Source organism: Nitrospirillum amazonense (assembly GCF_029594735.1).
GTDB classification, from domain to species: domain Bacteria; phylum Pseudomonadota; class Alphaproteobacteria; order Azospirillales; family Azospirillaceae; genus Nitrospirillum; species Nitrospirillum amazonense.
In genome coordinates this window covers 544,477-600,964 of record NZ_JARPAF010000004.1, presented here as the reverse complement: position 1 = coordinate 600,964, position 56,488 = coordinate 544,477, and the positions used below count along the sequence as shown (strand labels likewise).

Here is a 56,488-nt window from a genome sequence, read left to right as displayed (position 1 = left end):
CGTGCCCATCGACGCCGCCGGCGGGGGCGGCCCCGCCATGACGGTGGAGGCCGTTATGACCCGCCTGAGCGGGCCGGAAGGAACCGGCGTGCCGGTGCGGGTGGCCAGGACCGGCGGCATGGTGACGGTGCTGATCAGCCGCCAGCGCATCATCCTGCCCACCGTGACGGCGGAGCGGGCGGGTGCGGTGGGTGTACTGCATGTCAGCCGCTTCAACGCCGGCACCGCCGACGCCCTGGCCGCCGCCATCCGCCATCTGCGCGACGCCGATGGCTTGGGCCGGCCCACCGGCTGGGTGCTGGACCTGCGCGGCAACACCGGCGGCCTGCTGGACCAGGCGGTGGCCGTTGCCGACCTGTTCATCACCAGCGGCCCCATCCTGAACACCGTGGGCCGCCATCCGGACAGCGTGCAGCACTACGACGCCACACCGGACGACATCCTGGACGGCGCCCCCCTGGTCGTGCTGGCCGACGGGCAGACCGCTTCTTCCGCCGAGATCGTGCTGGGCGCCCTGGTTGACAGCGGCCGGGCCCTGGACGTGGGCACCACCAGTTTCGGCAAGGGCGTGGTGCAGACCGTGGCCCCCCTGCCCAACGGGGGGGAGCTGTTCATCACCTGGTCGCGCATCCTGACGCCGGCCGGCCGCATGTTCGATCACCACGGCCTGGCGCCCGCCCTGTGCACCGCCGGCCTGACCGACGCCGCCGCCATCCTGGCGCCCTTACGCGCCCAGCCCCGGCCCGCCGGCACGCCCGCAGCCTGCCCGGCGGAGCGCAACCGCCCGGCGCCGGTGGACCTGACGGTGGCAGAGACCCTGCTGGCCAGCCCGCCCCTGCTGCGCCGGGCGCAGCTCGCGGGCCAGACGCTGCTGGCCGACCGGCCGACGGCGCCCGGGTCAGGTCCCTGACGCTTGCTCCCCGGCGGCACCGCCGTGGGGCGTCCCTTGCACCTCGGCGGCGTTCTCCGCGAGAAGCGCCGCCGAATTGGCCACGGTCTGCTCGACCGTGCCCAGGGCCATGGCGGGTGCCTCGCCGACCACCTTGGTGTTGGCTTGCGTGACCGAATCAGTGATTTGGCTGTTCACGGCGGTGGGGAAGGCCACGGGGGATCTCCTGCCTTGGAGGCGTTGCGGCCACACGGAGTACGCGCATGATAGCGCGGGTAGACACATCTAGGTAGCGGCGGCGGAATTCCCGGGGGCCATTCCGGGGCTGCGAGGCGGTCGCCCGGGGCGGTGCCGGCCCATGCGCGACGCGCATCCCCTGCCCCAACCCCCTTCCCGGCGCCCTAAGGTTCTTTGGCCTTGACTCTCAGGTGCCGCTGACTAAAGTGCCGCGACGCCGTGCCCCTGAGGGCTGCGGTACGGAATTGTTTTTGACCGCCCCCGACCCGCCGAGTTGGCGACCGAACGGGGTTGTCGTAGGTGGGATTAAAGGTCATGGCCAAGCAGAATACCGTGCTGATCCGTCTGATCAGCTCCGCTGAAACCGGCTTCTTCTACGTGAAGAAGAAGAACCCGCGCAAGACGACCGAGAAGCTGGAGTTCCGGAAGTACGATCCGGTGGCTCGCAAGCACGTGCTGTTCAAGGAAGCCAAGATCAAGTAAGTCCCGCGCGCCCGTATCGGGCGCGCCGTTCCGGAAAGCACGCCACGCCCGTAAGGCTGGCGGCGAGCGACCGGAGCATGAGGACACTGGTCAGGCGAAGGGCCGCTCCTGGAGCGGCCCTTTCCTATTGGCATGCCTGGCGTCCGGCCTTCCCTTGGGCGCCCAGAACCCTGGGATCATCCCCATGGGCCCCACGGCCGCTTTCCCCTGCCCCATCTTCGTCATCAACCTGGAGCATGACGGGGTGCGGCGCGCGCACATGACCGAGCAATGCGCCCGCCTGGGGCTCGCGGCGGAGTTCGTGCCGGCGGTGAATGGCCGCGCGCTCAGCGAAGCCGACCGCGCGGTCTATGACCGGGCGCGAGCGCTGCGCGTCTATGGCGTGGAGATGCTGGACACGGAGATCGGCTGCTACCTCAGCCACTACCGCCTCTATGAGCGCATGGTGCAGGAGAACATCCCCGCCGCCCTGATCATGGAGGACGACGTGGAGCTGAGTCCGGCCCTGCCCCGCATCGTGGAGGATCTGCTGGCCGACCCGGCGCCGGAATGGCAGGTGGTGCGACTGGAATCCTTGCGCCCCCGCGTGCGGGAACCCAGGACGCCCAAGTTCCGGGGCCGCACCGTCAAGACCCTGCGCGATGGTGAGCTGGTGCGCCTGGGCACCCACGTCCTGGGCTTCGGCGCCTATCTGATCCGCCTGGACGGGGCCCGGCGCATGCTGGACTACGGCCGGCGCATCTTCATGCCGGTGGACCAGACCATGGACCGCTATTGGGACAACGGCATCGCCCCCTACCTGGTCCGCCCCATCCCCGTGCGCCAGCGCACCGACATGGACTCGCGCATCGGCGCCCGGCCCGCCGGCCGGCACGAGGGCCAGCCCCTGGCCACCCAGCTGGCCCGCCGCTGGCAGCGCCTGTCGGACAGCGTGCGCAAGCGCCTGTACCGGGGCTGAACCTCCCCCACAACCCGAAGCGATCAAGGCCGCTGGATGGCGGCGCCCGGCGACTGAGGAACAGCGAAAACTACCTCGGCAGGCTGAGGTCCGGCGCGTCGGCGTGGCTCAGCGGCGCCGCGTCCAGGCTGCTGTCCGTCACCACGCGGTTGCGGCCCGCCCGCTTGGCCTCATAAAGCGCCATGTCGGCCCGGCGCAGCAGGCTGTCGCCCGTCTCCATGCGGCCATCCGGCCCCTGGGCGCCGGCGGCCACGGCCACGCCGACGGAGATGGTGACCGTGATCTCCCCACCATCGGTGGTGACGTGGAACGGCGTCTCGCCGATGCGGCGGCGCAGACGCTCCGCCACCAGCACACCGGCGGCCAGGTCGGTGTCGGGCATGACGACGACGAATTCCTCACCGCCCAGCCGGGCCACCAGGTCGAAGTTCCGCAGGTTGCGGCTGGCGCGCAGCGCCACCTCCTTCAGCACCTCGTCACCCACGCCGTGGCCGTAGGTGTCGTTCACCACCTTGAAGTGGTCGATGTCGAACAGCAGGGCCGCCACCGGCTTGTGGTTGTCCCCGCCCCGGTCCAGCAGGCGCGGCAGGTGCGCGCTGAGGTAGCGGCGGTTGAACAGGCCGGTCAGGCTGTCGGTCAGGGCCAGCGACAGGCTCTGCTCATAATTGGCGCGCAGCCGGTCCTGATAGCGCTTGCGCCGGATCTGGGTCCGGGCGCGGGCCATCAGCTCATTCCGGTCGATGGGCTTGATCAGGTAGTCGTTGGCGCCCAGTTCCAGGCCCTTGGCCACGCGGTCGATGTCGGTCTCGTCCGCCACCAGCAGAACGGGCACCTGGCGCGTCTTCTCCTGCGAGCGCAGCTGGGAACAGAGGCGCAGGCCATCCTCGCGCATCAGCGTCAGGCTGATGACGATGAAGTCGAAGTCGCCGGCCAGCGCCTGCTCCAGCCCGGTGGCGCAGGTGTCGGCAGCCACCACGCGGCCCCGGTCGCGGCCCAGCGTCTCGGTGATCTTGTCCAGGTCGATGGAGCTGTCCTCCACCACCAGGACGTTGGCGCCCTCCGCCGACTGGTTGTGCATGCTGTCGGTGGAGACCAGCATGCCCAGCTGGCCGGACGTGCTCTCGCGCAGGCGCCATTCGTCCATCATCATCTTGAGACGGACGAGGGAGCGCACGCGGGCGAACAGCGCCACGTCGTTCACCGGCTTGGTCAGGAAGTCGTCGGCACCGGCCTCCAGCCCCCGCACGCGGTCGGCGATGTCGGACAGGGCCGTCACCATGACGACGGGGATGTGCATGATGGCGGGATCGCTGCGGATGCGCTCGCACACCTCGAAGCCATCCATGCCGGGCATCATGACGTCCAGCAGGACGATATCGGGCGCCTGCGCCTTGATCTTCTCCAGCGCCTCGGGCCCGCTGCTGGCGGTGATGACGTCGAAGTACTCGCGCGTCAGCTTCGCCGCAAGCAGCTTGACGTTGGGCAGGACATCATCAACGACCAGGACGCGAGCCGACATGACACCACTTATTCCGGCCGCGTCGGGGGAAGACGCGGCTTATTCCAAGGTACTATTGCGCACCCTAATCCAGAAAGCGCCGAACTGTCCGGATGAAAGTGGCAACCGAGATGGGTTTGGCGATGTAGTCATCACAACCGCCTTCCCGGATACGCTCCTCGTCCCCCTTCATGGCGAAGGCCGTGACGGCGATGACGGGGATCGACCCAAGCTCTTGATCCTCCTTCAACCAACGCGTCACGTCCAGACCGGAAAGCTCCGGAAGCTGTATGTCCATAAGTATAAGATCCGGACGGTGTGTCCGCGCCAGTTCCACGGCCATGCCGCCATCGCGGGTCTGCACCGTGCGATAGCCGTGCGCCTCCAGCAGGTCGTTGAAGAGCTTCATGTTCAGCTCGTTGTCCTCGACGATGAGGACACATTTTTTTGCGGCGGCAACCGTGGACATGAGGCGGTCCGTGGCGATGTGGCGGCTACACTAAGGGACAAGCCGGGCGGGTACAACCGTCATCCGGCGCACTCGCGGGTTACGCCCCCGCTGTTCGGTGTCGCGTCGCCATGGCGGCGCCATTCTCCTGTTCTAGGCGTTGTGGGTACCCCCGTGGCGCCCCTGCCTCTCCAACAGGTAATCCGGAAATCTGGTTAAACCAGGGAGAATCGGCAGCGCTGTCATTCACAGCGCCGGCGAATCCGTGAATCGGCCGGCCGGGGCGGTTCCCCCGTGTCTTAACCAGCCAGCTGCCGGCACCAGGCGGCCAGGTCCAGCAGGCCATGGCGCCGGGGACCGGTCGCATCGGCGGCCGCGACCTCCAGCCGCCGCCCGGCACGGCGGGCGAAGGTGGCCAGGCGCGCCGGCTCCTCGACCAGCCGCCCCAACGCCCGCATGACCGCGTCGCCCCGGCGGCGATCCTGAGGCGCCAGGGTGGGCAGCAAAGCACGCATGGCGATCAGGGCGCGGCCCACGTCCATCCGCGCGCGCGCCGTGGCCAAGGCACGGTCGTCCCCCCGCCCACCCCATGCCGCCAGCCGCGCCAGCCGGTGATGGTGGCGATATTCCCACGCCGCGACGTCCGGCGGGGGGGCTGTGGCGCCGGCCAGCGTCCGCACGCTGGCGGTGAAGCTGCCCAGCAGGCGCCGCACCTCCCCCCGCCCGTCCACCGGCAGGATCAGCCGGTAGGTCAGCAATATCCACACGGCGGCCAGCACGATGGCGGCGAAGGTGTTGAGGAAGCCCTGGAGGTCGTAGCTCATGGGGTTGGTGGGCGCGACCAGGGTCAGGAACAGCAGGGGCATGAAGGCGCCGAAGTCACCGCGCCCAGGCCGCTGGGACATCAGGGCGGCCACCAGGATGACCGGCGCCAGCACCAGGGACAGGCCCCAGAACTCCGACAAGGCGGGCAGCGCCAGGAAGGTGATGGGCAGGGCCAACAGCCCGGCCCAGAGGGCCGCGCGGAAGATCTGGACGCTGACCTGTTCGGGGTTGGCGCGGCTGGCCAGCAGGGCGCCGAAAGCGCTGGTCCAGCTGACCATGACGGTGCCGGCCGGCCATTCGGTGGCGACCCAGAAGCCCGCCGCCAGGCCGACGGAGATCAGGGTGCGCAGGGCGGCGATGATCGCGCTGCCCAAGGGGCCGTCCGCCGGCTCCGGCAGGGTGAAGGACAGGCGTCGCGTGGGGTCGCGCGCCACCGCCACCTGCACCATGAGGTCCAGCATTTCCCCTAGTTGGTGTGCCGCCGCGATGGACGCTGGATCGGCCGCCCGGCGCGCCAGGCGCAACGCGGCACGCAGGCGGCGGCGGGCCGCAGCGGCGGCCACGCGGAAGGCCGGCCCGTCGCCCGCGCCCAGCGGCGTCAGGCAAGCCAGCAGCGACCCCGCGGCCGGCAGCACGGCAAGCGCCCGCCGGGCGGCGTCCACCCGGGCCAACAGGCCGAACAGGGCGGCGGCCGCTATCCGGGCGCCGTCGGCCTGGCGGCGGAAGGCGACCGACTCGACGGCGGCGTAGGTCGCCAGATCGTCCAGTCCCTGCAACTCCGCCAACAAGTCCCGGTGGCGACCGGGCGCGCCGGCGCCGGCCAGGTCCTGAGTCAGGTCCTGGGCCAGCGCGCCAGTCACGGCGGCGGTGACCCGGCCCACCCGGCTGTCCAGCCGCCGGGCCGCCGTCACCGGCCAGACGATGCCCGACACCGTCATCTTGGCAAGCACCCCCACGACGATGGCGGCGACGCGGGCGGCCGCGATGTCGAAGGTGCGCAAGGGGTCGTCCACGGCCCCCAGCGCCACCAGGGCCAGGGTGTAGCCCGCCAGCACGGCGGCGTAGGACCGGAAGCGGCGCAGGCGGGTGGCCAGCGCCACGCAGCCCGCCAGCCACAGGCTGTAGAGCAGCAGGAAGGCTTCCGGCGACTGGCCGAAGCCCGCCATCAGGGCCAAGGCCGCCGACGCCCCCACCAGGGTGCCGGCGATACGCCACACGCTCTTGGCGATGACGGCACCGCTCATGGGGTGGCTGACGATCATCACCGTCACCGCCGCCGTCTGCGGGCTTTCCAGCTGCAGGGCATAGGCGAGATAGAGGGCCAGCAGGGCCGCCACCGCCGTGCGCACGGCATGGCCCAATGCCCCCGGGCTGGGAACCAGGGTGAGGACAGACCGGACTGGGAAAGCGAGCGGCACGGGTGGGAACGCCAAAGGAGGGGCGCCGGCCGTCCCATGAGCGGAACGCCAGCCAGTTCATCGATTTGGATGATGCTCCACACCCCCGCCTACGGTCCAATATATGGCTGGATGCTTTTCGATATTCAAAACCGACAGGACGCGCCGCCTTGGACATCCGCCACCTGCGCTATTTCACCGCCGTCGCCGAGGAACTGCACTTCACCCGGGCCGCGGAAAAGCTGGGCATCCGCCAGCCGCCGCTCAGCCAGCAGATCCAGCAGCTGGAGAGGGAGATCGGCAGCCCCCTGTTCCACCGCCTGTCGCGCGGCGTGGAGCTGACGGCCGTCGGCGCCACCTTTCTGCAGGACGCGAAGGCCATCCTGGCGCACATGGACCAGGCCCTGGCCAACGCCCGACAGGTCGCGCGGGGCGACAAGGGCCGCCTGCGCATGGGCCTCAGCATGTCGGTCACGGCCCATCCCTGGATCGCCCGGCTGATCCGCGACTATCGCGCCCAGCATCCGGGGGTACAGCTGACGCTGGAGCTGAACGACTTCGGCCAGCTGACCGACGCCGTGCGCGACGGCGCCCTGGACGTTGCCCTGGTGCGGGGCCGGACGGCGGAAATACCGGGCCTGACCACCTATGCCGTGGTCGAGGAACGGCTGTTGGCTGCCCTGCCCATGGGCCATCGCCTGGCCGGGGCCGCCACCCTGGACCTGGCGGAACTGGCGGACGAGGATTTCCTGATCATCCCGCGCACGGCCGGCCCCAACATTTACGACATCATCATCGCCGCCTGCCGCGAGGCGGGATTCAGCCCCCGCATCGTCCAGGAGGTGCCGGCCTTCCCCCCCTTGCTGAACCTGGTGGAGGCGGGCTTGGGTGTGGCGCTGGCGCCCGATAGCATGCGCAACATGCGCCTGGAGGGCGTGCGGCTGCTGGACCTGAAGGGCGGCTATGACACGGCCCCCATCATGTTGGTCTACCGCGCCAACGAGGGGACGGCCGCCGTGCGGGCGCTGGTCACCCAGGCGCGGCGCGCCGCCGCCATCCGCACCACCCCCACGCCCTGAGGCACGGCCATGCTGGAACTGAAACTCTTGCGCTCCTTCGTCCTGCTGGCCGAAGAGCTGCACTTCGGCCGGGCGGCCGAGCGGCTGCACATCGTGCAGCCGGCCCTGACCCAGCAGATTCAATCCCTGGAACGGCAGATTGGCACGCCCCTGCTGAACCGTGCGCGCGGCCGCGTCAGCCTGACCGACGCCGGCGCCCTGGTATTGGCGGAGGCGCGCAAAACGCTGGAGCAGGCGGCACGGACGGAGGCCATCGGCCGCCTGGCCGGCCGGGGCGAAGTCGGCAAGCTGGAGGTGGGCTTCGTCGGTTCCGCCGGTGTCGGTGCCCTGATGCCGGCGGTTCTGCGTGATTTCCGGCGCAGCCATCCAGCCGTGGAGTTGCACCTGGTGGAAATGGCGGTGGGGCCGCAGCTGGCCGCCATCGCCACCGGCACCCTGGACGTCGGTTTCGTCCGCCTGCCGCCGCTCAGCCTGCCCTCCGGGGTGGCGGTGCTGCCCCTGCGGCCGGACAGCCTGGTGGCGGCGCTGCCGGCCGGCCATCCGCTGGCGGCGCTGGATGCCATCCCGGTGGCGGCGTTGGCGACGGAGCCCATGGTGCTGCACCACCGCGCCGGGGCGGCGGAGCTGCGCAGCCTGATCGACGACCTGTGCAGCCGCCATGGCTTCACCCCCCAGGTGGTGCAGTCGGTGCCGCAGATATCGCTGACCGTCCGGCTGGTGGCCGCCGGCCTGGGCCTGTCGCTCCTGCCCGGGTCCATCGCCCGGCTGGCCGTGGAGGGCGTGGTCTACCGCCCCCTGGCCGATGCCGATATCCAATACACCCTGGCCTTAGCCCACCGCCCCCAAGACCCGGCACCGGCGGTGCGGGCCTTCGTCAGCCTGGCCGGCGCGGCGGCGGAGGCCTAGCCTAATCGCCGGCGTCCAGGTCCACGCCCTGCCAGCCCCCGCCCAGCGCCTTATAGAGCGTGATGACGTGCTCCACCCGGGCCAGGCGGCTTTCCGCCTCCCGATCTTCCGCCTGGTAGGCTTGGCGCTCGCCATCCAGCACCTTCAGGAAGTCGGTCAGGCCGGCGGCATAGAGGCGGGTGGCATGGTCCAGGGCCTGGGCCGCGTCGGTGCGGGCGGCCGCCAGGGTCTGCTGCCGCCGGGTTTCCGTCTGGTAGTTCACCAGCGCATCCTCCACGTCGCGCAGCGCCTCCTTCACCGTGCGCTCATAATTGATGCGCGCGGCCTCGGCCTCCGCCTTGGCCAGCGTGATGCGGGCGTCGTCGCGGCCGCCGTTGTAGACAGGGCCGGTCACCTGGGCGCCCAGGGAATAGGTCAGGCTGGCCAGGCTGAACAGCTTGCCCAGGTCCGCCGCCTGGGGCAGCAGGGTCAGCGGAATGGCAAAGTGGGGCAGGCTGGCGGCGGTGGCCACGCCGATGCGGGCGGTGGCCGCCGCATAGCGCCGGTCGGCCTGGCGGATATCCGGCCGGTTAGCCACCACCTCGGACGGCACGGATACCGGCAGGCTGTCGGGGACGGACAGCAGGGGTGCGGGCTGGCTCAATTCCGCCTCCAACTCCCCCGGGTAGCGGCCCAGCAGCACGGCGATGGCGTGGCTCATGCGCGCCACCGCCGCCTCCAGCGGCGGGGTCGCGGCCTGCACCGTCTCCAACTGGGTCCTGGCCTGCGCCACGTCCAGCACCGTGCCCAAGCCACGCTGGTAGGCGCGCTGCGCCAAATCCAGGGCCTTAGCCGCGACCGCGATGTTGTCGCGGGCGATGGTCAGGCGCAGCTGGGCGGCGCGCAGGCGGGCGTAGTCCGTCGCCACCTCCGCCAGCAGGCTGACCAGGATGGCGCGCCGCCCTTCCTCCGTCGCGGCGATATCGGCATCGGCCGCCTCCACCGCCCGGCGGGTGCCGCCGAAGACGTCGACCTCCCAGGTCGCGTCCAGTTCCGCCTGCCAGGTGTGATAGCTGCCGATACCCGGCGGCCAATCCACATTTTCGCTGGATCGTTGCAGGGCCGGGTCGATACCCAGCCGCACGTCCGGTAGGTCGGCGGATTTGGCGATGACACGAGCGGCGCGGGCCTGCACCAGGCGCTGGCGCGCAATTTTGAGGTCTTCATTGTCCACGATGGCCGCCTGTATCAGGCGGCTGAGGGTGGGGTCCCCGAAACTGTCCCACCAGGCGCGCATGGCGTCCACGCCGGCCACGGGCACGCTGGCCGCCGGCGGCAGCTGTTCGGTCCAACCCTTGGGCAAATCGTCCAGCGGGACGGGCTTGTAGTCCGGGCCGACCACGGAACAGGCGGACACCATGCCGCCCACCATCAGGGCGGCCAGGGCCTTACGGCGGATCATGGCTCAGATCCTCGATTCCAGGCGGGCCAGCACCCGGCCTACGACGCCCTGCGGGCGCGCTGCCTCATCCCCCACCGACACGGTGCAGGTCATGCCGGCGGCGAGAACCACGCCGGGCGGCACGGTGTCGATGCCGATGCGCACGGGGATGCGCTGCGCCAGCCGCACCCAGGTGAAGACCGGGTTCACGTCCTGCAGGCCATAGGCGTTGGGGGCGCTGTTGCGGTCGTTGATGCCGCGGGCGATGGTCTCGACATGGCCGGCCAGAGGGGCGGCATAGCCCATGAGCTTCATGCGGGCCGGGTCGCCCTCATGGATGCGGGCCAGCTTGGTTTCCTCGAAATACCCCGACACCCAGAAACTGTCGGTGTCGATGACCGCCACCCGGGGCTGGCCCACCGTGGCGTAGTCGCCCACGCGCAGGCGCAGGTTGGTGACATAGCCGTTGACCGGCGCGCGGATGATGGAGCGTTCCAGGTTCAGGTTGGCCAGGTCCAGCGCCGCCGTCGCCGCGTCCAGCTGGGCATTGGCCACGCTGGCGGTGCTGCGGAACCGGTCCTGCTCGGCCTCGGACACCACGCCGGCCAGGCCTTGGCGGCGCTGCGCGTCGCTGAGCTTCAGGGCCCGGTCATCGCGCGCGGCGGCGACGGCGGCGCGGGCCTGGGCCTGGGCGATGCGGAACCGCGCCGGATCGATGACGAACAGCACGTCGCCCTTGTGGACCAGCTGGTTGTCGTGCACGGGAATGTCGACGATGGTGCCGGCCACCTCCGGCGCCACGTCCACCACCTCCGCCCGCACGCGGCCGTCGCGCGTCCAGGGCGCCAGCATGTAGCGCTGCCACAGGGCGCCGATCAGCAGGATAGCCAGCGCCACCAGGACCAGGGTGGAGGCCCCGCGCCCCAGGGCGCGCGCCAGGGTCATGAGGCGGGCGTTCACAGCAGCACCAGACCAGAGAGCAGGATGGAGAACAGGGCCGCCTCGACCAGGGCGGGGTGCCAGACGATGCGCCAGAAGCCTAGGTAGGCCAGCAGGCCGCGCAGCAGCAGGAAAAGCACCAGGGTGACGGCCACATAGCCGACAATGGGGGCCATGAAGATGCCGGCGACATCCAATTCGGCCATGACGGAAAGGACCTCGTTGGGAGTGTGGAAAAAGAAAAGGACGCGGCCCGAGGGTGCTCCCCTTGCCGCGTCCTTTCCCTGAGCGTGACGTGCCCGGCAACCCGATGGGAGGGGGGCCGGCGGGCACCGTCACGAAGGGGGCAGGGGTGGGCGGAACCGGATCAACCGCCCCTGGACCATTAGGCCTCCCCCGCCCCGTAAAGACCCTGTCAGTTGGCCGACAGGGCCTGCGCCGTCAGCGCCGCGTCCAGATTGTCGACGCAGGCATTGAAGTCGGCGGTGCCGGGGGTGGCACCGGCGGCGGCACAGGCCTGCTGCTCACGGCCAACCTGGGCCGACACCTGGGCATGCGCGCCCTTCACATGGGTCAGCACGTTGGTGCAGGCGGCGAAGTCGGAATTGGCCGGGTGCAGGCCCATGGCCTGGCAAGCCTGGCTGACCGCCGGGGTCACCACCACCTCGGTGCCCGCGGCATTCGCGCTCAGCGGCGCGGACAGGGCCAGGAAGGACAGGGCGGCGGCGGCAACGGCAACCTTCCGGGACGAATTCTTCAGCGGGGCGAACATTCAAGCATCTCCATCAATCAACCGGGCCGCGTCCTGTCAGGTACAGCGCCTTCAGTCGGCGCGGTCGTTGGTGAGATGAACTATGCGCCCGGCTGCTGCGGTGCGTCTAATATATCGAAATGGCATCTTCGATATCTATTTGATATGGCAATAGCCCAAGCCACCCAAGCCCACGATCAGAATCCGTGATCGTTGCGCCCTTGAGAAACTATTGGAGGGGCAGCGGCGCAGGGCCCCAAATATTCGGTGCCCGCACGCCGCAGGGACCGCAATGACCAAGGGTCCTTGGCCACCCAGGCGGCCGGTGACGAACAACGGACAAGAACATGGTTAGAGAGCGAATTCGTCTGAGCAGCCTGCACGACCGCGTCATGAGCGCGGAACAGGCGGCGGCCCTGATCCAGGACGGCATGACGGTGGGCATGAGCGGCTTCACCCGCGCCGGCGATGCCAAGGCCGTCCCCCTGGCCCTGATCAATCGCGGCCGGGCCGAACCCCTGCACATCAACTTGCTGACCGGCGCCTCGCTGGGCAACGACCTGGACGGCATGCTGGCCGACGCCGGCATGCTGAAGCGCCGCCTGCCCTTCCAGGCCGACGCCCGCCTGCGCGCCGCTATCAACCGGGGCGAGGTCATGTTCATCGACCAGCACCTGTCGGAAATGGTGGAGCAGTTGCGGTCTGGCGCCCTGGGGCATCTCGACTGCGCCATCATCGAGGCCACCGCCATCACCGAGACGGGCGCCATCGTCCCCACCACCAGCGTGGGCAATTCCGCCAGCTTCGCCATCCTGGCCGACAAGGTGATCGTGGAGATTAACCTGGCCCAGCCGGCGGACCTGGAGGGCCTGCACGACATCTACATCCCCAAGCGCCGCCCGGCGCGCGAGCCCATCGACCTAACCCGGGCGTCGGATCGCGTGGGCACGCCGGCCATCCCGGTGGACCCGGCCAAGATCGCCGCCATCGTGGTGACCAACCAGCCGGACAGCGCCACCACCCTGCAGCCGGCCGACGCCGACACCGCCGCCATCTCCCGCCACCTGATCACCTTCCTGGAGCAGGAGGTGCTGGCCGGCCGCCTGCCCCGGCACCTGCCGCCCTTGCAGGCCGGCATCGGCGCCATCGCCAACGCCGTGCTGGCCGGCCTGAAGGAGAGCCCGTTCACCGACCTGGAGCTGTACAGCGAGGTGCTGCAGGACAGCGCCTTCGACCTGTTCGACGCGGGCAAGCTGGCCTTCGCCTCAGCCTCCAGCATCGTGCTGACGGCGCCGGTCATGGCCCGCGTCATGCCCAACATCGCCAGCTACCGCGACCGCATCGTCCTGCGCCCGCAGGAGGTCAGCAACCATCCCGAGGTGGTGCGCCGCCTGGGCCTGATCGCCATCAACACCGCCATCGAGTGCGACATCTACGGCAACGTGAATTCCACCCACGTCAACGGCACGCACATGATGAACGGCATCGGCGGATCGGGTGACTTCGCCCGCAACGCCCAGCTGTCGGTGTTCGTCACCAAGTCGCTGGCCAAGGATGGCCGCATCTCCAGCATCGTGCCCATGGTCACCCATGTCGACCATACCGAGCATGACGTGGACGTGATCGTCACGGAACGCGGCCTGGCCGACCTGCGCGGCCTGGCCCCGCGGGAGCGGGCGCGGGTGATCATGGAGAACTGCCTGCACCCCAGCTATCGCGGCCAGATGGCCGACTATGTGCGCCGGGCCGTGGCCCGGGGCGGCCAAACCCCGCATGTCCTGGAAGAGGCGTTCAGCTGGCACATCCGCGCGCGCGAGACGGGCAGCATGCTGGCCGAAACCGCGCCCGAGGCTCTATCGGCGTGACGCCACCCGGCCATCCGGAGCGCTGATCTGGTTCATGCGCCGGATCAGCGCCCGGTGGGCGGGCAAGTCCCTGGTGGCGTGGTCGCCATAGGCCCGGATGCGGGCAAATGTCTTCTGCGCCGCCTCCACCTGGGGAAAGGCGGCGCGGGCCAGCGACAGGTCGGTCTCGAACCCCATGCCGTACAGGATGTACTGGTAGTTGAAGAAGGCGAAGGCCTCCAGATCCAGCGCGAAGTCGAAGCGGCTGGGCGGCCGGGTGCGCCACTGCGCCAGCAGGTCGCGCAAGGCCGGCGGGATGGAGGCGGGATCGCGGTTGTCGCGCCAGAACGGTTCTTCCCGCTTGCTCAGGCAGTAATGCAGCTTCAGGAAGTTGACAATGTTCTCGAAACGCCGGGTCATCAGCTCGTTGAAGCGGGCGGCCGGCGCGTCCCATCTGCCGTCATGGGGGAACAGCTCCGCCAGCATGCCCACCGCCACCTCGATCAGCACCACGCTGGTGGACTCCAGGGGCTCCAGGAACCCGCCCGCCAGGCCGATGGCGACACAGTTCTTGACCCAGGGCGTCTCGCGATAGCCGGCATCAAAGGCGGTCTTGCGCGGGGCCGGCGGCTCGATGTGGGGGCCCAGGTGCGGAGCGATATAGGCGCGCAGAACCCCCTCGGCCTCGTCATCCGACATGTGGTCGCTGGAATAGACGCAGCCCACGCCGCGCGCCCCCTCCAGCCCGATCTCCCAGGTCCAGCCCGCCGCGTGCGCCGTGGCCACGGTGCAGCTTTCCAGGGGGGCGTCAGCCGCCTCATAAGGCACCTTGCAGGACAGGGCGCGGTCAGTGAACAGGATGGACTTCACCGATTTCTGCGGCACGCCCAGGGCGCGGCCGATCAGCTCGGCCCGGAAGCCGCTGCAATCCACGTAGAAGTCGGCGGTGATCGCCCCGTATTCCCGCGTGACCAGGTGGGCGATGGCGCCGTCGGCCGCCAGCGCCACATCCGTCACCGTGCCCCGCAGGTGCCGCACGCCCAACTCCCGCGCGCGGACGGCCAGGGACTGAGCGGCCTTGGCCGCGTCGAAGTGATAGGCGTAGTTCAGCGGCGCCTCGAAATCACCCTCCGGTCCGCGCTTGGGCGCCCGCCGCGCGTCGGTCACCTGCTGCTGGAAGGTCATGGCCTGGGCGAACGGCGGGCGGCGGTCGCCGTCCTGCAGCAGCCAGTAGGGCACCAGGCCCGCGCCATCCGTGGGGAAAGGCGCCTCGAAGGGATGGAAGAAGCTGTCGTCTTCGCCCCCGTCCACCCAGCGGGCGAAGCGGATGCCCTGCTTGAAGGTGGCGGAGGTGTCGCGCATGAACTGGGCCTCGTTCAGGCCCAGGAACCGCAGGGTGCCGCGGATGGTGGGGAAGGTCCCCTCCCCCACCCCGACGATGCCGATGTCCGGCGCCTCCAGCAGCGTGATGCCGATCGGCCCCCCTTCCCGCACGCCCAAGTATTTGGCGAGGTAGGCGGCGGCCAGCCATCCGGCCGTGCCGCCACCGACGATCAGGATGGTTCGCTCGACTGTCATCTCTGCTCGGTCGTCCACTCAGCTCAGGGCTTGCTCCGGCACGGCCCCCAGCTCGCCACTCAGCCGGGCCTTGCGGCCATAGACCAGTTCGAACAGCGGGGACGCCATCATAGTCGTGACGATGGCCATCAGCACCAACATAGAGAACAGCGTGGGGCCGATGATGCCCTTTTGCAGGCCGATGTTGATGATGATCAGTTCCATCAGCCCGCGTGAGTTCATCAGGGCACCGATTCCCAGCGCCGTGCGGTTGTCCTCGCCGCACAGCCGGGCGGCGGCGTAGCAGGCCACCCCCTTGGCGGCGATGGAGGCCACCAGCACGCCCAACGCGATCAGCAGCAGCGACGCGGAATTCACCATGTCCATGCGGGTGTTGAGGCCGGAATAGGTGAAGAACATGGGCAGCAGCAGGACCACGGTCAGCGGCTCCACCTTCTTCTTCAGCTCTTCCACGAACTTGCCGCGCGGCATGGCGGTGCCGACGATGAAGCCGCCGAAGATGGCGTGGATGCCCACCGCGTCCATGATGAAGGCGGACAGGCAGAACACCATGAGGGTGATGGCCAGCACCGTGTGCGTCATCTCCCCCCGCCGTTCCACCGCGCGGCCCAGGGGTGCCAGCAGGCGGCGGCCGAACAGGATGACCAGCAGGGCGAAGCTGAGGCCGCCGCCGATGGCCAGCACGGCGACGCCGGGGCCGGCGCCGAAGATGGCCAGCACGATGGCCAGCACGCACCAGGAGGCGGCGTCGTCGAAGGCGCCGGCCGTCAGGGACAGGGTGCCCAGGGCGGAGTTGCTGAGGCCGCGCTCATTGATGATGCGGGCCAGCATGGGGAAGGCGGTCAGGGCGATGCAGGCGCCCATGAACAGGGTGGCCTGGCTCTGCGGCAGGCCCTCGGCGAACAGGCCCGGCACCTTCAGCAGCATGGGCGTGATCAGCACGGCGATCAGGAAGGGGGCCGCGATGCCGGAGAGCGAGACGGCGAAGGCGCTTCTGCCGTTGGTGCGGAAATGGTCGCCCCGGAAGGTCGTGCCCACCAGGAACATGTAGAGGCCGACCCCGAACTGGGCGCCGACGTACAGCACGCTCTTGGTCTCCTTGGGGAACAGCTCGGCGGCGAAGCCGGGGAACAGCAGGCCCAGCAGGGACGGACCCAGCACCACGCCGGCGATCATCTCACCCACCACCTGGGGTTGGGCCAGCAGCTTCTGCCCCAGCCAGCCGACGACGCGGCAGGCCAGGATGATGGCGGTGATCTGCAGGAAGAAATGGACGCTGAAATCCGTCGGCGTCAGGGTCCCGTTGGGGCCGTGCGGCGACAGCATGTGGGTCGCCGTGTCGACGATGTTCTGCACCGTGTCGGCGGAAAAAAGATCGGAAGCCATGACGCGATTCCACCCCGTTCTTAGCTTTTGTGCTTGTTAGCGATAACAGGGTTAGGGTGGGCTTTCCGGCGTTGTCAAAGGATAAAAGATGTAAGAATGTAGCAACATTCTGGATACGGGAAATGTAGCAACATGGCCACAATGAGCAGCCGGGATTTCAACCAGGACGTGGGCGGTGCCAAGCGCGCGGCACTGAGCGAGCCGGTGTTCATCACCGACCGCGGCACCCCCACCCACGTGCTGATGAATTTCGAGACTTTCCTGCGGCTTACCGGCGACGGGCAGAGCATCGTCGACCTGCTGGCCATGCCCGAGGACGTGCCCCTGGCCCCCGCCCGCCTGGACATCGTCTGATGTTCCTGCTGGACACCCCGGTCATCCTGGAGCTGCGTGGGGCGAAGGCGGACGCCGGCGTGCGCGCCTGGGCCGCCGACATCCCCCGCCAGCAATTGTTCCTGTCAGCCCTCAGCCTTATGGAACTGGCGGAGTCGGTCGCCAAGGCGGAGCGGACGGACAAGGCCGCCGGCGCGGCGCTGCGGGCCTGGCTGGACGACCGCGTGATGGTGGCGTTCGAGGGGCGCATCCTGCCCGTGGACGCGGCCGTGGCCCTGCGCCGCGCCGGCGTCGCCCTGCCCAACAACCGCGACGCCCTGCTGGCCGCCACCGCCCTGGTGCACGGCCTGACGGTGGTCACGCCCAACGTCGCCGCCTATCGCACCGGCCGGCTGAAGGTGTTCAACCCCTGGGGCTACGCCGCCGGGGAGGCGGAAGAGGACATCGCCGACTGGCGCCAGGCGGCCAAGACCAGCCCGGTATGGCTGAAGAGCCTGTTCCTGCGCTTCTGAGCGCGACGGCGGGTCCGGCTCTCAGCAGGCGGGCCTGGGCAGGGGCTCCAGCGCCACCAGTTCGGCCCGCACCTTGAAGTCGCCGTAGTCGATCAGCATGGACTGCACGATGCCGTTGTCCATCAGCATCATGGCGGTGTCGTAGTCGGGCAGCGCCTGCTGCTCGTCGTTGGCGAAGAAGGCCAGGTGCACCGGCCAGGCCTTGTCCTTGTGCAGGGCGGCCACGACGATGGCGTCCTTGGCCAGGGGCTTGGCCTTGCCGATGACGGCGGAGACGGGGCCCGCTTCCTCCGCCTCCGACCCGTCGAACACGGGGCGGACATAGACCGGCGTGTCGCCGTGGCGGGCCTGGTTGATCAGCAGCAGGGTGTGGGCGGTTGGGAAGACGGTGCCGGGCGCCAGCTCGATATCCTGCGGCTTGGGCTTCTCGAAGTGGGCGACGCCGCCATCCTCGCCGTTCAGGGTCGCCACCCCCTTCATCTCCTCATCCGGTTGGCCGGTGGTCTGCTTGCGGACGTTGAAGCGATAGACGCTGCCGTCCTTGGCCTCCCACGTCGTGTAGCTGGTGGTCATCTCCTGGTCGTCGGCTTCCGAATAGAGGAAGCGGATCTGGAAGCGCTGTTCCGTGGTCCAGCCGCGGCAGACATCGTTCCAGGCGAAGTTCATGGCGCCGACCACGCCGGTGACGCGGCTGCCCTCACGCGAGGAGGCCAGGGTCAGGCGATAGGCGGCGCGATGGGGGGACATCTGCGCGCCCACCGCCATGACCGTGCCGGCCATGGGGCCGCCACTGGAGGTTGGGGCAACCGTGGGTGGGACGGCGGGCGGCGCCGCAGGGGCGGGGGCCGCCGCCGATGGGGGCGTGGCGCCGACGGCCATCGCCACCGGCAAGGCCAGAACGGCCAGGGACGCCAAACCCATGCTCACCAGACGTGCGCGCATTCTTATCGTCACTCTCGCTACCTCGACCCGGGCCAGGCCCGAACCCCCAGCATGCCGCGTACCGGGGGCCGACGCCAAGCTTCTTGTCGTCACAGGGCGCCGCATGCCGGCCGCCCACCCGGGGACCTTCGGATGATACGGCCTGGCCGGCTCCCGCCGTCGTCCTTCAGTCCCCCACCTTTGGAATAGGGGGCAGACATTGCCGGTGAAATCTGCCGAAAGGGGGTCGGCAAAAACTGCCGCAGCTGGAGGCCGGCCTACCCCTGCGAAACGCAAATCCTTTGATTTCAATGAAATAGATAGCGGCACGCCCCTTGCGATCTCCGTCCCGTGTCATCCCCGACGCCCCAAACGGAGTAGCGCCCATGACCCCGCCGGACACCGCCCTGCCCCTGATGCCCGCCATCAACCTGACCCTGCCCCGGGGCCAGATGCCGGTGGGCCTGCGCGGTCCCGAGGCGGCGGCCAGCCTGAACCAGCTGCTGGTGCAGGAACTGGCCATGCGCCTGGCGGACGCGGAACGCATCATCACCGAACAGCGCGACCGTATCGACTACCTGGAAACGCTGAGCACCACGGATGAGCTGACCGGCCTGTTGAACCGGCGCGGCTTTCAGATCGCCTTCCGGCGCGAGCTGGCGGGCGCGCGGCGCGGCGGCCGGGGCGGCGTGCTGGTGATGGTCGATCTGGACGGCTTCAAGCGCATCAACGATGTGCACAGCCACCAGGCCGGCGACGCCTACCTGCGCATGGTGGCCCGCACCCTGGCCGACCATGTGCGCGCCCAGGACATCGTGGCCCGTCTGGGCGGCGACGAATTCGCCGTGCTGCTGACCCGCGTGGCGCCCGACCAGGGCATGCAGCGAGCCGAGGCCCTGTCCGCCACCCTGCACCAGATGGCCATGGACTGGCAGACCCACAGCCTGCCGTTGAAGGCCAGCTTCGGCTGCCAGGCCTACGGCGCCGACGACCGCGAGGACGAGGTGCTGCACCGCGCCGACGTGCTGATGTACCAAACCAAGGCGGCTTCTAAAGCGGCTTGAGTTAAGCTGTTCCCTGCGGGCGGCCCCATCCGCGGCCTTGCCATCCTCGTTTTGCAGTCCACTACGTTCCCCGCAAAACTCCGGCGCTCGCGGTCGCGGGCTTGTCGCTTCGCTCCGGGTGACGGGTAGCGCAAGTAAGGGAAAAGGCCTTCAGGCTGGCGCGCCTGGAGGCCTTTTTCTTACCCCTGCCGCCGGTAGCTGCCCTTCAGGAAGGGCGTCCAGGTCTGGCCGCCGTCGGTGGAGCGGTCGATGGCGGTTTCCATGTGATCGGGCACGGGCCACCAATAGCGGTGGCGGGCGCGGCCGCGCGGGGAAGTGCGGATGAAGGTGTAGCCTTCGGCGCCCGGTTCCTCCACCCCCTCCACCGGGCCCCACTGGCCGGGCGCCGGGGTGGCCGGCACATAGCCCATGTCGTCGAACCAGAACAGCAGATGCACCGCCACGTCCGGATCCCAGGTCAGGACGCCATGGGCTGTGAACGCCCCGGCCTCCCCCCGGTCGAAGACATAGTCCAGCACCAGGTGGTGGCCGTTGAGCGCGGAACGCACGGTCATGCGCGCTGCACCAGGGCCACCGGGGCCGAAGGGGCTGGGCAGCACGGCGTCGGTGCCTACCCAGTCGCCGGCGAAGGCGGCGGTCAGCCGCCGCATCTCCCCCTGCATGGCCTGCCCCCCGGCTTACGGCTGTCCGGCCTTGGCGTCGGCCTTGCCCGCATCCTTCTTGGGCGCCGCCGCCTTCAGGCTGCCGCTGTCCAGGTTCAGCTGGGCGGCGGGGATGACCTGCACCTTGGGGTATTTCTGCTTCAGGGCGGGCAGGAACTGGGCGCTGTCGCCCACCACCACCAGGCTGCTTTGGGCCGGCGACAGGGTGCGGGCGGCGGCAGCCTGCACCTGGGCGGGGGTTACGGCCTGGACGCTGCTGATGTAGCGACCGATCTCCGCCAGATCGACGCCCTGCAGCGCCAGGCTGCCCACCAGGCTGGCCACGCCGTGGGTGGTTTCCACCGTGCGGCCGAAATTGCCGATCAGCACGGCCTTGCGGCCGGCCAGCTCCGCCTCGCCCGGCGCCTGGGTGCCCAGCTTGCCCATCTCCGTCATGATCAGGCCGGCGACCTCAGGCGCTGAGGGGTTCTTGGTCTGGGTGCTGGCGACGAAGGGTCCCGGCACCCGGCGGAAATCCAGGGCGGACCCGGCGCCGTAGCTCAGGCCCCGCTTGATGCGGATTTCCTCGTTCAGGCGCGAGGAATAGCCCACGCCCAGCACGGCGTTGGCCACGCTGGCCGGGTAGTAATCCTTGTCCGACCGCGCCAGGCCCGGCCGCACCACCAGCACCGCCGCCTGGCCCGCCTTGGGCAGGTCCACCACCACGGCGCGCCCGGCGGGTTGCGCAGGCGAGGCGGGCAGCGCCGGCAGGGGCGTCGCCGGCTTCGCCCAGTCGCCGAACAGCTTCTGGGCGATGCTGAAGCCCTGCTCCGCCGTCAGCGGGCCGGCCAGCACCAGGGTGGCATTGTCCGGCCGCCACCAGGTGTGGTGATAGGCGGAGAGGTCGGCGGGCTTCAGCGCCGCCAGCGATTTGGGCGTGCCGGTCAGCGGGTGGCCGTAGGCGGCGTCGGCGTAGAGCACGCGCGGGCCCACCAGCTTGGCCAGGCCGGCCGGGTCCTTCAGGGTGACGGACAGGCCGTCCAGCGCCTGGTGCCGCTCCCGCTCCAGCTCTTCCTTCTGGAAGGCCGGGTTGCGCGCCACGTCGGCGAAGATTTCCATGGCGGGGGCCAGCACGTCGCCCTTCACCAGTAGCGACAGCTCTGACCCGTCCCAGCCGGCGGCAGCGTTCAGGGTGCCGCCCAGGGCCTCGACATCGCGCGCGATCTCCGGGGCGGAGCGTTTGGCCGTGCCTTTGGTCAGCACGTTGGCGGTCATGGCCGCCGTGCCCGGCAGGCGTGCCGGGTCCACCGCCCCGCCGCCGCCGATGCGCAGGCTGGCCTGGATCAGGGGCACGCCGTGGGTGGGCGCCACGATGACGCGCAGGCCGTTGGCCAGGTGCTTTTCCACCGGCTGCGGCAGGGCCGCGTCCACGGCGGGACCAGCGGTGGGCGGGGCCTGGCGCTGGTCGGCCGGGGCCGGCTGCACCACCTTCAAGTCCGCCGGCACCACCAGCGGGGCGGCGTCGATGGCGGGGGAGGTCGCCACCGTGTCGGTGCCCTTCTCAGCCCCCTCCGCAGGAACATAACGCACGGAAATCTTGGTCTCGGGCTTCAGCCAGGTGGCCGCCACCCGCTTCACGTCGTCGGCCGTCACCGCCTGCACGTCGGCCAGCAGGGTGTCGGCGCGCTTGGGGTCGCCGAAGATGACGGCGGCGCGGGCCAGCAGGCTGGCGCGGCCGTTGGCCGTCTCCCGCTCCTCCAGTTCATCGGTCACCAGCTGGTTGCGGGCGGCGGCCAGTTCGGCCTCCGTCACGCCGTCCTTGGACACCTTGTCCAGTTCCTCCAGCAGTGCCTTTTCCCCCGCCTCGGCCGTGGCGCCGCCGGCCAGGATGGCGCCGATGGCGTAGGCGCCCGGCTGCTGGTTCACCTCCTGGAAGGTGAAGACCTGGCTGGCCACCTGCTTCTCATAGACCAGGGACTGGTTCAGGCGGCTGCTGTCGCCATGGCCCAGGATGCTGTCCAGCACCAGCAGGGCCGGCAGGTCCTTGTCCGTCGCCTTGGGGAAGGGATAGCTCAGCAGCACGGCCGGCAGGGGGGCGTTGGCCTCCGTCACCGTCAGGGTCTGCGGGGCGGTCCGCGCCGGCTCCACCGCCGTCACGCGCGGGATGGGTGTGGCCGGGTGGGTCAGGGGGCCGAAATACTTGTCCACCCAGGCGTTCAGCTCCTCGGGCTTGAAGTTGCCCACCACCACCAGGGTGGCGTTGTCCGGCCGGTAATAGGTGGCGTGGAAGGCCTGCACGTCCTGCAGGGTGGCGGCGTCCAGATCCTCGATACTGCCGATGCCGGGGCGGCCGTAGGGGTGCACCTTGAAGCTGACCTGCGGGAACATGAGGTAGAACAGCTTGCCGTAGGGCTGGGCCAGCACCCGCTGCCGCAATTCCTCCTTCACCACGTCGCGCTCGGACTTGAAGTTCTCCTCATCCACGACGAGGGAGCCCATGCGCTCCGCCTCCGCCCACAGGATGCGCTCCAGGTGGTTGGCGGGCACGGTCTCGAAGTAGTCGGTGTAGTCGGCGTTGGTGGAGGCGTTGTTGTAGCCGCCCACATCCTCCGTCAGGCGGTCGAACTGCTCCGCGGCCATGTCGCGCGTGCTCTTGAACATCATGTGCTCGAAGAGGTGGGCGAAGCCGCTGCGCCCCTTGGGATCATCCTTGGAGCCGACGCTGTACCACACCTGCACCGACACGGTGGGCGTGGTGGTGTCCGGCAGGGCGATGACCTTCAGGCCATTGGCCAGCGTGCGCTCGGTGATGGCCAGCGGCGGCACCGACACCTTACCCCCCGGCACTTCCGCCCCCGGCACGATGGGCGTATCGGCCCCCCCGCCCGCCCCGGCGGCGAAGGCCGGCAGGCTGGAGCAGAGGGCCGTGGTCAGGGCCAGGGCCTTGGCCGCGGCCGTGAACGTGCGGGTGAAGCGCATCATGGGTGCCGTCTTCCTTCTTGGGCTGCCGGCCGCGCGACTGCGGCGTCCGGGAATGGGCCTGGTTCCTACATAGCCCAAAACCGTCCGGCTGAGGCGGGACATTTGGTTAATTCGTTGTAACAAAACGATCCCCACCGCGTTCGCGCCCCCGCCCAGGCCCCGGGCCCTACCCCCCGGCCCCCACCATGGGGGCACACCGTGGGTCCGGCATATGGCGGAAGGCTGCCATGCACGAATGAAAGTCACTTGCATTCACAAATCCCAACGCATAACCATCCCGTTAGAAATGATAATAATTATCAGTTGCTGGAGCCTTTCCATGTCCAACCTGCGGCAGTTCCTCTCTGTGTATCCCCTGGCCTTGGCCTCGGCCGTCTCGGTGGTCGCCCTGAGCGCCGGCGGCGCCTGGGCGGCGGACGACGCGGCGGCCGACGCCAGCCCCTCCAGCGAGGTGGTGATCCTCGGCGAGCGCTCCCCGACCGATGCCGCCAGCGCCCTGAAGACCGCGGCCCCGCTGGTGGAAACGCCGCAGTCGGTCAGCGTCATCAGCCGGGATGAGCTGAACCTGCGCGTGGCGGAAAACCTGAACGACGCCCTGAACTATACGGCCGGCGTCGCCACCGACACGCGCGGCAACACCGCCGGCCGCTATGACCTGATGACCGTGCGCGGCTTCAACGCCGACCAGTACCTGGACGGCCTGCACATCATCAGCTCGGTCAACGGCTATGCCATCCCGCAGATCGACCTGGCGTTCCTGGAGCGGATCGAGGTGGTGAAGGGCCCGGCCTCCGTGCTTTACGGCAACGCCAACCCCGGCGGCATCGCCGCCCTGACCAGCAAGCTGCCCACCGGCCAGACCTTCGGTGAGGTCAGCGTGACCGCCGGCAGCTTTGGCACCGTGCGCGAGACGGCGGACATCGGCGGCACGCTCGACCCCAACGGCGTGCTGAGCTATCGCCTGGTCGGGGTCAACGACCGCTCCGACACCCAGATCAGCCATACCGAGTCCGAACGCTTCGGCATCAGCCCCAGCCTCACCTACCGCCCGGACGACAAGACCAGCTGGACCGTGCTGTACGTGCACCAGCAGGATCCGCGGAGCGGCGGCTATGGCGCGGTGCCCGTCCAGGGCTCGCTGCTGTCCAACCCCAACGGCCAGATCGCGCGCGATTTCTATGATGGCGAGCCGGATTTCGAGCGGTTCAACCGCACCGAAAACATGGTCACCTCGCTGTTCACCCACAAGTTCGACGATGACTGGGCGGTGCACCAGAACACCCGCTACATGCACCTGACGACGCTGTACAACAGCGTCTACAACGCCGGCTACTTCACCGACGTCAATGAGACCAAGCTGGCCCGCGCCCTGGCCGTGGCGCGGGAGGAGCTGAACAACGTCACGCTGGACAACAATGTGACCGGCGTGGTGCGCACCGGCGCCCTGACCCACAACCTGATCTTCGGCGTCGATTTCCAGAACACGGTGCAGACGGAGGCCTCGGGCTTCGGCGGCAGCGTCGCCGACATCGACGTCTTCAACCCCGTCTACGGCTCCGCCCTGACCCTGCCGGCCACCAGCTTCGACGTGCGCCTGCACATGAGCCAGACCGGCGTCTATGCCCAGGACCAGATCTCATACGGCGGCTTCCGCCTGGTGCTGAGCGGCCGCAACGACTGGCTGGACATCAGCCAGCTGGATCATCTCAGCAACGGCACGACCTCGAAGGATGAGAGCAAGTTCACCGGCCGCGCCGGCCTGCTCTACCTGTTCGACAACGGGGTGGCGCCCTACGTGTCCTATGCCACCTCCTTCCTGCCGCAGACCACGGTGGACCGGAACGGCAACGTGCTGGCCCCGACGGAGGGCAAGCAGGTCGAGGTGGGCGTGAAGTACCAGCCCAAGGTGTGGAACGCCCTGCTGACCGCCAGCCTGTATGAGCTGCGCGAGACCAACGTCGCCACCACCGACCCCAGCTTCCCCACCGCCTCCATCGCGGCGGGCGAGGTGCGGTCGCGCGGCGTGGAGCTGGAGGGCTCCGCCCACCCCATCACCGGGCTGACCGTGCACGCCAGCTACACCTACATCGACAACCAGGTGACCAAGGACAATTCGGGCCTGGAAGGCACCCGCCCCTACGCCGTGCCGCAAACCACGGCCAACGGCTACGCCAACTACGTCCTGCAGGACGGCCCCCTGGCCGGTCTGGGCTTCGGCGGCGGCGTGCGCTACATCGGCCGCGGCTACAACGGCGTGGCCGGCAGCGGCAGCCTGACCATCCCCGGCGCCACCCTGTTCGACCTGATGGGCAGCTACGACTTCAAGCACCTGGCCCCGCAGCTGGACGGCCTCACCCTGAACATCGACGCCACCAACCTGCTGGACCGCCGCTACATCTCCTCCTGCTACAGCAGCATCTGGTGCTGGTACGGCCCGGGGCGGGATGTGAAGGCGAACGTGGCGTATCGGTGGTGATACGCTGAGGTAGGAGAGTGCTGGAGAGTGCTGGACGCGCCAGCCCCGGGCGGGAGCTTCGGGCTGGCGCGTCCAATAGAGATTGGATTATATGTTAAGTATTTTACAAAAATATTGTATACTAATATCATCGAACGGCCATCCCCCAGATCTTTGCAAAATTATATCAGCTATTTCTGGAGAAAATACTAAACAAATCGCCGTATATAAATTATATATTATTAGACATTACAGCGCGACAACTTTGATTCTAGCGCCCACTTGATAACACCATGCGGTCGTACGTTTCAATATTCTCCGTTCCTGAGTGCAATGCCGCGCGCAAACGCCGCACGAGTTTAACGCGCATCTTAAGTATAGCATTGCAAATGTTCATTTTTTGTTCTATTGTCCATCTCCGTACACGGCGCTTACGTTAGCTTATCTCACAAAGCACACGCGATGGTAAGCATGAGCAAGAAATTTTTTGAGGAGCGCGGCGACCAGTCAGTCGTAAAAGCTGACATAGTTCAAAAATATTTCGCCGCATGGGCAAATATCATCCTGCCAAGTACAATGCTGTATGGCGAAGGAAAGATTGCCTATATTGATCTCTATGCTGGTCCTGGCCGTTACAAGGACGGCGCGGCATCCACTCCCCTTCTCATTCTTCAGAGGGCAATAGAGAGCCCAAAGATAAGATCCTCCTTGGTTGCTCTTTTTAACGACATGGACCAAAATAACACTCAAACCCTGCAATCTGAAATTGATGCCTTGCCTGGAATCGAGAATTTAAAATATAAACCAACCGTTCAATGCAATCCAATTGACAAAGATGCGGAAGAGTATTTCTCAAAAACACAGATAATACCTTCATTCACTTTTCTTGACCCATTTGGATACAAAGGATTATCGTTAAGACTCGTAAACGGAGTCATTAAGGACTGGGGGTGTGATTGTATTTTCTTTTTCAACTACAATCGTATTAGCCTGGGCATATCTAACCCGATGGTTCAAAGCCACATGGCAGCGTTATTCGGAAATGAAAGAGCAGCCCAGCTCAAGGCGAACGTTGAAGGCACTAAACCCGCACTGCGGGAGCAAATGATTCTCGAAGAATTAACTCAAGCTCTAATGGAAATGGGTGGAAAATTCGTCCTACCATTCCGTTTTAAGAACGATAAAGGGAGATTAACTCATCACCTGATTTTCGTATCTAAGAGCTTCAAAGGATATGAGGTGATGAAACAGATCATGGCGTCAGCGAGTTCAACAACTGACCAGGGCGTAGCGTCGTTCGCTTATTCTCCTGCTGACGAGTCAATGCCGCTCCTATTTGAATTGACACGCCCTCTTGATGATCTAGAAAGTATGTTAACGAAAGAATACGCAGGAAAGATCATCTCAATGGATGAGATATATCAAGAACATAGTGTAGGACATCCGTATTTGCGCAAGAATTATAAAGATGTCCTAAAAAAAATGGAGGAATCTGGCAAGATATCCGTCACGGACCCTACCGGTGCCACTCGACGGAAGGGGACATTTGCCGACCGACTTATGGTCAAATTCCCAAAAGGCTAGGACATAATGGGAACGAATTCACGAATAGAATGGACCGAGGCAACTTGGAATCCCGTAGCTGGATGCAGCATTGTCTCGCCGGGCTGTACAAATTGCTACGCAATGCGAATGGCCGAACGATTAGAGTTGATGGGACAGCTAAAATATAAAGGATTAACCAGAAGAAGTGGCGGCAGACCAAAATGGAATGGTCAAATTTATCTCGACGAATCTGCCCTGAAGATTCCATATTCTTGGAAATCTGGTCGAGTAATTTTTGTTAATTCCATGTCTGATTTATTTCACGAAGACGTTCCGATTCCATTTATCCAAAAAGTATTCAGGGTTATGCAAGACTGCAGACAGCATACATTCCAGATCTTGACGAAGCGATCAGAGCGATTAAGAGACCTTGCAGAGAACCTTGACTGGCCCAGAAATGTTTGGATGGGAGTGAGCGTAGAAAACAACGAACATATTTACAGGATTAATGACCTACGTAACACTCCTGCCGCTATTAAGTTCCTGAGTCTTGAGCCTCTCATAGGAGACGTTGGCACTCTTAATCTTTCGAAGATTGATTGGGCTATCGCAGGAGGTGAAAGTGGACCTGGCGCTCGCCCGATGGCACCTGAATGGGTGCGTTCCATACGTGATCAATGTATAGATTCAAACGTTGCCTTCCATTTCAAACAGTGGGGAGGCATCAATAAAAAACGTACGGGTCGGATTCTGGATGGTAGGACTTGGGATCAATTTCCAAGCTCGATAGCTGCATATTAAGATGGGCAGTTTTTCATTGCATTTCCCTTGCTTCCTTGCAAAATTCAGACATCACGTTTGGCAGCTGGTAATGGTTGGCGAAGGTAATTTGATTCGCGAATGAGTGCTTATTATGCCCTTCGGGATTTAGCACGCCCTTTCCATCCAAATATAGCCCTCTACGCCCTCAGCTGGTGCCTCACAGGTGCTGGGAAAGGTCCATGTGGGCGTGCAGGACGCGGACGATCAGAATGCCATTCGCGGCCTTGCGATAGAACACAACATGGCTTCCGCTCTCAATCCGCAGATGGCCTGGACCTATCTCCCCGGCGTCACGCCCCAGATCGGGGAACGTCACCAGCCGCCCGAACAATTCGTGCAGCCCGACCATATAGCGCTCCGCCTGCGCCATGCCCCATTGCGTCAATAACTGTCGGGCGATGCGCTTCAGGTCATCCCTAGCCTTGCCGGAAAGCGCGTACTCACCCATTCCCGGTTTCGTCCGCCTCAGCCTTCACCTCAGCCCAGATATCCAGGACGTTCTGGCTGCTGATGCCGCTGGCCTCCCCCTCGTCCAGGGCCGCGCGGAGGGCGGCGAGTTTGGCCTCACGCTCTTCCAGCAGACGAAGGCCTGCCCGCATGACGTCGCTGGCGCTGCCGTAACGGCCTTGGGCGACCTGTGTTTCCACGAATTGGGTGAAATGCTCACCCAAGCTGACCGACGTGTTCTTGCCCATGATCGGCACCTCCGACCCACATCTTACCAAAAATTGGTACTGGCGGGCGACCTCTCAGGCAATCCCCGGCCATCCAAACTGGCTCCGTCCGCACAGCCGCGTCCGGCCCCTCCCTTCCGGGCCGGTCGATGGTATGCGCCTACCTGAGACATAACGCGGGGGCGGCGGCATGGACAGGCGGCGATTTCTAGGTAACGCGGTGTTGGGCGGGGCCATGGCGGGTGCGCCCCTCAGGGCATGGGCCGATGCTTCACCACCCGCCGCCGGGGCGCCGGCAGCCGGCGGCGGCGTGGCGGCCTATGTCACGTCCCAGGTGGCGGAGACGGGCTTCAGCGGCACGGTGCTGGTGGAGCACCAGGGTGCCGTGGCCCTGCATGAGGCGTACGGCCTGGCCGAGCGCTCCTTCCAGGTGCCCTGCCGGCGGGACGGCCTCTATCGCATCGCCTCCATCACCAAGCTGTTCACCGCCACCCTGGTGATGCGCCTGGTGGCCCAGGGCCGGCTGTCCCTGGACACCGTCATCCGCGCCTATCTGCCGGCGTACAAGGGTCCGGCGGCGGACCGGGTGACCCTGCGCCAGTTGCTGACCCACACCTCGGGCATCGAGAATTTCGACAAGGGGCTGACCAGCTACACCGACGCCGCGCGCACCGGCATGCCGGCCTACCAGCTGCCCCATGACAGCACCGACCTGATGGACCGCTACGCCAGCGGCCCCCTGGTGAAGGCGCCGGGCAGCGCGTTCGACTACAACAACGCCGACTACGTCATCCTGGGCAAGGTCATCGAGGCGGTGACGGGCCAGCCCTATGACCAGGCCTTGCGCCGGGACGTCCTGGACCCGCTGGGCCTGGCGCAGACCGGCCTGCTGCGCCAGGATCTGATCCTGCCCAACCTGGCCGCGACCTATTACAAGGACGGCGACGGAGATTTGGCCCACGACATGCCGGTCTACATGCAGAACTGGTACGCCGCCGGCGGCCTCTATTCCACCGCCCCCGACCTGGCCGCCTTCGCCCGCGCGCTGTACGGCGGCGACCTGCTGGCCCCCGCGCAACGCGCGCAACTGCTGACCCCGGCGCTGGAGGAATATGGCTTCGGCCTCTGGGTTTCCGACCTTCAGGCGCGCGGCCGTCCCCACCGCTACGCCCAGCGCCCTGGCCGCATCATGGGTGCGAACACCCTACTGCTGCGCTTCCTGGACGACGATCTGACCATCATCATCCTGGGCAACACCAACCTGGCCGACACCGACCGCTTCGGCTTCCGCATCGCCCGGCAGTTCCTGGGGCCGAAGGAAGGATAGCGGACGGCAAGCGGCGCACAGCAAAGCGGGCGGCGCCCTTCCAGACGCCGCCCGCCTTGACACTCCGCCTCAGCGACGGTCCCCGCCTCAGCCTTCCTTGGCCTCGGTGGTCACCTTGGGCTTGGGCAGGTCCAACTTGATGTGCAGTTCCTTCAGCCGCGCGGTGTCGACGGCGTTGGGGGCCTGCATCAGCAGGTCTTCGGCGCGCTGGTTCAGCGGGAAGACGATGACCTCGCGGATGTTGGGCTCATCGGCCAGCAGCATGACGATGCGGTCGATGCCAGGCGCGGAACCGCCGTGCGGCGGGGCGCCCAGCTTGAAGGCCGAGAGCATGCCGCCGAAGCGGGTCTCGAGGTCTTCGGCCGTATAGCCGGCGATCTCGAACGCCTTGTACATGATCTCGGGCTTGTGGTTACGGATGGCGCCCGAGGACAGTTCGATGCCGTTGCAGACGATGTCGTACTGGAAGGCCTTGATGTCCAGCGGGTTCATGCTGGTCAGGGCCTCCAGGCCGCCCTGCGGCATGGAGAAGGGGTTGTGGGAGAAGTCGATCTTCCCCGTCTCCTCATCCTTCTCGTACATCGGGAAGTCGACGATCCAGCAGAAGCGGAAGGCGTCCTTCTCGATCAGATCCAGTTCCTCACCGATGCGGGTGCGGGCCTGGCCGGCCAGCTTGGCGGCGGGGCCTTCCAGGTCGCAGACGAAGAACACGGCGTCGCCGTCCACGGCACCGGTCAGCTCACGCAAGCTCGCCTGGGCGGCCTCGGGCACGAACTTGGCGATGGGGCCCTTGCCGGTGCCGTTCTCGAACAGGATGTAGCCCAGGCCGGGCGCGCCCAGGCCGCGGGCCCAGTCGTTCAGCTTGTCGAAGAAGCTACGGGGCTTGTCCCCCACGGCCGGCGCCTTGACGCAGCGGACCACGCCGCCCTTGTCCAGCACGCCGCGGAAGGCCTTGAACTCCACGTCGTCGCGGCGGAACACGGCCGACACGTCGGTGATCACCAGCGGGTTACGCAGGTCCGGCTTGTCGTTGCCGTACTTCAGCATGCTCTCGGCATAGGGGATGCGCGGGAATGGATAGGGGCTGACGGTCTTGGCGACGCCGGTGAAGTCGCGGAACTCGGTGAAGATGCCGTGGATGACGGGCTCGATGGCGGCGAACACGTCGTCCTGGGTGACGTAGCTCATCTCGAAGTCGAGCTGGTAGAACTCGCCGGGGGAGCGGTCGGCGCGGCTGTCCTCGTCACGGAAGCAGGGGGCGATCTGGAAATAGCGGTCGAAGCCCGCCACCATCAGCAGCTGCTTGAACTGCTGCGGCGCCTGCGGCAGGGCGTAGAACTTGCCCGGATGGTTGCGCGCCGGAACCAGGAAGTCGCGCGCACCCTCCGGCGAGGACGAGGTCAGGATGGGGGTCTGGAACTCGGTGAACCCGGCCTCGATCATGCGGCGGCGGGCCGAGGCGATGACGTTGGAGCGCAGGTGGATGTTGCGGTGCATCTTGGTGCGCCGCAGATCCAGGAAGCGGTAGCGCAGGCGGATGTCCTCGCCCGCGTCCTGGTCGGAATTCACCTGCAGGGGCAGCTGGTCGGCCAGGCTCTGCACCACGATCTCATCCGCCTTCACCTCGATGTGGCCGGTGGGCAGCTTGTCGTTGATGGTGTCGGCCGTGCGGGCCACCACGCGGCCGGTCACGGTGATGACCGATTCCAGGCGGGCGGATTCCAGCACCTTGAAGCCGGGATTGTCGATATCGATCACGCACTGGGTCAGGCCGTAATTGTCGCGCAGGTCGACGAACAGCAGTTGGCCGTGGTCACGCTTGCGGTGGATCCAGCCGGAGAGGCGGACGGTCTGGCCGGCGTCTTCCTGACGCAGGGCGCCGCAGGTGTGGGTACGATAGGGATGCATGGGGCCGGGCCTTGACGAGTGCGGGTTGGGCAATAGCGCCGCCGATCCGCGAAAACGCGGACTGACGGACCGGCGGACACTAGGGCCGGACGGGGGCGGATTGTCAAGACGGCCGGGCCGATTTGCCCGGCGCCCGGCCGCCTTGGTCCCCCTTAATAACTGATCTTGACGCTACCCATGACCGACCGGGGGCTGCCCGGCAGGTTCAGGTTGGCGTTGGAGCCGTGGGCCGAGACGATGTAGCGCTCATCCGTGATGTTGTAGACGTTGACCTGCAGGGTCACCGGCCCCTGGCGGTACCAGGCCATGGCGTCCACCGTGACATAGGACGGCAGGGTCACGGTGTTGCCCGGGTTGGCGTAGCGGTCGCCGACATAGTTCATGCCGCCACCCAGGCCGAAACGGTCGCCGAAGGCCTTGGTCAGCCACAGGTTGGTGCTGTGGCGCGGCGTGATGGTGGCGCGCTTGCCCTGCACATTCTGGCCGGCGTCCTTGGCCACGGATTCCGTGACGCGGGCGTCCAGGTAGGCGTAGCCGGCGATGGCCTTCCACCCGTCCGACAGGTCCAGCGCCCCGGTCAGCTCCACACCATCCGTGCGCTGCACGCCGATGGGCAGCAGCTTCTGCGTCACCGGGTCGGTGGTCTTGATGCCGCTGCGTTCCAGGCGGAACAGCGAGGCCGTGGTGCTGAGCCGGCCCTGCCAGAGGTCCAGCTTGGCGCCCACCTCGACATTGCGGGTGCTTTCCGGCGCGATGTCGGCGTTGTTGGCGGCGACGGAGAAGGCCTCACCCGAGGGCTGGAACGAGCGGCTCCACGACACGTAGTAGGACTGGGCGACCTCGGCCTTGTCATCCGTGGGCTGCCATACCAGACCGGCGCGCGGGCTCCAGTTCCGATCCGTGCGGCTGAGGTTGGCCAGGTTGGCGAGATGCTGCAGCGTGCGCTGCTCGAACCGGTCGAATCGCATGCCCACCAGGGCCTTCAGCTCCGGCAGCAGGGTCACCATGTCCTGGGCATAGACGCCGGTGGTGTCGAACAGGCCGCGGTTGTTGGCGGTGATGGTGCCGAAGGTGCCGGGGTTCAGGGTCGGCAGCACCGGGTTGAACAGCGCGACGGTGGCCACCGTGCCCTGGGAATAGGTGATGGCGTCCTTGGTCTGGTGCCCGACCTCCAGCCCCAGCAGCAGCTGGTTGTCGATGCCCGCCAGGCTGAACTTCTGCACCGCCTCGCTCTGGTTGAACCAGCCGTGCTCATACCGGCCGACGATGGAGCGGGTGAGGGCCGCCGTCCGCGCCGCCTCATTGACCGAACCGACCAGCGTGTTGCGGCGGTCCAGGTTGTAGCGGTAGTAGCGGAAGGCGTTGCGCAGCGACAGGCTGTCTTTCACCTCATGCGTCAGCGTCTCGGTGGTGGAGCGGACGCGGGACTGGCTGTAGTCCGCGTCCCGGGCGTTGGCGGCGCCGTAATAGGTGCCGGGCGCCACGTCCACCGGCAGGCCGTGATAGGCGGGGATGCCGAAATCGGTGACGCGCTTGTCCTCCAGGTAATCGGCCTGGACCAGCAGCGTGGTCTTTTCATCCAGGTTGAATTCCACCGAGGGCGCCACGGCCTTGCGGTCCAGGAACTGCTGCTGGCGATAGCTGTCGGCGGCCTCGATGGCGCCGGTCAGGCGCAGGGCGATACCGGTGTCGGGCAGCACATGGGCCAGGTCCACCTCCCCCCGCCGGTCGTCCCAGCCGCCATAGCGGAAGCTCGCCTCCGCCAAATCGATGCCCGGCTTCTTGGTGATGCGGTTGATCAGGCCGCCGGAGGAGCCGCGGCCGTAGAGGACGGAGGCCGGCCCCTTCACCACCTCGACCGATTGCAGGTTCGACAGGTCGCGGAAATAGAGGGCGTCGTCGCGCAGGCCGTCGACATACTGGTCGGCGATGGCGGAGAAGCCGCGGATGGAAACCTGGTCGCGCTGGCCGTCGCCGGTGGACAGGCCGATGCCGGGGATGTTGCGCATGACGTCCTGCAGCGACAGGGCACCCTGGTCCCGCATCACCGCCAGGGGCACCACGTTCACCGTCTGCGGCACGTCGCGCAGCGCCATGTCCATACGGGTGGCGCTGACCGCGTCCCTGGGGTTGTAGCCCATGGCCGCCTGGCGGTCGGCGCTGACCACCACCTCGGGCAGGGCGCCGCCGGATTTGCCACCCTGGGCGTCGGCCTCGTCGGGACCGGCGGCGAAGGCCGGCAGGGGCAGCAGGGCCGGGGGCAGCAGGGCGGTGAACAGGCAGGCGGAAAGCAGCAGGCGGGCGCGCATCACAGAGGTCCCCTTCGTTTTTATGCGAATGTTTTTGATAATCACTCGCATATTGAGCCTGCGACATTCTGTCAAGCGAACCCTCCCGGCCCCCTGCCGCCCTCGCCCGCGGGTAACGCCGCATCGATGGCAAAACTGCGATTTTTAGGATGCGAATGGCTGCCATGCCCGGGCACGGCCGGCGGCCCGCCGGAGCGGGCGCGGGCGATGCCGGCCGTGCCGCCTGCCGCCCTACCCGACTCGGTGCCCGGCGGCCCTATTCCCGGGCGGCGGGACAGCAGGCCCTATGCACGCGCGCTTAGCTATAGTATGTGAAGAACCCCATGACGCTGATCACCAATACCGCCGACCTCTCCGCCTTCTGTGACCGCCTGGCCTCCGCCGCGTACGTCACCGTCGATACCGAATTCATGCGGGAGAAGACCTACTACCCGCAGCTTTGCCTGGTGCAGGTGGCCGGCCCCGACGAGGCCGCCGCCATCGACCCGCTGGCCGACGGCATCGACCTGTCGCCGCTGTTCGCGCTGCTGGCCAACCCCGCCGTGCTGAAGGTCTTCCACGCCGCCCGGCAGGATCTGGAGATTTTCTTCAACCTGACGGGCACCGTCCCCACCCCCCTGTTCGACACCCAGGTCGCGGCCATGGTCTGCGGCTTTGGCGACAGCGTGGGCTATGAGACGCTGATCACCAAGCTGACCAACGCCCGCATCGACAAGTCCAGCCGCTTCACCGACTGGTCCAACCGGCCGCTGACCGACCGGCAGCTGACCTACGCCCTGTCGGATGTGACCCACCTGCGCCCGGCGTATGAGAAGATCCGCCGCCGCCTGGATAAGACGGGGCGCGAGCAATGGCTGGCCGATGAGATGGCCATCCTGACCAGCCCGGACACCTACCGCCAGGACCCGGACGAGTCCTGGCGCCGGCTGAAGCCGCGCACCGACAAGCCGCGCTTCATCGCCGTGCTGAAGGAGCTGTGCGCCTGGCGCGAGCGCGAGGCCCAGCGCAAGGACATCCCGCGCAACCGCGTGGTGCGCGACGAGACCCTGATGGAAATCGCCGCCCACACCCCGAGCACGGTGGACGACCTGGGCCGCACGCGCGGCCTGGGTCCCAGCATGGCCGCGGGTCGTTACGGCACCGAAATCTTGGCGGCCATCGAGAAGGCGCGCAGCCTGCCCGACGGCGCCCTGCCCCGGACGGAGCCGCGCGCCGAACTGCCCGCCGGCATCGCCCCCACGGTGGAACTGCTGCGCGTGCTGCTGAAGCTGGTATGCGATGACGAGGACGTGGCCAGCCGCCTGGTGGCCAACGCCGCCGACCTGGAAGCCATCGCCGCCGATGACAACGCCAAGGTGCAGGCCATGACCGGCTGGCGCTTCGACCTGTTCGGCCGCCAGGCCCTGGCGCTGAAGCACGGCAAGCTGGCCCTGGCCATGGAGAACCGCAAGGTCAAGCTGGTGAACCTGGACTGATGCCGGTTCGACGATAAGGACGAACGCCGCCCCGGGGTGACCCGCTGGGCGGCGTTCGTTTTTGGCCTACGCCGCCATCGAGCCCTGCAGTTGCGCCGTGAAGGCCAGCGCCGATCCGCTGAGCATGGTGCTGGTGTCGATGGTGACGCCGTCGATGGTGATGCTGCTGCCACTGCCGCTGGCGGTGGAGGATATGTCCGATGTCGAGGACGCCGTCGTCCCGCCGCTATCGGAGGAGGAGGACGCTCCGTCCGTGCCGAAGCCGCCCGGCGGCGGAGGCGGTGGGCCCATGCCGCCGGCCCCCTGCCCTCCGCCCGGGCCATCCGCCAGCGATTGCAGGGCGGACTGCGCCTCCGACTGGCTCAAGGTCCCGTCCCCATCGGTGTCGAGGCTGGAAAACACCTTGTCCGCCAGCGCCGTGCTGCCCGTGCCGCTGCCGAAGGCGGACTCGAAGGCGCTTTCGCTGATGCCGCTGGTGGTGGAAGACGTGCCGTCGCTGCTGGAAGTGGCGCTGGAAGTGGCGCTGGAACCGGACGACGTGCCGCTGGCCGTCTGCATCAGCAATTGCAGCAGGGCATCGCCGGAATTGGCGGTGCCGTCGCTGCTGCTGGTGCCCGAGGAGGACGACGTGGTGGCGGTGTCCGTGCCGTCACCGCCGTCGCCCACGCCCTGCAACAGGCTGAGCAGCCCGCCACCCATCTGGACGCCGCCCATCTGAAAGCTGGGGGCGGCGGGGGTGCCGGCGCTGTTTGTGCCGCTGCTGGTCGAGCTGTCGGTGGCGTTGGTGTCGTAGCTGTCGTCGGTGGATGTGCCGGCGGACGCCATCTGGCTCAGCCAGGCGCTGTAAAGCGACTGGGATGAGCCCAGGGAGGAGATGGAGGTCATGGGGGTGCGCTCCCGTGAGGAGAAGGCCTCGGACGCGGCTCCCCCAACCGGTCCCCGCATTCCAAGGGCGCGGTCGGTGACACGCGCCCGACCCCAGACGCAACCGCCGTTCCAGGCATTCGCGCGACGATCGCGCCCACGACAAAAGGGCAATGACCTTGCGGCGGGGCATGGTTTCATGCCGCCGCTGCAGGTTCAGGCCCCGGTGTCGGACGCCCCCCTGTTTCAGGGGCCGGCGTCCCCGGCTCACGCCGCGGCCAGCTGGCCTTGCAACTGCGCCATGAAGGCCAGCGCCGAGCCGCTGAGCATCGTGCTGCTGTCGATGGTGACGCCATCGAAGGTGAAGCTGCTGCCCGAGCTGCCGCTGGTGGAAGAGGCCGTGGCGGTGGCGCCACTGGCCGTCGTGCCAGTGGTGGCGCTGGCGGCCGTGGTGGCTGTCGTGGCGGTGGAGGATGACGTCTCGTCCATGGCGCCCAGGATGCTGGCCGCCGAGGTCGGGTCGCTGTCGTCCGTGCTGGTGTCGCTCAGCAGGGTGGACGCCGGCTGGCTGGAGGACGAGCCGCCGACGCCGCCACCCCCGCCATGGTGGTGGTGGCCGCCGCCATGGTGGCCCCTACCCGCCGACTTCAGCGCGCTCTGCGCCTCGGACTGGCTGATGGTGCCGTTGCCGTCGGTGTCCAGCTGCGCGAACGTCTTGTCCGCCAGCTCCGTGGCCCCGGTGCCGGTGCCGAAGGCGGACTCGAAGGCCTGCTTGGAGATGCCGTCCGTCGTGGTGCCGTCGGTGGACGCGGGGGTGGTCCCGTCAGTGGAGGCTGTGCCGCCGGACGCGCCTGACGTGCCGAAGGCCGTCTGCATCATCAGGCTCATCAGCGGGTCCATGGCGTTGGCGCCGGAGCCGCCGCCGCTGGCGCCGTCATCACCCGGCGGCGGCCCTGGGGGCGGCCCCGGCGGCGGGTTGCCGGCGCCCGTGCCGCTGCCATCGGCGCTGTCGCCGATGCCCTGCAGCAGGGACAGCATCTGCAAGCTGAAGGGGCTGCCGGAAATGCCGCTGGCGACACCGCCGCCTAGCAGGGCGGAGGCGTCGTCGGTGGACGATCCGGTGGCGGTGGTGGAGGTTGAGGAACTGGCGTCGTCGGCGCCGGCCGAGGCCTGCGTTCGCGACGCCCATTGGGCCTGCCAGGCCGCATACTGCGACTGGCTGGATCCCGAGGCGGCGATGGAGCTCATGGGTAAAGGTCTCCCCCGATGAAGAAACCTTGGATAGGGCCGCCTTGGACTTTCCCCCGGCCCCCTCCAAAGGATGCGCACATGCGCATCGGCCGCCGACGCAACCGGGGGACCAACCCTTACTGAACTGTAATCATTGATTCTTTACAGTAGTGGGCGACATCGCGGAACAGGTGTGCAAATGAATCGGCAGAATCGCGTCGGCATTTTCTGCCCATCACCCGGCGCTTATTGCCTCTTTTGTTGCAATTTTGTCTAGAGCGATTTTGCAACAATCTGTTTTTGTTGGATTTTTATTTGGCATGCCGGTTGCCCTGGGCCGCTGCCCCCGAACAACCGGCACCCCGATACTTCCTTTACTCCGCCGGGGCCGCCGGGGCGGCGGAGCCATCGGCCGGCACCGGCCGGCGCAGACTCTTCTCCCCCAGGAACAGCAGGATGGGGGCGGCAATGAAGATGGACGACGAGGTCGCCAGCACCACGCCGAACAGCAGCACCCAGGCGAACTCGCGCAGTTGCTCGCCCGCCAGCAGGGCCAGGGGCACGGTCACCAGGAAGATGGCCAGCGAGGTGCCGATGGTCCTGCTCAGCGTCTCGTTGATGCTGCGGTCGATCAGCTCGCGCAGGGGCATCTTGCGGTAGAGGCGCAGGTTCTCACGCACACGGTCATAGACCACGACCTTGTCGTTGATCGAATAGCCCATGATGGTGAGGATGGCGGCGATGGAGGTCAGGTTGAACTGCATGCCGGTGATGGCGAAGAAGCCCACGGTCTTCGTCACGTCCAGCAGCATGGTGACCACGGCGCCGATGCCGAACTGCCATTCGAAGCGGAAGGTGATGTATCCCAGCATGGCGATGGCCGCCAGGCCCAAGGCCAGCATGCCGTCGTGGAACAGCTCGGCGCTGACCGACGCGCCCACGGCTTCCTGGCGGCGGATGACGGCGCCGGGGAAGTCCTTGTTCAGTTCCTCCTGCACCGCCTTGACGGCCCCCTGCTGGGCGGCGTCGCCGCCGGCCTGCTGCTCCAGCCGCATCAGCACGTCGGAGGGGGAGCCGAACTGCTGCAGCTGGACGGGACCCAAGTGCAGGGTTTCCATCTTGGAGCGCAGCTTGCTGAAGTCGGCCGGGCCGTCGGTGCGGATCTCAATGACGACACCACCGGCGAAGTCCACGCCGTAGTTCAGGCCGGGCTTGAAGAACAGGACGACGGAGGCCAGCGACAGGAACACCGACAGGCCGATGCCCATGTAGCGGCCGCGCATGAACTGGAAGTTGGTGTGGTCCGGCGCCGGGCGCAGGCGGGTGCCCACGGTCAGCGTCTTGGGCCGGAAGCGGCGGAACCAGCTGGCGGTGATGGCGCGCGCCACCACGGTGGCGGTGAACATCGAGGTCAGGATGCCCAGGCTGATGGTGACGGCGAAGCCCTTGATGGTCCCGGTGCCGACCGAGAACAGGATGGCCATCTTGATCAGCGTGGTCAGGTTGCTGTCGGTGATGGTGGCGTAGGCCTTGGAGAAGCCGGCCTCCAGCGCCGCCAGGGGCGTGGCGCCCTTGCGCAGTTCCTCGCGGATGCGCTCGTTGATCAGGATGTTGGCGTCGACGGCCATGCCCAGTGTCAGCAGGGCGCCGGCGATGCCGGGCAGGGTCAGCGTGGCCTGCAGGATGCCCAGCAGGGCCAGGGTCAGGAACAGGTTGCAAAGCAGGGCGACGTTGGCGAACAGGCCGAAGATGCCGTAGCTGACGATCATGTAGGCCACGACCAGGACGAAGCCCACGGCCACGGCGGTCAGGCCGGCGTGGATGCTGTCGGCGCCCAGCTCCGGCCCGATGGTCCGTTCTTCCACCACGGTCAGCGGCACCGGCAGGGCGCCGGCGCGCAGCAGCACGGCCAGGTCGTTGGCCGTCTGGGCGGTGTAGCTGCCGGCGATTTGGCCACGGCCGCCGGTGATGGGCTCCTGGATGATGGGGTCGCTGATGACCTTGTCGTCCAGCACGATGGCGAAGGGCTTGCCCACGTTGTTCGTGGTCGTCTCGGCGAAGCGCCGGGCGCCGATGCTGTCGAAGCGGAAGGCCACGACCCAGCGGCCGTTCTGGTCGGTGGTGGGGCTGGCGTCGGTCAGGTTGGCGCCGTCGACCTCAACCTTCTTGCGCACCAGGATCTTGCGCTCGCCCCGGCCGTCCACGACGGGCAGGACCTGCGTGCCGGGAGGGGCGGCGCCGTCGGCGCGCGGGGCCTCGTCCGTCACCACCAGGCGGAAGGTCATCTTGGCGGTCTGGCCGATCAGGCGCTTGATGCGGCCGGGATCTTCCACGCCGGGCAGCTGCACCAGGATGCGGTCGCTGCCCTGCCGGGCCACCACCGGCTCGTTCACGCCCGTCTCGTCGATGCGGCGGCGGACGATCTCCTGCGACTGCGCCATCGCCTTGTCGATGCGGTCCTTGAAGCCGGCGTCGGTCAGGGTCAGCACGATGGCCTGGCCGTCGGTGCGCAGGTCCACCTCGGGCACGCCGCCGCCGGTGGTGGCCGTGGCGATGGGCCCCAGGGCCTTGCGCGCCGCGTCTACGTCGCCGCCGTCGGCGACGGTGATGGTCACGGACCGGCCGGCGGGCGTGACGCTGCCGGTCTGGATTTTGGCGGCGCGCAGGGCGGTGCGGGCCTCATCGATCAGGCTTTCCACCCGTTCCTTCGCCACCGCGTCGCTGTCCACCTGCAGCAGCAGGTAAGAGCCGCCCTTCAGGTCCAGGCCCAGGTTGACGTGCCGATCGGCCATCCAGCCGGGCAGGTAATCCTTGGATATCAGGCTGGGCAGGGAGAAGACCACGCCCAGGAAACAGACCAGGGCGATCAACGCGGACTTGAGCGGTGAAAAGCGCAGCATAGGGTACGACGTCCTTGGAACCTGGCGCGGGGCCCCCCTCATGTGGGGACGTCCGCCGCAGGGAACAGGCAGCCCGGCGGAATACCCACCACGGGCCGGTTAAACCAAGCGCCTTGAATACCCGCACCCCCGCACGCTTCCAACCAAAAAAGCGAAATGGCCCCATCGGCGGATGGAGCCATTCCGTCACCGGCACCCTCACGCCCGGCCCTTCACACTTGGCAGGTCACGCCACCGCCGCCCGCACCGCCGCGGCGCGGGCCAGGGCCGCATGCTCCGGGGCGGGCAGGCTGCCGACCGGCAGGTCGGCGGCGGACACGGCGGTGCTGCCGGGCATGGGCGCGCGGCCGGCGGCCGTCAGGAAGTGGCCGATGACGCGGCGCCACAGCAGGGGCCCGGCGGCGCGGTCCTCCGCCCCCACATCCAGGTTGGGATTGTCGTTCACCTCGATCACCACGACTTCGCCTGAGGGCAGTTGCTTCAGATCCACGCCGTAAAGGCCGTTGCCCATCAGACGGGCGGCGGCCGTCGCCGCGGCCAGGACAGCGGGCGGGGTGTCGGCCACCGCCACGGCGCGGGTGGCACCCTCGTCATGGCTGCCGTCGGCGGCGTGGCGCACGATCTGCCAATGCCGGGGGCACATGTAATATTGCGCCACGAACAGCACCTCACCCCCCAGCAGGCCCACCCGCCAGTCGAAAGCGGTGGGCAGGTAGTCCTGCGCCAGAATGATCTGTGACCGCGCCAGCAGGTCGGCCGCCACACGGTGGAAGGCGTCGATGTCCATCACCCGCTCCACCCCCCGGCTGAAGGCGCCGTCCGGCACCTTCAGCACGGCGGGGAAGGCCAGCGCAGACCCGACCTCCGCCACGGTGGCGCGGGTCACCAGGCGGGTGCGCGGGGTGGCCACGCCGTGGCCGGCCAGCGTTTCCGCCAGGAAGACCTTGTTGGTGCAGCGCAGGATGCTGGTTGCGTCGTCCACCACCGGAATGCCCAGCGCCTCGGCCTTGCGGGCGAAGCGGAAGGTGTGGTGGGGCACGGCCGTTGTCTCCCGGATGAACAGGCCGTCGAACCGCGCCAGGTGGCGGTAGTCGCGGCGGCCGATGACCTCCACCCGCACGCCCAGGTCGGCGCCCACCCGCGCCATATGCGCCAGCGTGCTGGCCTTGCTGGGCGGCAGGGGATCGGCCGGGTCGTGCAGCACCGCCAGGGTGAAGGACGCCGCCGCCGGCCCCCGGGGCCGTTGCCAGCGCCGGCGGGCGTACGTCTCCAGCGCGTTCAGGAAAAAGACGTCGTGCATTCGGGGCACGGCGTCGGTGCCCAGGAGGGCGACACCGGCGATGCGCCACGCCCCCTCCCCATACGCCAGGGTCAGGCGCATCAGCGGGCAGTCCAGGCGCTGGAACAGGCGGGCCGCGACATCGGTCAGGCCGACATCGGGCGTGCGGCCGAAATAGATGTTGGCGGCGTGCCGGGCCACACCCGCCGGCGGGGGCGGCAGATGGACCAGGCGGGGGTTCAGGTCGGCCAGGCTGTCGGCCAAGTCGGCCTGACCCGCCCCGGGGCCCGCCCCGGCCTCGACCAGGTCGGCCAGCGTGCGCAGGGCCGGCGTCACCCGGTCGCCACGCGCCTCCGCCAGCAGGGAGGCGTAGTAGCCGGCGGAGAGATAGTCGGCGTGGCGGCACAAATTGATGACGCGCCGCGGGCGGGCCGGCCGGGTGGCGACATAGGCGCCGGCGGTCATGACCCGGCCATCAGGGTCGGGCCAGCGGAAGTCCTGCCGCCGCTCCACCACCACGACCAGGTCGGAAGCCGCCCGCGCAAAGGGGTGCACGGGAACCGAAGGGGAAAGGACGGCTGTGGCACAGTCCGGCATGGCGCCCCCCCTCAGAAGCGCGTACTGGGAAAGGGTGCGGCCGCCGCGCGGGCCTTCGCGCCAGCCGGACCCGCCCAACCGGCGCGCAGCAGCACGGTGGGGTGGTCGGGCTGGAAGGTGGCGAAGGTCACGGCGGCGCGGCGCTCGGTGAAGGTGCCGCCGATCAGGCCAGCGCTGTCGTGGGCGGCCCACAGGCCGCCGGGGCCGCGTTCGATGACGATGATGCGTGCCATGGTGCGTTCCTCTGGAAAGGCCACGGCACCCAAGTCCGCCGTGGTGTCCCCAGTGTCCCGGCGGCGCGCATTAAATCTCCATGCCAATGCCGGGGCCGGAAGATAAAGGGTTTTTGATTTGGCTCCCCGACGCGCGGCCCCGTACCTTCACGGCATCATGACAACGCCCCCCGCCACCGCCGCTCCCCCGCCCCGCCCCGCCACCCCGGCCGACCTGGAGGCGCTGCTGGCGCTGGAGAAGATCTGTTTCGAGTTCAACCGCATGGGCCGGCGCAGCTTCCGCCGCCTGCTGGAGCGGCCGTCCGCCCACATCCTGGTGATCGATGGCCCCGACGGTGGCCTGGCGGCCAGCGCCGTGCTGCTGTCCCGCCGGGGCACCCGGGGCGTGCGCGTCTATTCCCTGGCCACCCATCCCGACCAGCGCTGCCGGGGCCTGGCCAAGGCCATGATGCGGGCCGCCCTGGACCACGCCCGCGCCACCGGCCACCAATGGCTGTCGCTGGAGGTGCATCCGGAGAACGACGCCGCCCGCGCCCTGTACCACCGCCTGGGTTTCCACCAGACCTCGGTGGAGGAGGACTATTACGCCGATGGTTCCCCCGCTTTCCGGCTGCGGCGCTATGTGGATCAGGATCTAACGGCGGGCAAGCCCGGCGCCCGCCACGGCGCCTCCTGATCCAGGGTCGGCGCGGGGCCCTTGCGGCCGGCCAGGAAGTCCAGCAGGGCGTCGGTGCCGCCCTTGGCCCACAGGTCGGCGTGGCCGGCGCCCTTGATCCAGGCGGCCTGCTTGGGCTGCGGCGCGGCGTTGAACACCGCCTGGCCCATGGCTGGCGGCACCACGCGGTCGGCCTGGCCATGCAGCACCAGCAGCGGGCAGGCGGGAGGGGCGATCTTCAAGCGGCCCACCACGGCCAGCGGGTTGCTGGCCATGCCCGCCAGCGCCGACAGATGCCAACGGCCGACCAGCAGATCGGCGCCCGAGGTTGGCGGGGCTGCCAGCACCACGGCGGCCGGTCGCCGTTCCCAGGCCATCTGCAGGGCCAGGGCCGCCGACGCCGACACGCCCAGGATGACCAGGCGGGAGCCGGAGACGCCCTGCGCCGTCAGATGATCCAAGGCGGCGCGGGCATCGGCCAGCAACGCCGTTTCCCCCCAGTCCCCCATCGTCAGGGACAGAGGGCGGCGACAGGTCACCATGACGCCATAGCCGGCGGCCACCAAGGTCGCTGCCAGTCCTGACAGGTCCGCCCGGCGCTGCCCCGGTCCCGCCAGGACCAGGACCACCGGCTTGGTGATACCCGCCGGCTGGCCCAGCCAGGCCGTCAGCGTGACACCATCCGCGGTGGGATAGGCGACGGCGCGCAAGCCGGACCCGTCCGGCGGGGCACCAGGATCGGGCAGACGCGGATGAACGAAAAGGGCAGCCCCCCCCTGGCGCGCCAGCATCAGCACCAAACCGCCGAACACGGCGCCCAGCGTGCCGACGATGATCAGGAGAAACAGGGCAACCATGGTCGTGATCACCCTGCGCCCATCGGTTCAACCCGCCGCCGACAGGGCGCCGGCCGCCGTCACCGGGGCCGCGCCCAGCTCCGCCACCGCCCCGGGGCCACCACCGGCCTGCAGGGCGTGGAAGCGGGCGTAAGCGCCGTCGAGCGCCAGCAATTCGTCGTGCGTGCCGGATTCCACCACCCGGCCGCCATCGATGACATAGATGCGGTCGGCATCGATGATGGTGGACAGGCGGTGGGCGATGACCAGGGTGGTGCGGCCCTGCTGCAAGCGGCGCAGGGCATCCTGCACCAGGCGCTCGGACTCGCTATCCAGCGCCGAGGTCGCCTCGTCCAGCAGCAGCACGGGGGCGTTCTTCAGCATGGCGCGGGCGATGGCGATGCGCTGGCGCTGGCCGCCGGACAGCTTCACGCCGTTCTCGCCCACCCGGGTGTCATAGCCCTGGGGCAGGCCCAGGATGAAGTCGTGCGCCGCCGCCGCCTTGGCCGCCGCCTCGATCTCCTCCTGCGTGGCGCCGACGCGGCCATAGGCGATGTTGCCGCGCACGGTGTCGTCGAACAGCCCCGTCTCCTGGCTGACCAAGCCGATGGCGCTGCGCAGCGAGGCCAGCGTCACGTCGCGGATGTCCTGGCCGCCCAGGGTCACGGACCCGCCGGTGACGTCGTAGAAGCGGGGGATCAGGTTCAGGATGGTGGTCTTGCCCGACCCGCTGGACCCCACCAGGGCCACGGTCTTGCCCGCCGGCACCTCCAGCGACACGCCATCCAGGGCCACCGTGCCGTCCTGATAGGCGAAGCGCACGTCATTGAATTTAATGGCATGAGAGGCGACCGCCAATTCGGCAGCACCCGGCCGGTCAATGATGCGCGGCGGCGTGTCCAACAGGGCAAACACCCGCTCCGCCGAGGCCAGGCTGACCTGCAGCTGGGTCTGCAGCTTGGACAGGCGCTTCAGCGGCTCGAACGCCAGCAGGAAGGCGCCGGTGAAGCTGGTCAGCGTGCCGGCCGTGCTGTGCCCCGCCGCCGCCTCCAGCCCGCCATAGATGATGACGCCGACGAAGATGACGCCGCTCAGCACCTCATTGATGGGGATGAGGGAGGAGGAGACGCGGAAGGACTTGTTCGTCAGCTTGCGCAAATCGTCGGCGATGCCGGCCACGCGCCGCATCTCATACTCTTCCATGCCGTAGGCCTTCACATGGCGGGCCCCCTGGAAGGTCTGGGTCAGGATGCTGGCGAAGGTGCCCAGGGCCGCCTGCGTGCGCCCCGCCACCCGGCGCAGGCGCCCGGTCATGCGGCTGAGCATGAGGGTGGTGAAGGGCACCACGGTCAGCGAGATGGTGGCCAGCAGCCAATCCTGCTGGAACATCACGCCCACCAGGAAGATGAGCGTCAGCACGCTCTGGCCGTAGTTGGTCAGCACCTCCGCCGTGCCCTGGCGCACCTGGTTCACGTCGTTCACCAGGCTGGAGACCAGCTGGCCCGACGGCAGGGAATGCAGATAGGCGAGGTCGGCCTTGATCAGGTGGTTGTAGAGCTGCTTCTGCAACGCCGCCACCAGCCGCTGGCCCACGTTGTTCATCAGCACGGCCGAGAAGTAGCCGGAGAAGCCGCGCACCACGAAGGTGGCGAAAACGATGACGGCGAAGGTGCGTAGATAGCCGGGGTTCTTGCCGCTCAGCACCTCATCGATCAGGGGCACCAGCTTCTGCGCCAGCACGGCGGAGCTGCCGGCGTTGATGGCGATGAGGATGCTGGCCAGCAGCACCATGCCGAGATAGGGCCGCAGGTAGTTGCCGGCCAGCCGTTTCACGAGTGGCAGGGTGGCGGTGTGGCGCGGCTGGGACTTAGGCTTCTTGGACAAGGGACCGGCGAACCTCGGACTGCGGGCACGGGCGCCCGGCACGGGAAAAGACGGGGCCATGCTTAGCACGAAGGCGGCCCCGCCAGCCACAGCCGGCCGGCGCCCCCCTTCCTGGCGCCTCCCCCTCACGCCCGGTCGGTGATGCGCAGCGACAGGTCGGGCAAACCGTCGATGTGGGCGGTGATGACATCGCCCGGCACCACGGGGCCCACATTCTCCGGCGTGCCGGTGAAGATCAGGTCGCCGGGCAACAGGGCGAAGGCCTGGGACAGGTTGGCGATCTGCTCCGCCAGCTTCCAGGTCATCTGGCCCAGGGTGGACGACTGCTTCACCTCGCCGTTCACCGACAGGGTGATGGCGCCGGCGGCCAGGTGCCCCACCTGGGACACGGGGTGCAGCGGGCCGATGGGGGCGCTGTGGTCGAAGGCCTTGCCGATTTCCCACGGCTTCTTGATGTCGCCCATGGCGCGCTGCAGGTCGCGGCGGGTCATGTCCAGGCCCACGGCGTAGCCGAAGACGTGGGTAAGCGCCTGGTCGACCGGGATGTTCCGGCCGCCCACGCCGATGGCGGCCACCAGCTCCACCTCATAATGATAGTTGTTGGTCAGCGTGGGATAGGGATGGTCCGCCACCGTGCCCGGCATCACCACCTGCACGGCGTCGGCCGGCTTCTGGAAGAAGAATGGTGGCTCCCGCGTGGGGTCGGAGCCCATTTCGCGGGCGTGCGCCGCGTAGTTGCGTCCGATGCAATAGATGCGGTGCACGGGGAAGACGGCATCAAGCCCGGCCACGGCCACGGTGGGCTGCGGGACGGGGAACAGAAGCCGGGGCGCGCTGGTCATGGCCTGGTCATCCGGGCGGTGGCAAGGGGCCGCCACCATAGCAGAGCGGCGCACGCGCGCCAGCCCGGCCCCATTTCGCCCCCAAGCCGGCCCACCCCGTGCCACTTTCACCGACTAACAGAAGCCGGTACGCTGTGCCGCCCGGCCCCGCCCCCTAGTTTAATGTCGTCCCCGCCGACAGAGAGAAGACCGCCATGCCCGACCGCCATCCTGAGCGCCACGCCCCCCGCCCCACCTTAGGCCTGGCGCTGGGCGGCGGCGTCGCCCGGGGGTGGGCGCATATCGGCGTGCTCCAGGCCCTGGCCCAGCACGGCATCCACCCCGACGTGGTGGCAGGCTGTTCCATCGGCGCGCTGGTGGGCGGCGTCTATCTCGGCAACCATCTGGAGACGCTGGAGCACTGGGCGCGCAACCTGACCAAGATGCGCATCCTGGGCCTGCTGGACCTGCGGCTGCGCAGCGGCGGCGGCCTGATCGGGGGCGAGAAGCTGCTGGCCGAACTGAACCAGCATCTGGGCGATGCCACCTTCGACGATCTGTCCAGCCCCTTCATCACCGTCGCCACCGACCTGGCGACGGGCAAGGAAGTGTGGCTGCGCCGCGGCTCGGTGGTGGAGGCGATGCGCGCCTCCTACGCCATGCCGGGCATCTTCCCGCCATCCCATGTCGACGGCCGCTGGCTGGTGGACGGCGCGCTGGTCGACCCCGTGCCCGTGGCCGCCTGTCGCGCCATGGGCGCCGCCATGGTGGTGGCCGTCGACCTGAACGCCGACATCATCGGTCGCACCCGGGGCCGCCATGATGGCGAGGCGGGCGCCGCCGCCCCGCCCGACGCCGCCCCGGCGACAGAGGACATGGAGGCGCCGGCCGACCTGGGGGGCGAGGCGCCGCAGAAGCATAATTTCGAGTTCCTGTCCGCCTTCCTGCAATCCCGCCGCGCCCGGCCGCAGCCGCCCAAGTATGAGGGACCCAGCATGTTCGGCGTGATGGCGACCTCGCTGGGCATCGCGCTGGACCGCATCACCCGGTCCCGCCTGGCCGGCGAGCCGCCGGACATCCACCTGAAGCCACGCCTGGGCCACATCGGCCTCCTGGAATTCGACCGGGCGGAGGAGGCCATCGCCGAGGGCAAGGCCGTGGTGGAGCGGGCCCTGCCCGAACTGCGCGAGGCCCTGCGCGTCTTCGGCATCCCGGTGCGAATGGCATCTTAATATCCGCCAGCCATCCACCGGGGGAATGGCGGCCTACCCCCCTCATCCGAAAGGCCAAAGGTCATATACGGGCACTGCTTCTCCTCATCCATCAGTACAGCTCGCCAATCACTTTAAGTATTGTTCAGATTTTCTTGCTTGTCCTCGGGCGAGTTGGATTCCATGACTATGGCATCGAATTTGTCGCGGAGCCCTGCCCGGTCCACCGGTTCGCTCCCGTCATGATTTGATGCCCGCCGTCGCATACCCGCGGCCGGGCGACATTTGGACCGGGAACTACCCGTCTAAGGAGACACCATGTCTATCGGCACCGTTAAGTGGTTCAACAGCACCAAGGGTTACGGCTTCATTCAGCCGGAGGATGGCACCGCCGACGTGTTCGTGCACATCAGCGCCGTCGAACAGGCGGGCCTGCGCTCGCTGAACGAGGGCCAGAAGGTCAGCTTCGACCTGCAGCACGACCCCCGCAAGGGGAAGTCGGCCGCCGGTAACCTGCGCACGCTGTGATCCCCGGGGGGACCTTCGGGCTCCCCTGTCACGGTTGGTTTGAGAACGGGCGGCCGCCCCCGGGATGGCCGCCCGTTTCGTTTTGAACCCCTCCCTTCGGATAAGGCGGCGCGTGATTGATCCTGGTCAATGCCGGGGTGGGTCGGAGGGATCATGGTGGGGGCGTGAAAACAGTTATGTGGGGGTTCCATTCCATGCCCGACGCCCTTGCCCATTTCCGCGCCGAAGACGCTATCGCGCTGTGCGTCATCGACGTGGCCAACGCCCTGGTCCGCCACAGCGAGCCCCTGCTGGAAGAGGCCGGACTGACGGCGCCGCAGTGGACCGTGCTGATGAACGTGGCGGGTGACCGCAACTTCAACGACGGCCCCACCCAGCCGGCCAACGACCCGCATGCCGACGCCTACGCCGGCGCCGACCTGGGCCGCGCGGGCTGCATCTTCTCGTCCGAGATCGCCGCCGCCCGCGGCCTGTCCCGTCCGCACATCAGCGCCACGGTGACGGAGCTGCTGCGCAAGGGCCTGATCCGGCAGGAGGACGATCCCAGCGACCGCCGCCGGAAACTCTTGTCCGCCACGCCGGAAGGCTTGGCCGTGCTGCGCCGGCTGCAGCCGCTGCGCCAGTCGGTGAACGATCTGCTGCTGGCCGACCTGGATAGCCACCAGCGCCGCACCCTGCTGGAGGCCCTGCGCATCATCCGCGACCGGTCCCGCCGGGCGGAGCATGTGCGCCCCTACGCCGACCGGCCGCACGCCCTGCGCCACGCCTCCTGAGCACGCGCCGCCAAAACACGCCCCCGCCGATGGCCGGGGCGTGTTTTGATGTGGCCTCATGCGGCGGGCGCCGCCATCCGGCGGTCGCGTCCTAAAGCGGCCCGAAAGTCATGCCGCTGGCCACCTGGTTTGCCATGTCGCGGATCACATCCCGCCGGTCGCGCACGCCGGTGCGGAAGACGCGCATGCTGGGAAACCAGGGCCGCGCGCCCGTGCCCAGGCAGGTCACGTCCAGTTCCCCCGCCAGGCGCCAGACCGGCACCCCCAGGGCGCCGGCAAGCTCACCCGTGGCGGTGGGCGCGGTAATCACCAGGTCGAGGCAGGAGAGCAGGGCGGCCAGCCCCTCCAGGTCGTCGCGCTGGTCCAGGTCCGGAAAATGGCGCGGCGCCAGGGCGCCCAGGGCCGCCCGCTCCGCTTCCGTGTCGCCATACATCAGTGTGAGGACGGCAACCCCCGGCAGGGCCAGCAGGGGCGTCCAGTCCGCCAGATCCGATTGCCGTCCGGCGCGGCTTTCGATCGCCAGGCCGCTGCGCCAGCACAGGCCCACCTTCAGGGTGCGCGGCCCATCCCCATCCAGGTCCGCCAGGCGACGCCGCCAGCGGGCCACCAGATCATCCCGCGCCCGCAGGTAGCCCGCCGGCCCCGTGAAATCGGCCAGGCGCCCACGCAGCAGGCCGGGCAGGGAGCCCGCCGCCGCCTGGGCCACGGCCCGGCCTTCCGCCGGATCGGGCGCCGCCCCCTCCCGCGCCTCCGCCACCACCTGGGCGCCGGGAAAGGCCCGGCCGAATAGGCCCGCCAGGCGGGGATCGCAGCGCACCACCGCCGATCCGGCCGCCGCGATGGCGGCGGCATAGCAGGTCGCGAACATCAGCTCATCCCCCAGGCCCTGTTCCCGCCAGATCAGCAGGGAGCCGTCCAGCCGCTGGCCCCGCCAGGCCGGCAGGGCGGGAGCGGCACGGAAGCGCTGCGGCTCCGCCGCCAGGCGGGCGTCGTAGCCTACCCATCCGGCGGCCAGATCCCCCCGTGCCAGGTCCAGGTTGGCCCGGCCGAACACCAGGCGGGCATCGGTGGGATGGGCGCGCACGCCGGCGGCCCAGGCCTCGGCGGCACCCCTGAGGTCGCCCAGCGCCTGCAAGGCCGCAGCCTGGGTGTACAGCGCCTCCGCCTGCGCCGGCTCGGCCGCCAGGGCCCGGCGGCTGGCGGCCAGCGCCAGGCCGGGGCGGCCCTGGGCCATGAGGATGGACGCCAGGTTGACATGGCCGTTGACCAGGCCGGGGTCCAGGGCCAGTGCGGCGCGGGCGGCATCCTCCGCCTCCGCCAGCCGGTCCAGCGCGCGCAGCACTGCCGCCAGGTTGCTGTGGCATACGGCGTCCCCGGGCGACAGGCGCAGGGCCATGCGCAGCACAGGTTCCGCCTGGGGCACGCGGCCCAGGCGGCGCAGCGCCACGCCCCACAGGGTGAACAGGCCCAGGTCCGCCGCCTCATCCGGGCGCGCCGTGGCGGCGGCCAAGGCCAGCACGGGCTCCGCCTCTGCCGGCCGGTCCAGCGCCAGCAACACGCGGCCGGCCAGCGCCAGCCAGCCGGGCGTGCGCGCGCCCGCCGCCAACGCCGGACGGCACAGCACCCAGGCCGCGTCCGCCCGCCCCGCCGCCAGCAGGGACGCCGCCGCGGCCAGGGACGGGTCGCCCCCCGCCGCCTCACCCGTCGGAGGGGTGCCGCCGCCCCGCTCATCGCGGCGCGGTCGTGTCAGGTTTTCAGGCATGCCGCCCCTCATCATTCATGCCCTTTCCCCTCACGCGCGGCGGCGGGCAAACCGTCGCCGCATCTGGAAACCGGGCGGCCCCGGCACCGATGGGCAAAATCTGCCGGGCGCCCCAGCGAAGGCCGGGCCCGGAAACCCCAGGATTCCCGCCATTTTTGCGAATGTCCGCCGTGAGGACGACAGGCACGCTAGGAAGAAACTGCCGATCGGCAATACATGACCAGTAAAATTCTGCCTACTTAAATACTCAATGTCCTCGCATCCGAGATTAACCAAACGCATTGAAAGCATATAAGCCGGGCGAGGACTTCGTGGCCCGGAACTTTTTTTTGGAACCGTCAAAAAAAATGCGCCCGCTTCTGTGAAGGCCGGCGTTGAACCGATCGAAAGCCAATTCCGGCCCGAGGTCCCATTCCAGGATCCGGGGAAGCGGCGGAGGACGGAGAGGTCGGATCATGACGACGGTCAGCAGCACCAGTTCCAGCAGCAGCACCAGCACAACGAGCACCACCGCCTCCTCCTCGTCCACCAGCTCGCTGGGCGACTTCACCACCATGCTGACCCTGCTGCTGAAAGAGCTGCAGACGCAGGACCCGACCAGTCCCATGGACACCAGCACCTTCACGACCCAGCTGGTGCAGATGTCCAGCCTGGAGGCGCAGCAGGCGTCCAACACCCTGCTGGAAGGCATCAGCAGCTCGCTCAGCAGCTTCACCGGCAGCTATCCGGCCTATAGCTACCTGGGCCAGACGGTATCCACCGACAGCGACGAGGCGCCCTTGCAGGATGGCTCCGCCATCTGGAGCTACACCCTGCCGTCCGACGCCGACAGCGTCAGCTACACGGTCAGCGACAGCAGCGGCAACGTCGTCTACTCCGGCACCGGCAGCACCAGCGCCGGCACCAACTACATCACCTGGAAGGGCACCGAGACGGATGGCGGCACCGCCACCTCGGGCACCTACACCCTGTCCATCACCGCCACCACCGATAACGCCGCCAGCAGCGTCAGCGCCTACGGCGTCGGCAAGGTCACGGGCGTCGACACCTCCACCGGCACGGCCAAGCTGACGCTGGGAAGTTACGAGATCGCCATGGACGACGTGACGTCAATCCTCTGATCCACAACGACTTTCCCAGCTTCCGGCCGCACCGCCGCCCGCCCGCCCGCAAGGAAACACGGCAATGAGCATCTTCAGCGCCCTGAACACCGCCACCTCGGCCCTGTACGCCCAGTCCAAGGCGTTCACCTCCATCTCCAGCAACATCTCCAACTCGTCCAGCACGGGCTACAAGGCGACCGACACCTCGTTCACCGCCCTGCTGACCGACAGCCAGACCAGCTCCGCCGACTATGGCGGGGTCATCGCCGGCACGACGCAGACGGTCAGCAGCCAGGGCGACATCACCTCTACCGATGTCACCACCAACCTGGCGCTGGATGGCGACGGCATGTTCGTGGTGAACGACGGCAGCAGCACCCAGGCCTACTACACCCGCGACGGCAGCTTCAGCGAGGACAACAGCGGCTATCTGGTGAACACCGAAGGCTTCTACCTGGAAGGCTGGGCCACGGACGACAGCGGCAACATCCTGGCCACCAACCGCAGCGACACGGCCAGCCTGGAAAAGATCAACCTGGACGACATCTCCGGTTCGCCCAAGGCGACGACCAAGGTGACCAGCAGCCTGAACCTGCCTTCCGACGCCACGGTGGGCAGCAGCTACACCACCGATACCGAGGTGTACGACAGCCTGGGCAACAGCAGCACGGTCACCATGACCTGGACCAAGACCGGCACCAACACCTGGGAGCTGGATGCCTCAAACCCGGTGTCGGCCACCGACGGGTCCACGGTCACCGGTACCACCAGCGGCACGCCCGTCAGCCTGGTGTTCAACAGCGACGGCTCGCTGGCCTCGCCCACCACCGACATCCAGCTGGGCATCACGGGGTGGAGCAGCGGCGCCACCGACAGCACCATCACCCTGGACTATGGCGAGAACGGCGGCAGCGGGTCCATCACCCAGTACGCCAGCGGGTCCTCCACCCCCAGCGTCACCACCACCGGCACGCCCAAGCAGGACGGCTACGCCAAGGGCACGCTGACCAGCGTGGACATCAACACCGACGGCAGCGTCGTCGCCAATTTCGACAACGGCCAGTCCAAGACGGTCTACAAGATCCCGGTGGCCACTTTCGCCAACGCCGACGGCCTGACGGCCGTATCCGGCCAGACCTACGCCCAATCCACGGCGTCGGGCACCTACTCCCTGAAGGAGGCGGGCAGCGACGGCGCCGGCACCATCGAGTCCAAGTCGCTGGAAAGCTCCAACGTCGACGTGTCGGACGAGCTGAGCCGCATGATCTACGCGCAGCAGGCCTACTCGGCCGCCGCCAAGGTGGTCTCCACCGCGCAGGACATGATGGACACCCTGCTCCAAGCCAAGCGGTAAGGGGACGGCGCCATGAACCCGTACGTCCCCCTCCTCGCCCAGTCGATCCAGCAGCCGGCGGCCGACGGCCCCGCCCCCGGCTCTTCCACCTTCGATCCCACGCGCCTGGACCGCCTGCTGCGCGAGGGCAAGCGGCTGAACGCCGCCGTGCGCTCCGCCCTCACGCCCGGCGTGCGGGTGGGCGGCCATATCCGCCGCGCCGCCCAGCTGGCCCTGATCGACGACCTGACCCGCTACCAGGAACGGTTGGAGCAGGCCCTGGCCGAGCTGCGCCCCCTGATCGAGGTGCAGCAACAGCGGGCCCGCGCCCTGACGCTTTATTCGCGGGCGCTCAACAACGCTTACCTGCCCTCCTACCGCCGGGGTGCGCGATGACCAGCTTCCTGTCCCGCCTGTTCGCCACGCCGGCGCCTGAGCCCGCCATCACCGTGGCGGAGCCGGCGCCGGAGGCCGCTCCCGTCCTGCCGGCGCCGCCGCCCGGCGGCACCCAGTTCCCGGTGGCGCTGGTGGAGGCCTTCGCCGCCTTCCAGGCCGCGGCAAGCCAGCCCGAGGCCAGCCTGCAGCGGCGGCGCGCCATGTACGATGCCCTGAAGCACTTGCGCGAGGCGGAGGCCGTGGCCCGTGTGACCCTGTCCCAGGTGGCGGCCCAGAAGGGCGGCCAGGGCCGCGCCGCCACCGGCCGGCACTGGGCGCCGCAGCTGCAGGGACTGATGGCGGAAATGGCGGCGCTGCAGGCCGGCATGGCGGCGGAGCTGAAGGGCCGGCGCTCACGCCTGCAGGGCCTGCTGCATGTGACGCGGGAACGGGCGCAGGACGTGCGCGGCTACTATCCCGGGCGGGGCCGGCAGGTGCGCGTCGACAGCTACCAGGCGCGCCACTGCGTGCAGTTCACCGCCTGAAAGGACGCATCCCATGTCGCTCCGCACCGCTGGATCCATCGCCCAATCCGCCCTGACGGCGACGCAGACGGCCATCACCGTCACCAGCGCCAATACCGCCAACGTCAGCACCGACGGCTACACCAAGAAGACGGCCAACCAGACGGCCGTCACCGTCAACGGCCAGGCGTCCGGGGTCAGCGTCAGCAGCGTCACGCGCGATGTGGACCAGTACCTGCTGCGGCAGGTGGTGTCCGCCACCTCGGCCGACAGCCAGGCCAGCACGCTCAGCAGCTACATGGCCGATGTGGACAGCGCCTACGGCACCGTGTCGGGCAGCACCTCCATCGCCGACGTCATCGACAGCGTGACCAGCGACCTGTCCACGCTGGCATCCGGCAACGGCACCGACACGGACAAGGCGTCCACCGTCACGGCGTTGGAGACCATGGCCAGCACCATTTCCGAGGCGTCCAGCACGGTGCAGGGTTTGCGCGCCCAGGCGGACGGCGACATCGCCAGCGACGTGGATTCGGCCAACACCGCCATCACCACCATCGCCAGCCTGAACAAGGAGATTGTCGCCGCCAAGGCCGCCGGCCAGTCCACCGCCGATCTGGAGGATGAGCGCGACACCCAGCTGAAGACCCTGTCCAGCTACCTGGGCGTCAGCTATTCGGTGGACGACACCGGCGCCATGCAGGTGTCGACATCCTCCGGCCAAGTGCTGGTGGGCAGCACGGCCCACACCCTGAGCTACACCGCCGCCGCCAGCGTCGACGCCGGCACGACCTATCCCACGGGCTTCAGCGCGCTGAGCGTGGACGGCACCGACATCACCGGCAGTGTGAAATCCGGCGCCATCGGCGCCCTGATCACCCTGCGCGACGACACGCTGGTGGACCAGCAAACCCGCCTGGACAACCTGGCCAGCACCCTCATCACCACGGTCAACACCGTGTCCAACCAGGGTACCAGCTATCCGGCCGCAACATCGCTGACCGGCACGGCGACCGTCAGCGCCAGCGACAGCCTGTCGGGCACCGGCACCCTGCGCCTGGTGGCGGTGGACAGCAGCGACGACGCGGCCGCCGTGCTGGACGTCGACCTCAGCGGGGTGTCCACGGTGCAGGACCTGGTGGACACCATCAACGCCAGCGGCAATTTCACCGCCAGCATCACCAGCGACGGCCACCTGACCATCGCCGCCGCCGACAGCAGCGACGGCATCGCCGTGAACGAGATGGACAGCAGCGTGGGCACCGGCAAAGAGGGCGCCTCGCTCTATTTCGGACTGAACGACGTGCTGACCGGCACCGGCGCCAGCGACATCGCCGTGAACAGCGCCATCGCCGCCGACAGCTCGCTGCTGCCCACCGGCACCCTGTCGGACAGCAGCAGCCTGGCGGTGGGCGACAGCGCCATCACCTCGGGCGACGTCAGCACCGTCACGGCGCTGGAGGACGCCTTCACCGGCACGCAGAGCTTCAGCAGCGCCGGCGGCTTGGCCAAGGCCACCACCACCCTGTCGGGCTACGCCTCCACCATCATCAGCAGTGCGGCCACCGCCGCGTCCACCGCCAGCACCAAGGCCGACACCGCCAGCTCCACCCTCGACGACGCGACCACGGCGCTGAGTTCCCAGTCCGGCGTCAGCCTGGATGAGGAGACGGCCATGGTCTCGACCCTGGAGCAGGCCTACCAGGCCGCCGCCAAGATCATGTCGACGCTGCAGGAAATGTTCACCGCCACCATCGAGATGGTCAACTGAGGGCCCACCGATGAACCGGATATCGACCGCCGGCGCGCACAGCGCCCTGGTCCAATACATGCTGAAGAACGAATCCGCGCTGAACAGCGCGGAGGTGCAGGAGGCCACCAGCGCCAAGTCCACCACTTACGCCGGCCTGTCCACCGCCGGGGGCAACGTCAAGCTGCTGGTCAACCTGGAAAGCGAGGTCAGCTATTCCAGCA

The 56,488-nt window shown here is 68.2% G+C and carries 50 protein-coding genes (2 of these 50 running past the window's edge); 24 read left to right on the top strand and 26 right to left on the bottom strand.

Annotated elements, in window-relative coordinates; all coding sequences use genetic code 11:
* A protein-coding gene (locus P5F91_RS23485; protein WP_277908414.1) for a S41 family peptidase crosses the window boundary here: on the top strand, nt 1-910 show its 3' portion. Its footprint begins 593 nt before the window's first position; 910 of the gene's 1,503 nt are visible here — the last part of the coding sequence; the start codon falls outside the window, past its left edge; its stop codon occupies nt 908-910.
* Here the strand turns inward: P5F91_RS23485 and P5F91_RS23480 are convergent.
* Entirely contained in the window at nt 899-1,105 is a 207-nt protein-coding gene (locus P5F91_RS23480) for a RebB family R body protein (RefSeq protein WP_145608306.1), read from the bottom strand. The genes P5F91_RS23485 and P5F91_RS23480 overlap by 12 nt on opposite strands.
* Before the next feature lie 336 nt (nt 1,106-1,441).
* On the opposite strand from P5F91_RS23480, the gene rpmG reads away from it, so the two are divergent.
* Both rpmG and P5F91_RS23470 read left to right on the top strand, forming a co-directional pair.
* Nucleotides 1,442-1,609 carry a 50S ribosomal protein L33 gene (gene rpmG, locus P5F91_RS23475; protein WP_040845325.1) on the top strand — a complete coding sequence of 56 codons (168 nt, stop codon included), beginning with the start codon at nt 1,442-1,444 and terminating at the stop codon, nt 1,607-1,609.
* Nucleotides 1,610-1,793: 184 nt separating this feature from the next.
* Nucleotides 1,794-2,567, top strand: coding sequence for a glycosyltransferase family 25 protein (locus P5F91_RS23470; protein WP_277908413.1), 774 nt, complete (start codon nt 1,794-1,796; stop codon nt 2,565-2,567).
* Between the two features lie 70 nt (nt 2,568-2,637).
* Here the strand turns inward: P5F91_RS23470 and P5F91_RS23465 are convergent, their stop codons facing one another.
* From P5F91_RS23465 to P5F91_RS23455, 3 genes are all read right to left on the bottom strand, one after another.
* Nucleotides 2,638-4,086: a PleD family two-component system response regulator gene (locus P5F91_RS23465; protein WP_145608311.1), complete on the bottom strand. Its 1,449-nt coding sequence runs from the start codon at nt 4,084-4,086 to the stop codon at nt 2,638-2,640.
* A 64-nt stretch (nt 4,087-4,150) separates the two neighbouring features.
* Entirely contained in the window at nt 4,151-4,534 is a 384-nt protein-coding gene (locus tag P5F91_RS23460; RefSeq protein ID WP_145608312.1) for a response regulator, read from the bottom strand.
* Nucleotides 4,535-4,812: 278 nt separating this feature from the next.
* On the bottom strand, nt 4,813-6,756 hold the full coding sequence (locus P5F91_RS23455) for an FUSC family protein (RefSeq protein WP_277908412.1): 1,944 nt from the start codon (nt 6,754-6,756) through the stop codon (nt 4,813-4,815).
* 149 nt (nt 6,757-6,905) lie between these two features.
* Between P5F91_RS23455 and P5F91_RS23450 the strand changes: the two genes are divergently transcribed.
* Nucleotides 6,906-7,814 carry a LysR substrate-binding domain-containing protein gene (locus tag P5F91_RS23450; protein ID WP_145608316.1) on the top strand — a complete coding sequence of 303 codons (909 nt, stop codon included), beginning with the start codon at nt 6,906-6,908 and terminating at the stop codon, nt 7,812-7,814.
* A gap of 9 nt (nt 7,815-7,823) precedes the next feature.
* The gene (locus P5F91_RS23445) at nt 7,824-8,720 is read left to right on the top strand and encodes a LysR substrate-binding domain-containing protein (protein WP_145608318.1); all 897 of its coding nucleotides are present in this window, start codon (nt 7,824-7,826) and stop codon (nt 8,718-8,720) included.
* A 1-nt stretch (nt 8,721) separates the two neighbouring features.
* Here P5F91_RS23445 and P5F91_RS23440 read toward each other — a convergent pair whose 3' ends face one another.
* The 4 genes from P5F91_RS23440 to P5F91_RS23425 all read right to left on the bottom strand — a co-directional run bounded on the left by P5F91_RS23440 (nt 8,722) and on the right by P5F91_RS23425 (nt 11,851).
* Nucleotides 8,722-10,161, bottom strand: a complete 1,440-nt coding sequence (locus P5F91_RS23440; RefSeq protein WP_145608320.1) for an efflux transporter outer membrane subunit — start codon at nt 10,159-10,161, stop codon at nt 8,722-8,724.
* A gap of 3 nt (nt 10,162-10,164) precedes the next feature.
* Nucleotides 10,165-11,085: an efflux RND transporter periplasmic adaptor subunit gene (locus P5F91_RS23435; protein WP_145608322.1), complete on the bottom strand. Its 921-nt coding sequence runs from the start codon at nt 11,083-11,085 to the stop codon at nt 10,165-10,167.
* A gap of 11 nt (nt 11,086-11,096) precedes the next feature.
* The gene (locus P5F91_RS23430) at nt 11,097-11,285 is read right to left on the bottom strand and encodes a DUF1656 domain-containing protein (RefSeq protein WP_145608324.1); all 189 of its coding nucleotides are present in this window, start codon (nt 11,283-11,285) and stop codon (nt 11,097-11,099) included.
* Between the two features lie 209 nt (nt 11,286-11,494).
* Nucleotides 11,495-11,851 (bottom strand): hypothetical protein, encoded by a 357-nt coding sequence (locus P5F91_RS23425; RefSeq protein ID WP_145608326.1) that lies wholly within the window; start codon nt 11,849-11,851, stop codon nt 11,495-11,497.
* Nucleotides 11,852-12,177: 326 nt separating this feature from the next.
* On the opposite strand from P5F91_RS23425, the gene P5F91_RS23420 reads away from it, so the two are divergent.
* Nucleotides 12,178-13,695, top strand: a complete 1,518-nt coding sequence (locus P5F91_RS23420; RefSeq protein ID WP_145608327.1) for an acetyl-CoA hydrolase/transferase family protein — start codon at nt 12,178-12,180, stop codon at nt 13,693-13,695.
* Here P5F91_RS23420 and P5F91_RS23415 read toward each other — a convergent pair.
* Both P5F91_RS23415 and P5F91_RS23410 read right to left on the bottom strand, forming a co-directional pair.
* Nucleotides 13,684-15,252: a tryptophan halogenase family protein gene (locus P5F91_RS23415; protein ID WP_145608329.1), complete on the bottom strand. Its 1,569-nt coding sequence runs from the start codon at nt 15,250-15,252 to the stop codon at nt 13,684-13,686. The two genes, P5F91_RS23420 and P5F91_RS23415, sit on opposite strands and share 12 nt — an antisense overlap.
* An 18-nt stretch (nt 15,253-15,270) precedes the next feature.
* Nucleotides 15,271-16,638 (bottom strand): cation:proton antiporter, encoded by a 1,368-nt coding sequence (locus tag P5F91_RS23410; RefSeq protein WP_145608331.1) that lies wholly within the window; start codon nt 16,636-16,638, stop codon nt 15,271-15,273.
* 132 nt (nt 16,639-16,770) lie between these two features.
* Between P5F91_RS23410 and P5F91_RS23405 the strand changes: the two genes are divergently transcribed.
* Together P5F91_RS23405 and P5F91_RS23400 are read left to right on the top strand one after the other, a co-directional pair.
* Nucleotides 16,771-16,992 (top strand): type II toxin-antitoxin system Phd/YefM family antitoxin, encoded by a 222-nt coding sequence (locus tag P5F91_RS23405; RefSeq protein ID WP_277908411.1) that lies wholly within the window; start codon nt 16,771-16,773, stop codon nt 16,990-16,992.
* Nucleotides 16,992-17,483 carry a type II toxin-antitoxin system VapC family toxin gene (locus P5F91_RS23400; RefSeq protein ID WP_277908410.1) on the top strand — a complete coding sequence of 164 codons (492 nt, stop codon included), beginning with the start codon at nt 16,992-16,994 and terminating at the stop codon, nt 17,481-17,483. The genes P5F91_RS23405 and P5F91_RS23400 overlap by 1 nt, the downstream gene beginning before the upstream one ends.
* A gap of 21 nt (nt 17,484-17,504) precedes the next feature.
* Here the strand turns inward: P5F91_RS23400 and P5F91_RS23395 are convergent, their stop codons facing one another.
* Nucleotides 17,505-18,425 (bottom strand): cell envelope integrity EipB family protein, encoded by a 921-nt coding sequence (locus tag P5F91_RS23395; protein WP_277908409.1) that lies wholly within the window; start codon nt 18,423-18,425, stop codon nt 17,505-17,507.
* A gap of 365 nt (nt 18,426-18,790) precedes the next feature.
* On the opposite strand from P5F91_RS23395, the gene P5F91_RS23390 reads away from it, so the two are divergent.
* Entirely contained in the window at nt 18,791-19,468 is a 678-nt protein-coding gene (locus P5F91_RS23390) for a GGDEF domain-containing protein (protein ID WP_246134170.1), read from the top strand.
* A 179-nt stretch (nt 19,469-19,647) separates the two neighbouring features.
* Here P5F91_RS23390 and P5F91_RS23385 read toward each other — a convergent pair whose 3' ends face one another.
* Entirely contained in the window at nt 19,648-20,130 is a 483-nt protein-coding gene (locus P5F91_RS23385; protein ID WP_277908408.1) for a DUF1579 family protein, read from the bottom strand.
* Between the two features lie 15 nt (nt 20,131-20,145).
* Complete coding sequence (locus P5F91_RS23380) at nt 20,146-23,091, bottom strand: M16 family metallopeptidase (RefSeq protein ID WP_277908407.1); 2,946 nt, start codon at nt 23,089-23,091, stop codon at nt 20,146-20,148.
* A 319-nt stretch (nt 23,092-23,410) separates the two neighbouring features.
* On the opposite strand from P5F91_RS23380, the gene P5F91_RS23375 reads away from it, so the two are divergent.
* From P5F91_RS23375 to P5F91_RS23365, 3 genes are all read left to right on the top strand, one after another.
* A complete protein-coding gene (locus P5F91_RS23375; RefSeq protein ID WP_277908406.1) occupies nt 23,411-25,567 on the top strand; it encodes a TonB-dependent siderophore receptor in 2,157 nt (718 codons plus the stop codon).
* Nucleotides 25,568-26,017: 450 nt separating this feature from the next.
* Complete coding sequence (locus P5F91_RS23370) at nt 26,018-27,130, top strand: three-Cys-motif partner protein TcmP (RefSeq protein ID WP_277908405.1); 1,113 nt, start codon at nt 26,018-26,020, stop codon at nt 27,128-27,130.
* A gap of 6 nt (nt 27,131-27,136) precedes the next feature.
* Complete coding sequence (locus P5F91_RS23365; RefSeq protein WP_277908404.1) at nt 27,137-27,892, top strand: DUF5131 family protein; 756 nt, start codon at nt 27,137-27,139, stop codon at nt 27,890-27,892.
* A 178-nt stretch (nt 27,893-28,070) separates the two neighbouring features.
* Here P5F91_RS23365 and P5F91_RS23360 read toward each other — a convergent pair whose 3' ends face one another.
* Both P5F91_RS23360 and P5F91_RS23355 read right to left on the bottom strand, forming a co-directional pair.
* Nucleotides 28,071-28,361 (bottom strand): type II toxin-antitoxin system RelE/ParE family toxin, encoded by a 291-nt coding sequence (locus tag P5F91_RS23360; RefSeq protein ID WP_277908403.1) that lies wholly within the window; start codon nt 28,359-28,361, stop codon nt 28,071-28,073.
* Nucleotides 28,354-28,608: a type II toxin-antitoxin system ParD family antitoxin gene (locus P5F91_RS23355; RefSeq protein WP_277908402.1), complete on the bottom strand. Its 255-nt coding sequence runs from the start codon at nt 28,606-28,608 to the stop codon at nt 28,354-28,356. The genes P5F91_RS23360 and P5F91_RS23355 overlap by 8 nt, the downstream gene beginning before the upstream one ends.
* A gap of 214 nt (nt 28,609-28,822) precedes the next feature.
* On the opposite strand from P5F91_RS23355, the gene P5F91_RS23350 reads away from it, so the two are divergent.
* On the top strand, nt 28,823-29,914 hold the full coding sequence (locus tag P5F91_RS23350; protein ID WP_277908401.1) for a serine hydrolase domain-containing protein: 1,092 nt from the start codon (nt 28,823-28,825) through the stop codon (nt 29,912-29,914).
* Between the two features lie 87 nt (nt 29,915-30,001).
* On the opposite strand, the gene aspS is transcribed toward P5F91_RS23350, so the two are convergent.
* Both aspS and P5F91_RS23340 read right to left on the bottom strand, forming a co-directional pair.
* The gene (gene aspS, locus P5F91_RS23345; RefSeq protein WP_145608354.1) at nt 30,002-31,822 is read right to left on the bottom strand and encodes an aspartate--tRNA ligase; all 1,821 of its coding nucleotides are present in this window, start codon (nt 31,820-31,822) and stop codon (nt 30,002-30,004) included.
* Between the two features lie 152 nt (nt 31,823-31,974).
* A complete protein-coding gene (locus P5F91_RS23340) occupies nt 31,975-34,131 on the bottom strand; it encodes a TonB-dependent receptor (protein ID WP_277908400.1) in 2,157 nt (718 codons plus the stop codon).
* A 323-nt stretch (nt 34,132-34,454) separates the two neighbouring features.
* Here P5F91_RS23340 and rnd point away from each other — a divergent pair, with 323 nt between their 5' ends.
* Entirely contained in the window at nt 34,455-35,606 is a 1,152-nt protein-coding gene (rnd, locus tag P5F91_RS23335) for a ribonuclease D (protein WP_277908399.1), read from the top strand.
* Nucleotides 35,607-35,672: 66 nt separating this feature from the next.
* Here rnd and P5F91_RS23330 read toward each other — a convergent pair whose 3' ends face one another.
* From P5F91_RS23330 to P5F91_RS23310, 5 genes are all read right to left on the bottom strand, one after another.
* Nucleotides 35,673-36,491 carry an EF-hand domain-containing protein gene (locus P5F91_RS23330; protein WP_277908398.1) on the bottom strand — a complete coding sequence of 273 codons (819 nt, stop codon included), beginning with the start codon at nt 36,489-36,491 and terminating at the stop codon, nt 35,673-35,675.
* Between the two features lie 246 nt (nt 36,492-36,737).
* Nucleotides 36,738-37,718, bottom strand: coding sequence for an EF-hand domain-containing protein (locus P5F91_RS23325; RefSeq protein ID WP_145608363.1), 981 nt, complete (start codon nt 37,716-37,718; stop codon nt 36,738-36,740).
* A 356-nt stretch (nt 37,719-38,074) separates the two neighbouring features.
* Nucleotides 38,075-40,600: a protein translocase subunit SecD gene (gene secD / locus P5F91_RS23320; protein WP_277908397.1), complete on the bottom strand. Its 2,526-nt coding sequence runs from the start codon at nt 40,598-40,600 to the stop codon at nt 38,075-38,077.
* Nucleotides 40,601-40,826: 226 nt separating this feature from the next.
* Entirely contained in the window at nt 40,827-42,476 is a 1,650-nt protein-coding gene (locus P5F91_RS23315) for a RimK family protein (protein ID WP_145608367.1), read from the bottom strand.
* An 11-nt stretch (nt 42,477-42,487) separates the two neighbouring features.
* On the bottom strand, nt 42,488-42,709 hold the full coding sequence (locus P5F91_RS23310; protein ID WP_145608368.1) for a hypothetical protein: 222 nt from the start codon (nt 42,707-42,709) through the stop codon (nt 42,488-42,490).
* A gap of 157 nt (nt 42,710-42,866) precedes the next feature.
* On the opposite strand from P5F91_RS23310, the gene P5F91_RS23305 reads away from it, so the two are divergent.
* On the top strand, nt 42,867-43,385 hold the full coding sequence (locus P5F91_RS23305) for a GNAT family N-acetyltransferase (RefSeq protein WP_145608370.1): 519 nt from the start codon (nt 42,867-42,869) through the stop codon (nt 43,383-43,385).
* Here P5F91_RS23305 and P5F91_RS23300 read toward each other — a convergent pair.
* From P5F91_RS23300 to P5F91_RS23290, 3 genes are all read right to left on the bottom strand, one after another.
* Entirely contained in the window at nt 43,337-44,221 is an 885-nt protein-coding gene (locus tag P5F91_RS23300; protein ID WP_145608371.1) for an alpha/beta hydrolase, read from the bottom strand. The two genes, P5F91_RS23305 and P5F91_RS23300, sit on opposite strands and share 49 nt — an antisense overlap.
* A gap of 27 nt (nt 44,222-44,248) precedes the next feature.
* Nucleotides 44,249-46,084: an ABC transporter ATP-binding protein gene (locus P5F91_RS23295; RefSeq protein WP_277908395.1), complete on the bottom strand. Its 1,836-nt coding sequence runs from the start codon at nt 46,082-46,084 to the stop codon at nt 44,249-44,251.
* A gap of 125 nt (nt 46,085-46,209) precedes the next feature.
* Nucleotides 46,210-46,926, bottom strand: coding sequence for a fumarylacetoacetate hydrolase family protein (locus P5F91_RS23290; RefSeq protein WP_277908394.1), 717 nt, complete (start codon nt 46,924-46,926; stop codon nt 46,210-46,212).
* Between the two features lie 194 nt (nt 46,927-47,120).
* On the opposite strand from P5F91_RS23290, the gene P5F91_RS23285 reads away from it, so the two are divergent.
* The 3 genes from P5F91_RS23285 to P5F91_RS23275 all read left to right on the top strand — a co-directional run bounded on the left by P5F91_RS23285 (nt 47,121) and on the right by P5F91_RS23275 (nt 49,417).
* Nucleotides 47,121-48,137: a patatin-like phospholipase family protein gene (locus P5F91_RS23285; RefSeq protein WP_145608376.1), complete on the top strand. Its 1,017-nt coding sequence runs from the start codon at nt 47,121-47,123 to the stop codon at nt 48,135-48,137.
* Nucleotides 48,138-48,434: 297 nt separating this feature from the next.
* On the top strand, nt 48,435-48,644 hold the full coding sequence (locus P5F91_RS23280) for a cold-shock protein (protein ID WP_040849967.1): 210 nt from the start codon (nt 48,435-48,437) through the stop codon (nt 48,642-48,644).
* A gap of 194 nt (nt 48,645-48,838) precedes the next feature.
* Entirely contained in the window at nt 48,839-49,417 is a 579-nt protein-coding gene (locus P5F91_RS23275) for a MarR family winged helix-turn-helix transcriptional regulator (protein WP_157999595.1), read from the top strand.
* Between the two features lie 91 nt (nt 49,418-49,508).
* Here the strand turns inward: P5F91_RS23275 and P5F91_RS23270 are convergent, their stop codons facing one another.
* A complete protein-coding gene (locus tag P5F91_RS23270; RefSeq protein ID WP_186454497.1) occupies nt 49,509-51,179 on the bottom strand; it encodes a tetratricopeptide repeat-containing glycosyltransferase family protein in 1,671 nt (556 codons plus the stop codon).
* A 455-nt stretch (nt 51,180-51,634) separates the two neighbouring features.
* On the opposite strand from P5F91_RS23270, the gene P5F91_RS23265 reads away from it, so the two are divergent.
* The 6 genes from P5F91_RS23265 to P5F91_RS23240 all read left to right on the top strand — a co-directional run.
* Nucleotides 51,635-52,300: a flagellar hook assembly protein FlgD gene (locus P5F91_RS23265; protein ID WP_145608379.1), complete on the top strand. Its 666-nt coding sequence runs from the start codon at nt 51,635-51,637 to the stop codon at nt 52,298-52,300.
* Nucleotides 52,301-52,364: 64 nt separating this feature from the next.
* Nucleotides 52,365-53,636, top strand: coding sequence for a flagellar hook protein FlgE (gene flgE, locus P5F91_RS23260; RefSeq protein WP_145608380.1), 1,272 nt, complete (start codon nt 52,365-52,367; stop codon nt 53,634-53,636).
* A gap of 12 nt (nt 53,637-53,648) precedes the next feature.
* The gene (locus P5F91_RS23255; protein ID WP_277908393.1) at nt 53,649-54,011 is read left to right on the top strand and encodes a hypothetical protein; all 363 of its coding nucleotides are present in this window, start codon (nt 53,649-53,651) and stop codon (nt 54,009-54,011) included.
* Nucleotides 54,008-54,535: a hypothetical protein gene (locus tag P5F91_RS23250; protein WP_277908392.1), complete on the top strand. Its 528-nt coding sequence runs from the start codon at nt 54,008-54,010 to the stop codon at nt 54,533-54,535. The genes P5F91_RS23255 and P5F91_RS23250 overlap by 4 nt, the downstream gene beginning before the upstream one ends.
* A gap of 13 nt (nt 54,536-54,548) precedes the next feature.
* Entirely contained in the window at nt 54,549-56,285 is a 1,737-nt protein-coding gene (flgK, locus tag P5F91_RS23245) for a flagellar hook-associated protein FlgK (RefSeq protein WP_145608385.1), read from the top strand.
* A gap of 10 nt (nt 56,286-56,295) precedes the next feature.
* A protein-coding gene (locus P5F91_RS23240) for a flagellin (protein ID WP_186454498.1) crosses the window boundary here: on the top strand, nt 56,296-56,488 show its beginning. It continues 722 nt past the right edge of the window; 193 of the gene's 915 nt are visible here — the first part of the coding sequence; its start codon is at nt 56,296-56,298; its stop codon lies off the right edge, out of view.

Excerpts from the sequence above, each read along its gene's own strand:
- rpmG (WP_040845325.1), top strand. The coding sequence starts at position 1,442 with ATGGCCAAGCAGAATACCGTGCTGATCCGTCTGATCAGCTCCGCTGAA.
- P5F91_RS23470 (WP_277908413.1), top strand. The coding sequence starts at position 1,794 with ATGGGCCCCACGGCCGCTTTCCCCTGCCCCATCTTCGTCATCAACCTG.
- P5F91_RS23465 (WP_145608311.1), bottom strand. The coding sequence starts at position 4,086 with ATGTCGGCTCGCGTCCTGGTCGTTGATGATGTCCTGCCCAACGTCAAG.
- P5F91_RS23460 (WP_145608312.1), bottom strand. The coding sequence starts at position 4,534 with ATGTCCACGGTTGCCGCCGCAAAAAAATGTGTCCTCATCGTCGAGGAC.
- P5F91_RS23445 (WP_145608318.1), top strand. The coding sequence starts at position 7,824 with ATGCTGGAACTGAAACTCTTGCGCTCCTTCGTCCTGCTGGCCGAAGAG.
- P5F91_RS23440 (WP_145608320.1), bottom strand. The coding sequence starts at position 10,161 with ATGATCCGCCGTAAGGCCCTGGCCGCCCTGATGGTGGGCGGCATGGTG.
- P5F91_RS23435 (WP_145608322.1), bottom strand. The coding sequence starts at position 11,085 with ATGACCCTGGCGCGCGCCCTGGGGCGCGGGGCCTCCACCCTGGTCCTG.
- P5F91_RS23430 (WP_145608324.1), bottom strand. The coding sequence starts at position 11,285 with ATGGCCGAATTGGATGTCGCCGGCATCTTCATGGCCCCCATTGTCGGC.
- P5F91_RS23425 (WP_145608326.1), bottom strand. The coding sequence starts at position 11,851 with ATGTTCGCCCCGCTGAAGAATTCGTCCCGGAAGGTTGCCGTTGCCGCC.
- P5F91_RS23420 (WP_145608327.1), top strand. The coding sequence starts at position 12,178 with ATGGTTAGAGAGCGAATTCGTCTGAGCAGCCTGCACGACCGCGTCATG.
- P5F91_RS23415 (WP_145608329.1), bottom strand. The coding sequence starts at position 15,252 with ATGACAGTCGAGCGAACCATCCTGATCGTCGGTGGCGGCACGGCCGGA.
- P5F91_RS23410 (WP_145608331.1), bottom strand. The coding sequence starts at position 16,638 with ATGGCTTCCGATCTTTTTTCCGCCGACACGGTGCAGAACATCGTCGAC.
- P5F91_RS23405 (WP_277908411.1), top strand. The coding sequence starts at position 16,771 with ATGGCCACAATGAGCAGCCGGGATTTCAACCAGGACGTGGGCGGTGCC.
- P5F91_RS23400 (WP_277908410.1), top strand. The coding sequence starts at position 16,992 with ATGTTCCTGCTGGACACCCCGGTCATCCTGGAGCTGCGTGGGGCGAAG.
- P5F91_RS23395 (WP_277908409.1), bottom strand. The coding sequence starts at position 18,425 with ATGCGCGCACGTCTGGTGAGCATGGGTTTGGCGTCCCTGGCCGTTCTG.
- P5F91_RS23390 (WP_246134170.1), top strand. The coding sequence starts at position 18,791 with ATGACCCCGCCGGACACCGCCCTGCCCCTGATGCCCGCCATCAACCTG.
- P5F91_RS23385 (WP_277908408.1), bottom strand. The coding sequence starts at position 20,130 with ATGCAGGGGGAGATGCGGCGGCTGACCGCCGCCTTCGCCGGCGACTGG.
- P5F91_RS23380 (WP_277908407.1), bottom strand. The coding sequence starts at position 23,091 with ATGATGCGCTTCACCCGCACGTTCACGGCCGCGGCCAAGGCCCTGGCC.
- P5F91_RS23375 (WP_277908406.1), top strand. The coding sequence starts at position 23,411 with ATGTCCAACCTGCGGCAGTTCCTCTCTGTGTATCCCCTGGCCTTGGCC.
- P5F91_RS23370 (WP_277908405.1), top strand. The coding sequence starts at position 26,018 with ATGAGCAAGAAATTTTTTGAGGAGCGCGGCGACCAGTCAGTCGTAAAA.
- P5F91_RS23365 (WP_277908404.1), top strand. The coding sequence starts at position 27,137 with ATGGGAACGAATTCACGAATAGAATGGACCGAGGCAACTTGGAATCCC.
- P5F91_RS23360 (WP_277908403.1), bottom strand. The coding sequence starts at position 28,361 with ATGGGTGAGTACGCGCTTTCCGGCAAGGCTAGGGATGACCTGAAGCGC.
- P5F91_RS23355 (WP_277908402.1), bottom strand. The coding sequence starts at position 28,608 with ATGGGCAAGAACACGTCGGTCAGCTTGGGTGAGCATTTCACCCAATTC.
- P5F91_RS23350 (WP_277908401.1), top strand. The coding sequence starts at position 28,823 with ATGGCGGGTGCGCCCCTCAGGGCATGGGCCGATGCTTCACCACCCGCC.
- aspS (WP_145608354.1), bottom strand. The coding sequence starts at position 31,822 with ATGCATCCCTATCGTACCCACACCTGCGGCGCCCTGCGTCAGGAAGAC.
- P5F91_RS23340 (WP_277908400.1), bottom strand. The coding sequence starts at position 34,131 with ATGCGCGCCCGCCTGCTGCTTTCCGCCTGCCTGTTCACCGCCCTGCTG.
- rnd (WP_277908399.1), top strand. The coding sequence starts at position 34,455 with ATGACGCTGATCACCAATACCGCCGACCTCTCCGCCTTCTGTGACCGC.
- P5F91_RS23330 (WP_277908398.1), bottom strand. The coding sequence starts at position 36,491 with ATGACCTCCATCTCCTCCCTGGGCTCATCCCAGTCGCTTTACAGCGCC.
- P5F91_RS23325 (WP_145608363.1), bottom strand. The coding sequence starts at position 37,718 with ATGAGCTCCATCGCCGCCTCGGGATCCAGCCAGTCGCAGTATGCGGCC.
- secD (WP_277908397.1), bottom strand. The coding sequence starts at position 40,600 with ATGCTGCGCTTTTCACCGCTCAAGTCCGCGTTGATCGCCCTGGTCTGT.
- P5F91_RS23315 (WP_145608367.1), bottom strand. The coding sequence starts at position 42,476 with ATGCCGGACTGTGCCACAGCCGTCCTTTCCCCTTCGGTTCCCGTGCAC.
- P5F91_RS23310 (WP_145608368.1), bottom strand. The coding sequence starts at position 42,709 with ATGGCACGCATCATCGTCATCGAACGCGGCCCCGGCGGCCTGTGGGCC.
- P5F91_RS23305 (WP_145608370.1), top strand. The coding sequence starts at position 42,867 with ATGACAACGCCCCCCGCCACCGCCGCTCCCCCGCCCCGCCCCGCCACC.
- P5F91_RS23300 (WP_145608371.1), bottom strand. The coding sequence starts at position 44,221 with ATGGTTGCCCTGTTTCTCCTGATCATCGTCGGCACGCTGGGCGCCGTG.
- P5F91_RS23290 (WP_277908394.1), bottom strand. The coding sequence starts at position 46,926 with ATGACCAGCGCGCCCCGGCTTCTGTTCCCCGTCCCGCAGCCCACCGTG.
- P5F91_RS23285 (WP_145608376.1), top strand. The coding sequence starts at position 47,121 with ATGCCCGACCGCCATCCTGAGCGCCACGCCCCCCGCCCCACCTTAGGC.
- P5F91_RS23280 (WP_040849967.1), top strand. The coding sequence starts at position 48,435 with ATGTCTATCGGCACCGTTAAGTGGTTCAACAGCACCAAGGGTTACGGC.
- P5F91_RS23275 (WP_157999595.1), top strand. The coding sequence starts at position 48,839 with ATGCCCGACGCCCTTGCCCATTTCCGCGCCGAAGACGCTATCGCGCTG.
- P5F91_RS23270 (WP_186454497.1), bottom strand. The coding sequence starts at position 51,179 with ATGCCTGAAAACCTGACACGACCGCGCCGCGATGAGCGGGGCGGCGGC.
- P5F91_RS23265 (WP_145608379.1), top strand. The coding sequence starts at position 51,635 with ATGACGACGGTCAGCAGCACCAGTTCCAGCAGCAGCACCAGCACAACG.
- flgE (WP_145608380.1), top strand. The coding sequence starts at position 52,365 with ATGAGCATCTTCAGCGCCCTGAACACCGCCACCTCGGCCCTGTACGCC.
- P5F91_RS23255 (WP_277908393.1), top strand. The coding sequence starts at position 53,649 with ATGAACCCGTACGTCCCCCTCCTCGCCCAGTCGATCCAGCAGCCGGCG.
- P5F91_RS23250 (WP_277908392.1), top strand. The coding sequence starts at position 54,008 with ATGACCAGCTTCCTGTCCCGCCTGTTCGCCACGCCGGCGCCTGAGCCC.
- flgK (WP_145608385.1), top strand. The coding sequence starts at position 54,549 with ATGTCGCTCCGCACCGCTGGATCCATCGCCCAATCCGCCCTGACGGCG.